General features: G+C 73.6%; 58 protein-coding genes, 1 tRNA gene and 1 pseudogene (1 of these 60 running past the window's edge). 32 read left to right on the forward strand and 28 right to left on the reverse strand.

The window, feature by feature from the left end:
- From ACI8AG_RS17280 to sodN, 5 genes and pseudogenes are all read right to left on the reverse strand, one after another.
- Positions 1-93 (reverse strand): annotated as a pseudogene (locus ACI8AG_RS17280) (MazG family protein); the annotation flags it as partial.
- 174 nt (positions 94-267) lie between these two features.
- A complete protein-coding gene (gene pssA / locus ACI8AG_RS17285) occupies positions 268-1095 on the reverse strand; it encodes a CDP-diacylglycerol--serine O-phosphatidyltransferase (RefSeq protein WP_456597999.1) in 828 nt (275 codons plus the stop codon).
- 10 nt (positions 1096-1105) lie between these two features.
- Positions 1106-1762, reverse strand: a complete 657-nt coding sequence (locus ACI8AG_RS17290) for a phosphatidylserine decarboxylase (RefSeq protein WP_456589262.1) — start codon at positions 1760-1762, stop codon at positions 1106-1108.
- 49 nt (positions 1763-1811) lie between these two features.
- A complete protein-coding gene (locus tag ACI8AG_RS17295; protein WP_456598000.1) occupies positions 1812-3059 on the reverse strand; it encodes a PP2C family protein-serine/threonine phosphatase in 1248 nt (415 codons plus the stop codon).
- A gap of 112 nt (positions 3060-3171) precedes the next feature.
- Positions 3172-3576, reverse strand: coding sequence for a superoxide dismutase, Ni (sodN, locus tag ACI8AG_RS17300; protein ID WP_456589260.1), 405 nt, complete (start codon positions 3574-3576; stop codon positions 3172-3174).
- Positions 3577-3627: 51 nt separating this feature from the next.
- Here sodN and ACI8AG_RS17305 point away from each other — a divergent pair, with 51 nt between their 5' ends.
- Positions 3628-4026, forward strand: coding sequence for a S26 family signal peptidase (locus tag ACI8AG_RS17305; RefSeq protein WP_456598001.1), 399 nt, complete (start codon positions 3628-3630; stop codon positions 4024-4026).
- Here the strand turns inward: ACI8AG_RS17305 and ACI8AG_RS17310 are convergent.
- The gene (locus ACI8AG_RS17310; protein WP_456589258.1) at positions 4012-4614 is read right to left on the reverse strand and encodes a dTDP-4-dehydrorhamnose 3,5-epimerase family protein; all 603 of its coding nucleotides are present in this window, start codon (positions 4612-4614) and stop codon (positions 4012-4014) included. The genes ACI8AG_RS17305 and ACI8AG_RS17310 overlap by 15 nt on opposite strands.
- Positions 4615-4667: 53 nt before the next feature.
- Between ACI8AG_RS17310 and ACI8AG_RS17315 the strand changes: the two genes are divergently transcribed.
- Positions 4668-5864: an NAD(P)-dependent malic enzyme gene (locus ACI8AG_RS17315; RefSeq protein WP_456589257.1), complete on the forward strand. Its 1197-nt coding sequence runs from the start codon at positions 4668-4670 to the stop codon at positions 5862-5864.
- 67 nt (positions 5865-5931) lie between these two features.
- On the opposite strand, the gene ACI8AG_RS17320 is transcribed toward ACI8AG_RS17315, so the two are convergent.
- From ACI8AG_RS17320 to ACI8AG_RS17330, 3 genes are read right to left on the reverse strand one after another with little or no spacing between them, the layout of a single operon-like run.
- Positions 5932-7359, reverse strand: a complete 1428-nt coding sequence (locus ACI8AG_RS17320; protein ID WP_456598002.1) for a pyridoxal phosphate-dependent decarboxylase family protein — start codon at positions 7357-7359, stop codon at positions 5932-5934.
- Positions 7356-8699, reverse strand: coding sequence for an MFS transporter (locus ACI8AG_RS17325; RefSeq protein ID WP_456598003.1), 1344 nt, complete (start codon positions 8697-8699; stop codon positions 7356-7358). Before ACI8AG_RS17325 ends, ACI8AG_RS17320 begins: the two co-directional genes overlap by 4 nt.
- A 20-nt stretch (positions 8700-8719) precedes the next feature.
- The gene (locus ACI8AG_RS17330; protein WP_456589254.1) at positions 8720-9907 is read right to left on the reverse strand and encodes an RtcB family protein; all 1188 of its coding nucleotides are present in this window, start codon (positions 9905-9907) and stop codon (positions 8720-8722) included.
- Positions 9908-9983: 76 nt separating this feature from the next.
- Here ACI8AG_RS17330 and ACI8AG_RS17335 point away from each other — a divergent pair, with 76 nt between their 5' ends.
- On the forward strand, positions 9984-10280 hold the full coding sequence (locus tag ACI8AG_RS17335) for a hypothetical protein (protein ID WP_456589253.1): 297 nt from the start codon (positions 9984-9986) through the stop codon (positions 10278-10280).
- 84 nt (positions 10281-10364) lie between these two features.
- Here the strand turns inward: ACI8AG_RS17335 and ACI8AG_RS17340 are convergent, their stop codons facing one another.
- The 8 genes from ACI8AG_RS17340 to ACI8AG_RS17375 form a co-directional block, all read right to left on the reverse strand.
- On the reverse strand, positions 10365-10610 hold the full coding sequence (locus tag ACI8AG_RS17340; protein WP_456598004.1) for a hypothetical protein: 246 nt from the start codon (positions 10608-10610) through the stop codon (positions 10365-10367).
- Between the two features lie 219 nt (positions 10611-10829).
- Complete coding sequence (locus tag ACI8AG_RS17345) at positions 10830-11531, reverse strand: metal-dependent hydrolase (protein ID WP_456589251.1); 702 nt, start codon at positions 11529-11531, stop codon at positions 10830-10832.
- Between the two features lie 73 nt (positions 11532-11604).
- Entirely contained in the window at positions 11605-12348 is a 744-nt protein-coding gene (locus tag ACI8AG_RS17350) for an AAA family ATPase (protein WP_456589250.1), read from the reverse strand.
- Positions 12345-12530 (reverse strand): DUF6104 family protein, encoded by a 186-nt coding sequence (locus ACI8AG_RS17355; RefSeq protein ID WP_456598005.1) that lies wholly within the window; start codon positions 12528-12530, stop codon positions 12345-12347. The genes ACI8AG_RS17350 and ACI8AG_RS17355 overlap by 4 nt, the downstream gene beginning before the upstream one ends.
- 82 nt (positions 12531-12612) lie before the next feature.
- Positions 12613-16404 carry a multifunctional oxoglutarate decarboxylase/oxoglutarate dehydrogenase thiamine pyrophosphate-binding subunit/dihydrolipoyllysine-residue succinyltransferase subunit gene (locus tag ACI8AG_RS17360; RefSeq protein WP_456589248.1) on the reverse strand — a complete coding sequence of 1264 codons (3792 nt, stop codon included), beginning with the start codon at positions 16402-16404 and terminating at the stop codon, positions 12613-12615.
- A gap of 139 nt (positions 16405-16543) precedes the next feature.
- Positions 16544-17353: an ankyrin repeat domain-containing protein gene (locus ACI8AG_RS17365; protein ID WP_456589247.1), complete on the reverse strand. Its 810-nt coding sequence runs from the start codon at positions 17351-17353 to the stop codon at positions 16544-16546.
- Between the two features lie 69 nt (positions 17354-17422).
- A complete protein-coding gene (locus ACI8AG_RS17370) occupies positions 17423-18187 on the reverse strand; it encodes an ABC transporter permease (protein ID WP_456589246.1) in 765 nt (254 codons plus the stop codon).
- Entirely contained in the window at positions 18184-19113 is a 930-nt protein-coding gene (locus tag ACI8AG_RS17375) for an ABC transporter ATP-binding protein (RefSeq protein WP_456589245.1), read from the reverse strand. The genes ACI8AG_RS17370 and ACI8AG_RS17375 overlap by 4 nt, the downstream gene beginning before the upstream one ends.
- Positions 19114-19255: 142 nt before the next feature.
- Between ACI8AG_RS17375 and ACI8AG_RS17380 the strand changes: the two genes are divergently transcribed.
- From ACI8AG_RS17380 to ACI8AG_RS17395, 4 genes are read left to right on the forward strand one after another with little or no spacing between them, the layout of a single operon-like run.
- A complete protein-coding gene (locus ACI8AG_RS17380) occupies positions 19256-20428 on the forward strand; it encodes an MFS transporter (RefSeq protein WP_456598006.1) in 1173 nt (390 codons plus the stop codon).
- Positions 20429-20438: 10 nt separating this feature from the next.
- A complete protein-coding gene (locus ACI8AG_RS17385) occupies positions 20439-20633 on the forward strand; it encodes a hypothetical protein (RefSeq protein ID WP_456598007.1) in 195 nt (64 codons plus the stop codon).
- Between the two features lie 14 nt (positions 20634-20647).
- A complete protein-coding gene (locus tag ACI8AG_RS17390; protein WP_456589242.1) occupies positions 20648-21721 on the forward strand; it encodes an adenylate/guanylate cyclase domain-containing protein in 1074 nt (357 codons plus the stop codon).
- Between the two features lie 31 nt (positions 21722-21752).
- Entirely contained in the window at positions 21753-23390 is a 1638-nt protein-coding gene (locus tag ACI8AG_RS17395) for an ABC-F family ATP-binding cassette domain-containing protein (RefSeq protein WP_456598008.1), read from the forward strand.
- Between the two features lie 5 nt (positions 23391-23395).
- Here ACI8AG_RS17395 and ACI8AG_RS17400 read toward each other — a convergent pair whose 3' ends face one another.
- From ACI8AG_RS17400 to ACI8AG_RS17410, 3 genes are read right to left on the reverse strand one after another with little or no spacing between them, the layout of a single operon-like run.
- Complete coding sequence (locus ACI8AG_RS17400) at positions 23396-23938, reverse strand: N-acetyltransferase family protein (RefSeq protein WP_456589240.1); 543 nt, start codon at positions 23936-23938, stop codon at positions 23396-23398.
- Between the two features lies 1 nt (position 23939).
- Positions 23940-25064, reverse strand: a complete 1125-nt coding sequence (locus ACI8AG_RS17405; RefSeq protein ID WP_456598009.1) for an alpha/beta fold hydrolase — start codon at positions 25062-25064, stop codon at positions 23940-23942.
- Positions 24985-25407, reverse strand: coding sequence for a hypothetical protein (locus ACI8AG_RS17410; protein WP_456598010.1), 423 nt, complete (start codon positions 25405-25407; stop codon positions 24985-24987). Before ACI8AG_RS17410 ends, ACI8AG_RS17405 begins: the two co-directional genes overlap by 80 nt.
- Before the next feature lie 180 nt (positions 25408-25587).
- Between ACI8AG_RS17410 and ACI8AG_RS17415 the strand changes: the two genes are divergently transcribed.
- Positions 25588-26358: an SDR family NAD(P)-dependent oxidoreductase gene (locus ACI8AG_RS17415; protein WP_456589237.1), complete on the forward strand. Its 771-nt coding sequence runs from the start codon at positions 25588-25590 to the stop codon at positions 26356-26358.
- Here ACI8AG_RS17415 and ACI8AG_RS17420 read toward each other — a convergent pair.
- The 4 genes from ACI8AG_RS17420 to ACI8AG_RS17435 form a co-directional block, all read right to left on the reverse strand.
- Entirely contained in the window at positions 26348-26716 is a 369-nt protein-coding gene (locus ACI8AG_RS17420) for a hypothetical protein (protein ID WP_456598011.1), read from the reverse strand. The two genes, ACI8AG_RS17415 and ACI8AG_RS17420, sit on opposite strands and share 11 nt — an antisense overlap.
- 106 nt (positions 26717-26822) lie before the next feature.
- A complete protein-coding gene (locus ACI8AG_RS17425; RefSeq protein WP_456598012.1) occupies positions 26823-27719 on the reverse strand; it encodes an alpha/beta fold hydrolase in 897 nt (298 codons plus the stop codon).
- 84 nt (positions 27720-27803) lie between these two features.
- Positions 27804-27938, reverse strand: coding sequence for a methionine/alanine import family NSS transporter small subunit (locus ACI8AG_RS17430; RefSeq protein WP_456589234.1), 135 nt, complete (start codon positions 27936-27938; stop codon positions 27804-27806).
- Positions 27935-29566 (reverse strand): sodium-dependent transporter, encoded by a 1632-nt coding sequence (locus ACI8AG_RS17435; RefSeq protein ID WP_456598013.1) that lies wholly within the window; start codon positions 29564-29566, stop codon positions 27935-27937. The genes ACI8AG_RS17430 and ACI8AG_RS17435 overlap by 4 nt, the downstream gene beginning before the upstream one ends.
- A 262-nt stretch (positions 29567-29828) precedes the next feature.
- Here ACI8AG_RS17435 and ACI8AG_RS17440 point away from each other — a divergent pair, with 262 nt between their 5' ends.
- Positions 29829-30215: a cupin domain-containing protein gene (locus ACI8AG_RS17440; RefSeq protein WP_456598014.1), complete on the forward strand. Its 387-nt coding sequence runs from the start codon at positions 29829-29831 to the stop codon at positions 30213-30215.
- 151 nt (positions 30216-30366) lie between these two features.
- Here the strand turns inward: ACI8AG_RS17440 and ACI8AG_RS17445 are convergent.
- The 3 genes from ACI8AG_RS17445 to ACI8AG_RS17455 form a co-directional block, all read right to left on the reverse strand.
- Positions 30367-30441, reverse strand: a tRNA-Arg gene (locus ACI8AG_RS17445).
- 70 nt (positions 30442-30511) lie between these two features.
- Entirely contained in the window at positions 30512-31174 is a 663-nt protein-coding gene (locus tag ACI8AG_RS17450; RefSeq protein ID WP_456589231.1) for a DUF305 domain-containing protein, read from the reverse strand.
- A gap of 28 nt (positions 31175-31202) precedes the next feature.
- Entirely contained in the window at positions 31203-31928 is a 726-nt protein-coding gene (locus ACI8AG_RS17455; protein ID WP_456598015.1) for a DUF3105 domain-containing protein, read from the reverse strand.
- 155 nt (positions 31929-32083) lie between these two features.
- On the opposite strand from ACI8AG_RS17455, the gene argS reads away from it, so the two are divergent.
- The 23 genes from argS to ACI8AG_RS17570 all read left to right on the forward strand — a co-directional run bounded on the left by argS (position 32084) and on the right by ACI8AG_RS17570 (position 55809).
- Positions 32084-33745 carry an arginine--tRNA ligase gene (gene argS / locus ACI8AG_RS17460; RefSeq protein WP_456598016.1) on the forward strand — a complete coding sequence of 554 codons (1662 nt, stop codon included), beginning with the start codon at positions 32084-32086 and terminating at the stop codon, positions 33743-33745.
- Positions 33745-35238, forward strand: a complete 1494-nt coding sequence (lysA, locus tag ACI8AG_RS17465) for a diaminopimelate decarboxylase (protein ID WP_456598017.1) — start codon at positions 33745-33747, stop codon at positions 35236-35238. Before argS ends, lysA begins: the two co-directional genes overlap by 1 nt.
- Positions 35235-36533: a homoserine dehydrogenase gene (locus ACI8AG_RS17470; RefSeq protein ID WP_456598018.1), complete on the forward strand. Its 1299-nt coding sequence runs from the start codon at positions 35235-35237 to the stop codon at positions 36531-36533. Before lysA ends, ACI8AG_RS17470 begins: the two co-directional genes overlap by 4 nt.
- Positions 36530-37606 carry a threonine synthase gene (thrC, locus tag ACI8AG_RS17475; RefSeq protein WP_456598019.1) on the forward strand — a complete coding sequence of 359 codons (1077 nt, stop codon included), beginning with the start codon at positions 36530-36532 and terminating at the stop codon, positions 37604-37606. Before ACI8AG_RS17470 ends, thrC begins: the two co-directional genes overlap by 4 nt.
- Positions 37603-38556: a homoserine kinase gene (gene thrB / locus ACI8AG_RS17480; protein ID WP_456598020.1), complete on the forward strand. Its 954-nt coding sequence runs from the start codon at positions 37603-37605 to the stop codon at positions 38554-38556. Before thrC ends, thrB begins: the two co-directional genes overlap by 4 nt.
- Before the next feature lie 247 nt (positions 38557-38803).
- Complete coding sequence (rho, locus tag ACI8AG_RS17485; protein WP_456598021.1) at positions 38804-40963, forward strand: transcription termination factor Rho; 2160 nt, start codon at positions 38804-38806, stop codon at positions 40961-40963.
- Positions 40964-41099: 136 nt separating this feature from the next.
- Positions 41100-41333, forward strand: a complete 234-nt coding sequence (rpmE, locus tag ACI8AG_RS17490; protein WP_456589223.1) for a 50S ribosomal protein L31 — start codon at positions 41100-41102, stop codon at positions 41331-41333.
- Between the two features lie 113 nt (positions 41334-41446).
- On the forward strand, positions 41447-42526 hold the full coding sequence (gene prfA, locus ACI8AG_RS17495) for a peptide chain release factor 1 (RefSeq protein ID WP_456589222.1): 1080 nt from the start codon (positions 41447-41449) through the stop codon (positions 42524-42526).
- An 11-nt stretch (positions 42527-42537) separates the two neighbouring features.
- Positions 42538-43380: a peptide chain release factor N(5)-glutamine methyltransferase gene (gene prmC, locus ACI8AG_RS17500; RefSeq protein ID WP_456598037.1), complete on the forward strand. Its 843-nt coding sequence runs from the start codon at positions 42538-42540 to the stop codon at positions 43378-43380.
- Between the two features lie 17 nt (positions 43381-43397).
- Positions 43398-44045, forward strand: a complete 648-nt coding sequence (locus ACI8AG_RS17505) for an L-threonylcarbamoyladenylate synthase (protein ID WP_456598022.1) — start codon at positions 43398-43400, stop codon at positions 44043-44045.
- Positions 44046-44217: 172 nt separating this feature from the next.
- Complete coding sequence (locus ACI8AG_RS17510) at positions 44218-45522, forward strand: serine hydroxymethyltransferase (RefSeq protein ID WP_456589220.1); 1305 nt, start codon at positions 44218-44220, stop codon at positions 45520-45522.
- Between the two features lie 3 nt (positions 45523-45525).
- Complete coding sequence (locus ACI8AG_RS17515; protein WP_456589219.1) at positions 45526-46794, forward strand: glycosyltransferase family 4 protein; 1269 nt, start codon at positions 45526-45528, stop codon at positions 46792-46794.
- Positions 46791-47273, forward strand: a complete 483-nt coding sequence (locus ACI8AG_RS17520) for a hypothetical protein (protein WP_456598023.1) — start codon at positions 46791-46793, stop codon at positions 47271-47273. The genes ACI8AG_RS17515 and ACI8AG_RS17520 overlap by 4 nt, the downstream gene beginning before the upstream one ends.
- Before the next feature lie 128 nt (positions 47274-47401).
- Positions 47402-47617, forward strand: coding sequence for an AtpZ/AtpI family protein (locus ACI8AG_RS17525; RefSeq protein ID WP_456589217.1), 216 nt, complete (start codon positions 47402-47404; stop codon positions 47615-47617).
- Positions 47614-48441 (forward strand): F0F1 ATP synthase subunit A, encoded by an 828-nt coding sequence (gene atpB, locus ACI8AG_RS17530; RefSeq protein WP_456598024.1) that lies wholly within the window; start codon positions 47614-47616, stop codon positions 48439-48441. Before ACI8AG_RS17525 ends, atpB begins: the two co-directional genes overlap by 4 nt.
- A gap of 104 nt (positions 48442-48545) precedes the next feature.
- The gene (gene atpE, locus ACI8AG_RS17535) at positions 48546-48773 is read left to right on the forward strand and encodes an ATP synthase F0 subunit C (RefSeq protein ID WP_456598025.1); all 228 of its coding nucleotides are present in this window, start codon (positions 48546-48548) and stop codon (positions 48771-48773) included.
- 46 nt (positions 48774-48819) lie between these two features.
- Positions 48820-49383: a F0F1 ATP synthase subunit B gene (locus tag ACI8AG_RS17540; protein ID WP_456598026.1), complete on the forward strand. Its 564-nt coding sequence runs from the start codon at positions 48820-48822 to the stop codon at positions 49381-49383.
- A complete protein-coding gene (locus ACI8AG_RS17545) occupies positions 49383-50255 on the forward strand; it encodes a F0F1 ATP synthase subunit delta (RefSeq protein ID WP_456598027.1) in 873 nt (290 codons plus the stop codon). Before ACI8AG_RS17540 ends, ACI8AG_RS17545 begins: the two co-directional genes overlap by 1 nt.
- 49 nt (positions 50256-50304) lie before the next feature.
- The gene (gene atpA, locus ACI8AG_RS17550; protein WP_456589213.1) at positions 50305-51942 is read left to right on the forward strand and encodes a F0F1 ATP synthase subunit alpha; all 1638 of its coding nucleotides are present in this window, start codon (positions 50305-50307) and stop codon (positions 51940-51942) included.
- A gap of 3 nt (positions 51943-51945) precedes the next feature.
- Positions 51946-52917 (forward strand): F0F1 ATP synthase subunit gamma, encoded by a 972-nt coding sequence (locus tag ACI8AG_RS17555; RefSeq protein WP_456598028.1) that lies wholly within the window; start codon positions 51946-51948, stop codon positions 52915-52917.
- A gap of 49 nt (positions 52918-52966) precedes the next feature.
- Positions 52967-54409 carry a F0F1 ATP synthase subunit beta gene (gene atpD, locus ACI8AG_RS17560; protein ID WP_456589211.1) on the forward strand — a complete coding sequence of 481 codons (1443 nt, stop codon included), beginning with the start codon at positions 52967-52969 and terminating at the stop codon, positions 54407-54409.
- Positions 54410-55008: 599 nt separating this feature from the next.
- Positions 55009-55386, forward strand: coding sequence for a F0F1 ATP synthase subunit epsilon (locus ACI8AG_RS17565; RefSeq protein WP_456598029.1), 378 nt, complete (start codon positions 55009-55011; stop codon positions 55384-55386).
- A 21-nt stretch (positions 55387-55407) separates the two neighbouring features.
- Complete coding sequence (locus ACI8AG_RS17570) at positions 55408-55809, forward strand: DUF2550 domain-containing protein (RefSeq protein ID WP_456589209.1); 402 nt, start codon at positions 55408-55410, stop codon at positions 55807-55809.
- A gap of 9 nt (positions 55810-55818) precedes the next feature.
- Here ACI8AG_RS17570 and ACI8AG_RS17575 read toward each other — a convergent pair whose 3' ends face one another.
- On the reverse strand, positions 55819-55994 hold the final stretch of the coding sequence (locus tag ACI8AG_RS17575; protein ID WP_456589208.1) for a cob(I)yrinic acid a,c-diamide adenosyltransferase. It continues 436 nt past the right edge of the window; only the last 176 of its 612 coding nucleotides appear in the window; the start codon falls outside the window, past its right edge; it ends in the stop codon at positions 55819-55821.

Below are 55994 nucleotides of genomic sequence, written 5' to 3' on the forward strand. Positions count from 1 at the left end.
GACCAGGTCACCGGCGACGTCGTCGACGTCGAAGCGCCGCTGCTCCCCCGCCTCGGCGGCGACGCGGGCGTGGAAGACCACCTGCAGCAGCACGTCGCCGAGCTCCTCGCGCAACGTGGCCGAACAGGGCCGGGGAGGCGCCGAACAGGCAGTCGGTGAGCTGCTCCTCGGTCAGCCGGACCTCGGAGAGGGCGCGCTCGTAGTCGGCGAGCTCGCGCACCAGCCCGACCACGGCGGGGACGTCGTCGGGCCGGATCGGCCGCACGCTCACGACAGGACCTCCTTGAGCCGTCCGGGCACCAGCCGGCCCAGCGGGGAGAGCACCGGGACGAGGACCGGGGCCAGCAGGTAGCCGTAGGCCAGCACGCACCCGGTGACGACGGGGAACAGCGCGAAACCGATCACCAGCAGCACAGCCGTGGCGACCAGCCCGTAGGGGCGACCGCTCTTGGGGCTGACCAGCGAGCGGAAGGACCGGAACCGGATGTTGGTCACCATCAGCACGGCCGGGACCGCGACCACCAGCAGCACCCAGAGCCGGTCGCGGCCTTGCATGTCGTCGCCGAACGCGAACACCGACGCGAGCACGACACCGGCCGCACCGGGGCTGGGCATGCCGATGAAGTACCGCTTGTCCGCCGTCGGGTCGATGGTGGTGTTGAAGCGGGCGAGCCGGATGGCCGCGCACGCCACCCAGAGGAAGCAGACCACCCAGCCCACCGGGTCCCACTCGTCGCGGCCCTCGGAGAACAGCGTGAACGCCAGCAGCGCCGGTGCCAGGCCGAAGGAGACCAGGTCGGCCAGCGAGTCGAACTGCAGGCCGAAGGGCGTCACCGCGCCCACCAGCCGGGCGACGGCGCCGTCGGTGATGTCGAACAGCACCGAGAGCCCGATCAGGACGGCGGCGAGGGTGTACTGACCGCGGATGGAGACCAGGATCGCGCCGAAGCCGCACAGCATGTTGCCGAGGGTGAACAGGCTGGGCAGCGTGGCCAGCGCGCGGCGCCGGCTTCCCCGCACGGAACCGCGGACGAACTCGACGGTGGCCGTGCGACGGGTCTGCGGACGGCGCTCACCGGACGCGGAGCTGGGCACGCCGATGCCCTCAGCCGGCCGAGGGCCAGCGGGCGATGACGGTCTCGCCGCCGCGCACGCGCTGCCCCTTGGTCACGGTGAGGGTGCACTCGCGCGGCACGAAGACGTCCATGCGGGAGCCGAACTTCATCAGCCCCATGCGTTCCCCCGTCGCCAGCGTGCGGCCCGGCCCGGTGCGGGTGACGATCCGGCGCGCCAGCACCCCGACGATCTGGCGGAAGACGACCGTGCGGTCGCCGTCCCGGAGCCGCAGCTCGCTGCGCTCGTTGCGGTGCGCCGATTCCTTGCGGTAGGCCGCCAGGAAGCTGCCCCTGCGGTAGGAGCTCTCCACGACCTCGCCGCGGTAGGGGGAGCGGTTCACGTGCACGTCGACCACCGACAGGAAGACGCTGATCTGCTGCCAGCCGCCCTCGGGGGCGTCGTCGGGCGCCACCCCTTCCTGGGGCTCGCCGGCGACCATGACCACGCCGTCAGCGGGGGAGAGGACGTCGTCCGGATCGGCCGGCACGGTGTCGCACCGCCGGTCGGGATCCCGGAAGAACAGGGCCATGTAGGCCGAGAGGGCCAGAAACGGCCAGACGGCCCACCGGCGTCCGGCCACGCCGAGGCCGGCCGCGGGAAGGAGGGGTCCGGTGATGAAAGGCCACCCGGCCCGGTCGATGCGCATCGTCCTCAGACCGTACCGGCCCCGGCCCGGGATGGTCCGGACGCCGGGTTCAGGCAGGGGGCGAGGTGATGTCAGGGTCGGCCCCCTGCTCGGTGGTGCGCGACCGGGGCGGCCCGCCGTACCAGTCGAGGCAGATCATCGTGGCGTCGTCGCGGAGGTCCCCGCCGGTCTCCTTGAGCACGGCCCGGCCGAGGGCGCGGACCACCTCACGCGGGTGAAGGTCGGCCGTGTCGGCGAGAGCCCTGGCGACGTCCAGGTCGACGGCGTTGCGCTCCTGCATGCCGTCGGTCAGGAAGACGATCCGGTCCCCGGGCTCGAGCGGGAAGGGCTGGACGCCGAAGGACTTGCCGGGCACGACGCCGAACGGCGGTTCGACCCGTAGTTCGATCTCCTCCACCCGGCCGTCGCGCAGCCGCAGTGGGAGGACGTGCCCGGCGTTGACGACGGTCGCGGTGCCGGCGTGCAGGTCCACCTCCACCAGCTGCCCGGTGACGAACTGCCCGGCGTCCGCGTTCTCCGCCAGGGAGTCGTTGGCGTACCTGGCCTGTTCGGCGAGGTCGAGGCCGCGGCGTCGGCCGTTGCGCAGTGCGCCGACCAGGAGTGTGGCCAGCAGGGCTGCCGAGACCTGGTGGCCGACGGCGTCGGTGATCGACAGCTGGAGGCGGTCGCGGTCGAGCGTGTAGTCGAAGGTGTCCCCACCGACCGAGCTGGCCGGCTCCAACCAGCCGGCGAGGGTGAACTGGCCGGCCTCGCACGTGTAGGACGCCGGCAGCAGTCGGCGCTGGATCTCCGCCGCCAGCGCGAACGGCGTCGTGCGCTGGCCCCACTCGAAGACGTCGGTGTGCCTGCGGGCGGCGATGACGACGTAGGCGAGCGCGTGCGCCGCGTTGCGGACGTCGGCCATCTCCTTCTGGGAGGGGTATCGGGCCAGCTCTATCTCGATCACGCCGATCGCGTCGCCCCGGTCGGTGACCGGCACGACCATCACCGCCCCGCCGGCGGACTCCCGGACGTCGGCCTCCTGCCTCCGCAGGACCTGCTCGTAGACCGTGCCGTCCAGCGGCAGCGTCTCGGCCTGCTCGGCCCCGCGCTCGCGCGCGCCCTCGACGGGCACGGCGGATGTCAGCCGGACGACGGCCCGGCCGGTGAAATCGGCGATCAGCAGGGTCACCCTGCGGGCCTCGACCATTGCGCCCAGGGCGTCCGTCACGGCCTCCACCGCCTCGATGGGCGGCGCGGCCTCGACCTTCTCCAGGAGGGCCCCGACGTCGATCACGAAGTCCTCCGAATCACGCATGGGCAAACCCTAGGCGCAGGCCCGGCGCCGCCAGGCCCGAAGGGCTGCACGAGACGTGGCTGCCGGGCCGCCCACGTGGGCGGCCCGGCAGCCGAGGGGTCCTGCGGGAGGCTCAGGCAGCGGCCTTGGTCTCCCAGAAGATCTTGTCGATCTCCGCGATGTAGTCGAGCAGCTTCTGGCCCTCGGCGGGGTCCATGCTGCCCTTGCCGCCGGCCGCACCTGCCTGCTTCGTGGCCTTGTTGAACAGCTCGTGCAGGTGCGGGTACTTCTCGAAGTGCGGCGGCTTGAAGTAGTCGGTCCACAGCACCCACAGGTGGTGCTTGACCAGGTCGGCCCGCTGCTCCTTGATCATGATCGCGCGGGTCCGGTAGACCGGGTCCTCGTTGCTCTGGTACTTCTCCTGGATGGCCTTGACCGATTCCGCCTCGATGCGGGCCTGGGCCGGGTCGTACACGCCGCAGGGGAGGTCGCAGTGCGCGGTGGCCTCCACGGCGGAGAACATGCGGAACAGACGCATGAGAGGTGCCTCCGGGTTCGTGGGGTTGGATCTTCTGCGACCCTACCCCCGGTGATCAGCGCGAACACGTCGGGCGGTCGCGGTCCGGAAGGCGGTCCCGGGCTGCCGGCGCGCTGGGTGCTGGCCCGGGTGACCGGCCCGTCGATGTCACCCACCGTCCGGCACGGGGACCGGCTGGTCGTGCGGCGGCTGCCCGTCGGGTCGCCGGTCCGCCCCGGTGACGTCGTGCTGGCCCGCTTCCCGGCCCGACCGGAGCTGCTGGTGGTCAAGCGGGTGCGCCGCGCCGTCGACGGCGGGTGCTGGGTCGAGGGGGACAACCCGTTCCTGACCGACGACAGCCGTTCCTTCGGTGTTGCCGTCGCCGTCGGCCGCGTCGTGGGCCGCCTCTGGCCGCGCCCCGGCCGGCTCCCGGACGCCCCTCCGCCGGATCCGCTCTCAGACCTCGCGTAGCTGGGCGTACCGCGCGGCGCACTCGGCCATGGTCGGCAGCAACCCCTGCTCGCGCGCCTCGGCGAGGGTGGGCGCGTTCCGGTCCTTGGCCGACAGCTGGAGATCGAGGCCCGACGGCCAGGGCAGGTCCAGGTCGGGGTCCAGGGGGGAGATGCCGAACTCCCGGCCCGGGTCGTAGGCGGAGGAGACCAGGTAGGTGACCGAGCTGCGGTCGGCGAGGGCGACGAACGCGTGGCCCAGCCCCTCGGCCAGGTAGACCGCGCGCGGCTGCTCGCTGTCCAGCAGCACCGCGTCGTGCACGCCGAAGGTGGGGGAGTCGACGCGCACGTCGACGACGACGTCGAGCACCCGGCCGGAGGGGCAGTAGACGTACTTGGCCTGACCGGGGGGCACCAGGGCGAAGTGCACGCCGCGCAGGGCGCCCGCGCTGGAGACGCTGTGGTTGGCCTGCGCCAGGGTCAGCGGGTGTCCCACTGTCTGGGACAGCAGGTCGGCGCGATACCACTCGGTGAAACTGCCCCGCGTGTCCCCGTGCGGCGTCAGATCGATGACGTAACTGTCGGGCACGGCGAGCTCGCTGATCTCCACGTGCGCACCGTAGCGACAGGGCGGCCTCCGGCCGTGGTTACGCTGCTGTGCCCATGAGCGGAAATCCGGCCTCCGGGGACCACGTCGGCACCGACCGCTTCGCCGCCGATCCGGCGTTCGCGGTGCACGAGGGCGGGAAGCTCTCCGTGTCCTCCACCCGCTCGATCGGCTCCATCGCCGACCTCGCCCTCACGTACACGCCGGGCGTCGCCCGGGTGTCCAGCGCGATCGCCGCCGAGCCGGAGCTGGCCCGCCGGTTCACCTGGGCGCCCCGTGTCGTCGCGGTGGTCTCCGACGGCACCGCCGTCCTCGGGCTCGGCGACATCGGCCCGGCCGCGTCCCTGCCGGTGATGGAGGGCAAGGCCTGCCTGTTCAGCGAGTTCGCCGGTCTCTCCTCGGTGCCGATCGTCCTCTCCACGACCGACGTCGACGAGATCGTCGAGACGGTCGCCGCCATCGCGCCGTCGTTCGGCGGGATCAACCTCGAGGACATCAGCGCCCCCCGCTGCTTCGAGATCGAGGCCCGGCTGCGCGAGCGCCTGGACATCCCCGTCATGCACGACGACCAGCACGGCACGGCGATCGTCGTGCTCGCCGCGCTGCGCAACGCCGCGGCGGTGGTCGGCCGGGAACTGGGGGACCTGCGGGTCGTCGTCTCGGGCGCCGGCGCCGCCGGCGTCGCCTGCACCAAGATCCTGCTCGAGGCGGGGGTGGGAGAGATCGCCGTGGCCGACTCGCGCGGCGTCCTGCACCTCGGCCGCGACGGGCTGACCGGCACCAAGCGGTGGCTCGCCGAGAACACCAACCCGTCGGGGTTCGCCGGCTCCATGGTCTCGGCGCTGCGCGGGGCCGACGTCTACCTGGGGGTCTCCGGGGGCTCGGTCCCCGAGGAGGCGATCGCGTCGATGGCGGAGAACTGCATCGTGTTCTCCCTGGCCAACCCGACGCCCGAGGTGGATCCGCAGATGGCCGCCAAGTACGCCGCCGTCGTCGCCACCGGCCGCAGCGACCTGCCGAACCAGATCAACAACGTGCTCGCCTTCCCGGGGGTCTTCCGCGGCGCGATCGACGCCGGCGCGACCAGCATCACCGAGGAGATGAAGCTCGCGGCCGCCACGGCCATCGCCGGCGTCGTCGGTGCCGACCTGCGGCCCGACTACATCGTGCCCAGCCCGCTGGACCGCCGGGTCGCGACCGCCGTCGCCGAGGCCGTGGCGGCCTGTGCGCGCGACCAGGGCGTCACCCGCTGATGGAGGACCTCGTCCTCCCCGCCCTTCGCACGCTCAGGGCGGGCCCCGGGACGGGGCCGGAAGGACATCAGGGCCGGTAGACCCGGCCGAGGACGCCGGCCAGCAGCCGCTCGGCGACCGGTCGGGGCAGCGCCGCGACCAGGGCGTGCACCGGGGCCATGCGCTCGGGGAGCGAGCCGCCGGAGATCCCGGCCAGCTCGAGCAACGCCTCCACCTCGGCCACGGTCAGCGCCGCGGGGTCGATCGTGGCGGCCGCCGCCACCAGCTCGGGATCGGGCACGGGGCGGGGGAGCGCGGCGGCCGCCCGTGCCGCGTCGCGGAGATCGGCCAGCAGGGCCGTCACCCGGTCGGCGGTGGCCGCCGTGACGGTGAGGTGCAGGGTGGCCGGGAGGTCCCCACCGTCCTGGGTGAAGGGCGGCTGCGGCTGCAGCAGCCAGCCGCGGGCGGTCATCTCGTCGGCGAGGTTGAGGACGTCCACGCCGTCCGGGCCGTCCGCGGCCAGCGCCACGAGCGTGGTGGCGGGGCGCCCGACCACGCGCACCCCGGGGATGTCGCCCACGCCCTCGACCAGGGCGCACGTGGCCCGGCGCGCGCGGGCGGCGAGCTCCCGGTAGCCGTCGTCGCCCAGCCACCGGTGCACCGCCCAGGCGGCCGCCATGGCCCCGGCCGGGCGGGTGCCGGCCAGGGTCGGGTTGACCACCGGGTAGCCCGGCCAGCCGGCGGTGGTGAACCAGTGCGCGTGCCGGAGCTCGGGGGTGGCGGTCAGCGGGACCGAGACGCCCTTGGGCGCGTAGCCGTACTTGTGCAGGTCCACCGACAGCGACGTCACCCCCGGTACCGACAGGTCGAAGGGCTCCGGGACGTCGTCCAGGAAGGGCAGCACCCAGCCGCCGATGCAGGCGTCCACGTGGCAGGGCACCCCGGCGCCGGCCGCGAGCCCGGCGATCTCCCCCACGGGATCGAGGACGCCATGCGGGTAGGACGGCGCGCTGACGACCACCAGCACGGTGCGCTCGTCCAGCTGCCGCACCACCGCCGACGGGTCGGCCCGGCAGGTCTCCGCGTCGACCGGGATGTCCACGACCTCCACCCCGAACAGGTGCGCGGCCTTGCGGAAGGCCGCGTGGGCGGTGACCGGCAGGAGCAGCCGGGGCCGTCCGGCCCCGCCCCGGGCCCGCCACTGCTCGCGCGCGGCGAGGACGGCGAGCTCGCAGCTCTCGGTGCCGCCGCTGGTCAGCGTCCCCACGGCGTCAGGCCCGCCGCCGAGCAGTCCGAGCGCGGCGCCGACCAGGTCGTTCTCGATGCGGGCCACGCTGGGGAAGGCAGTCGGGTCCAGCGCGTTCGTCCACTGGAACGCCGCCTGGGCGGCCGCCGCCAGCTCCTCGACCTCGGCCCGGCCGGAGTCGTAGACGTAGGCCATGGTGGCGCCTCCGTGGGTGGGCACGTCGCCGGTCTGCAGCGCGGTGAGCTCGGCGAGCACGTCCTGCGGGTTCACGCGGGGACCTCCTGGGCGGTCGCGGGGGTGAGGCGGTAGCGGGCGAGCACGGGCAGGCTGGCGAGGACGAGCACGGCGGGCAGCACGCTGAAGCCGAGCCGGACGGCGGTGAGCGCGGTCGAGGACTGGGTCGCCGTCTCCCCGCCGGTGGAGGAGACGTAGCCGGCCAGCGCGAGCAGTCCGCCGAGCAGCCCCGGGCCGATCGCGAGCCCGAGGGTCTCGGCCGCCGTCCAGACCCCGGTGAACACGCCGGCCCGTCGCCGGCCGGACGCCGCCTCGTCGGCGGCGATGACGTCGGGCAGCATGGCGAGCGGGAACATCTGCATGCCGGCGTAGCCGATCCCCACGAGGACGACGAGGGCCAGCACCAGCCCGGTCCCGCCCGCGTCGCCCACCGCCAGACCCGCCGCCGCGGCCGCGAAGAGGGTGGCCGAGGCGAGCAGCCCGGCGCGCTTGCCCACGGTGCGGCTGACCCGCAGCCACAGCGGCATGACGAGGATCGCCGGGCCCACCAGCGCGGCGAACAGCAGCGATCCGGCGGCCGGGTCGCCGAGGACCTGGCGCGAGTAGTACGGCACCCCGGCCAGCATCACGCCGATCCCCAGCGCCTGGACGACGAACCCGGTGAGCAGCACCCGGAACGGCCGGGACCGCCACGCCAGCGCCAGCGCGGCGCCCAGCCGTTCCTCGCTGCGCACCTGGGTGAGCGTCGGCGCCCGCCGGGTCCCGGCGACCGCGCCCAGCATGCCGACCGCCAGCAGCACGGCCACGAAGACCGCCATCGCCAGGTGACCGCCGCGCCCGCCGCCGGCCAGGTCGACGACGGCGGGCGCCCCGGCGCCGGCGAGCAGGATGCCGACGGCCAGCGCCGCCACGCGCCACGACATCAGGGTGGCCCGCTCACCCGGGTCGTCGGTGATCTCCGCCGGCTGGGCTACGTAGGGCACCTGGAACAGCCCGTAGGCGGTGGCCGCCAGCAGGAAGGTCACCGCGACCCAGGTGGCGGCCACCCAGGGCGGGGCGCCGGGGCCGGCGAACACGAGCACGAACAGCGGGGGCAGGGTGACCCCGCCGGCCAGCATCCACGGCCGGCGGGGCCCCCAGCGGCTCACCGTGCGGTCCGACCGGCTGCCGATCCACGGGTTGAGCCAGACGTCCCACGCCTTGGGCAGGAACACCACCAGACCCGCGACCCCGGCGGCCACGCCCAGCACGTCGGTCAGGTAGTACAGGAGCAGCAGCCCCGGCACCGTGCCGAACGCCGCCGTCCCGATCGAGCCCAGCGCGTACCCGAGGTGGACGCCCCGGTCGAGCCGGGGACCAGGTGAGACGGCCGTCACAAGTGCTGCACGGTAGCGGCTCAGTCGCCCTTCACGTTCACCAGCTGGCGCAGCGTGTGGCGCACCTCCACCAGGTCGGCCGCGTCGGCCATGACGACGTCCACGTCCTTGTAGGCGGCGGGGATCTCGTCGAGGAACGCGTCGCTGTGCCGCCACTCGATGCCGCGCATCGACTCCTCCAGCTGGGCCCGGGTGAACGTCTTGCGCGCCTTCGTGCGCGAGAACACCCGGCCGGCGCCGTGCGGCGAGCTGTTCAGCGACTCCGGGTTGCCCAGGCCGGTGACGACGTAGCTCGCCGTCCCCATCGAGCCGGGGATGAGCCCCGCCTGCCCCTTCTCCGCCTGGATCGCGCCCTTCCGCGACACCCACAGCTGCTCGCCGAAGTGCTTCTCGTGCTGGCTGAAGTTGTGGTGGCAGTTGATCCGCTCGAGCTCCGGCGTGCTGTCGGCCCGCATGTGCCGGGCCAGGCAGTCGGCGACCCGGTCCATCATCTCCTCGCGGTTGAGCAGCGCGAAGTGCTGCGCCCAGCGCAGCTCGGCGACGTACCGGTCGAACTCCGGGGTGCCCTCGTCGAGCCAGGCGAGGTCGCGGTCGGGCAGGTCCAGGCCGTCCCGCCGGGCCCGCTCCTGGGCGATCGCAATGTGCTTCTGGGCGATCTTGTTGCCCACTCCGCGGCTGCCCGAGTGCAGGAACAGCCAGACGCGGTCGCGCTCGTCGGCGGTCACCTCGATGAAGTGGTTGCCGGAACCGAGGCTGCCCAGCTGCATCGCCCAGTTCGGCGCCGTCGTCGTGACCGAGGCCAGCACGCGGTCGCCGAGCTCCTCGGCCTTCGCCTCCAGCTCCTCCACCCGCCGCCGGGCGGTCGCGGTGAGCTTCTTGTTGTACCGGCCCGCCGACAGCGGGACCGCCCGCTCGATGTCCCCGCGCAGCGGTGCCAGGGGGCCACGTGCCCGCACCTCGTCCACCGACCAGGGTGTGCGGACGGCGATCATGCCGCAGCCGATGTCGACGCCGACCGCCGCCGGGATGATCGCCGCGCGCGTCGGCAGCACCGACCCCACGGTCGCGCCCTTGCCGAGGTGCGCGTCGGGCATGAGCGCCACGTGGGGGTCGACGATGTCGAGGGAGGCGGTGCGCTCGGCCTGCCGGCGGGTCTCGTCGTCGAGGATGCTCGCCCAGTTCAGGAGCTTGTCGGACAGTCTTTCCACCCCTGGAGTCTGCGGGTCCCGGCCGATCACGGCGAGCGGTTTGTCCCAGGGGCCGATCGTGGGTACCGAACCGCGCATGGGAGCCAGCAGGGCGGCCGTCGCCGCCTCGGGTCAGTGGGTCGATCCCGACGACGGGATCCGGTACCCCGCCGGGGAGGTGCACGCCTGGGAACGCGGGCGCAACGAGACCTCCTGCGGGCTGTCGCTGCACCGCTCGCGGCTCACCCGCTTCCCGCACGTCGGCTGGCCGGACGTGCAGCCGGAGTCGGGCCGGCACGCCGAGGAGGTGCAGGAGGTCTGCCGCCGCTGCCGGGCCGCCCAGGGAGCCCGGCGGGACGACCGAGGGTGGACGCGCACCAACCCCCGCCCGTGAGCTGTGCCCAGCCGGTGCCGAGTTCGACAGCACGGTGTGCTGCGCCGTCCGCACGCCCTGACACCCGCTGACAGCGTCGCCAGGTCAACGTGAGCGCTTGGCGGCCTTGCGTTCGGCTTTGCGTTCGGCCTTGAGTCGGGCCTTCCGTGCGCGGGCCTCGACGGCCTGGCGGGTGGTGCGGCCGTCCCTGCGGCCGAGCAACCAGCCCAGCAGCCGCGCGAGGGCCAGGTCGGGTCCGGCGTGGTTGCCCGGGGTGCCCTGGGACTGCTCGCCGAGGAAGTTCGGGTCCGGGGCGTGCCAGGGGTCGTGGCGGGGATCGGGACGAGGCATCGCGGACCTCCGGGTGTGGTGACGTCGACGGTGGGGCGCCAGTCGCTGCCCGGGGCGCCCGGCTCGGCGGGGAGCTGCGGAGTGTTCCCGCAGATGGCGAGGTGCTCGGCCTCGGCGAGCGCGCAGCCGGCGGACGGCTCCGGTGCCGGCGTCCGGCGCCGGTCCGGCCCGATGGCCCCGCTCGGACCTCCGCACACCTGGCGCACCGTGCTGCCGAACTCAGCCGGCGGTGAGCAGTCGGTCGACGGCCAGGTGCAGCTCGGTGTTCGTGTAGGCGAGCACGACGGTGGCGACGACGAACAGCGGCACCAGGGCCACCCGCTCCACGGTCGCGCCGGTGCGGATGGGGGAGAGCGCCAGCCGCTTGCGCTTCCCCAGCCAGAGCAGCGGCACCGGCACCCCGGCGGTGGTGATCGCGTCGCCGGCGATGTGGGTGAGCACACCGGCCGCGACCGCCCAGGGCAGCCAGGACGGGGAGGTCGTGTGGTCCAGCAGCAGCCAGGCGCCGCCCCACGACAGCACCAGGTTGCCCAGGATCGTGGTCTCGGTGCGACCGGGGATGACGAAGTGCAGGGCGCGCAGCGCCAGCCCGATGGCCAGCGCGAGCAGCAGCAGGCTGGACCAGAACGCGCCGGAGGCCGCCATGGCCAGCGCTCCGAAGGCGATCGGGGCGAGGACGGCGTCGTGGGTGCCCCAGCGGTGCCCGCCGGACAGCGCCCCGATCGCGCCCGCGGGCACGTCGGTGACCGGGCCCCACATGTCCGAGACGGTGGAGTTGCGGTGGTCGAGGTCGGGCAGCATCGCGAAGCCGCCGACGGCGGCGACCCAGGCCGCCTGGCCGACCGCTCCCTGCACGGGGGCCCACGGCAGGGTGGCGGCGCCTGCGGCCAGGCCGGAGAGCGCGTGGGAGTGACCGAGCACGTGCCCAGCGTGCCGCCGCGCCGAGCCGCGGCCGGGCAGGCGCTGCGGCGTGTCCCCGTCGATCAGTCGTCGATCAGTCGTCGAGCAGGTGGCGCAGCAGCCGCTCGGGCGCGGCGAAGAAGGTCTGCCAGTCGCGCACCAGGTCCAGCTCGGCCCACGGGCGCTCGGCGAACCCCGTCTCGTCCAGCTCGTAGACGCGGGCGCCCGGGAGCGCGGCCAGCACGGGGGAGTGGGTGGCCAGCAGCACCTGGGATCCGGTGCCGGCGACGCCGTGCAGCAGCGCCATCAGCCGGAGCGACGACCGGAACGACAGCGCCGACTCCGGCTCGTCGAGCACCCACAGCCCGCGCTCGAGGGTCCGGGACTCGAGGAAGGCCAGGAAGCCCTCGCCGTGGGAGCGCGCGTTGAGCGGCACGCCGTCGAAGGCGCGGGTGGCCGGGGAGGCGTCCATCCCGGCGAAGTGGTCGTGCATGGCCTCCGCCCGGAGCCAGACGCCTCCCTGCGGCCGTGGGCGCTGGCCGTCGAGCAGCAGGTCACGGTGCAGCTCCGAGTCGTCCACGGCCGGGGCCAACGGCCCCCAGTGCTTCACCTGCGCGGTGAGCGACGCGCCCCACGCACGGGCGACCGCCTCCAGCAGCGTGGACTTGCCGCTGCCGTTCTCCCCGACGACCACCGTCAGCGGAGCGAGCTCCATCCCGCCGGAGCGCAGCTGGGCGACGCCCGGCAGGTCCCAGAACCAGGCGTCGGGATCGGCGACGTCGGCCCGGACACGCACCCGCGACAGCGGGAGATCCGCGCCCGCGGCGGGGCCGGTCACTCGTCGAGGTCGTCGTCCGTGCCGCCGCGGGCCAACCAGGTGGCCAGCCGCTCCACGGGCACCTCGAAGTCGGGGTGCTGGTCGACGAACGCCTGCATCTGGTCGGCCAGCCAGGCCAGGGTCACCTGCTCCTCGCCGCGCCGTCCGGCCAGCTCCTCCAGGCCCCGATCGGTGAAGTACATGCCCCAGAACCTACGACGCCCGGTCCCCGAGCGGATCGGGGACCGGGCGTCGCACGGTCCGGTGCCGGCTCAGCCGGCCAGGTCAGCCGGCGAAGGCCTCGGCGACCAGCTTGCGCTGCTCGACCTCGTGCACCTTCGCCGAGCCGACCGCCGGGCTGGCCGACGCCCGGCGGCTGACCCGACGCAGCTTCCGCCCCTCCGGCAGCTCCTCGGGCAGGTTGACGGCCATGAACTGCCAGGCGCCCATGTTCGCCGGCTCCTCCTGCACCCACACCACGTCGGTGGCGTTCGGGTAGCGCTCCAGCTCGGTGCGGATCTGCTCGGCCGGCAGCGGGTACAGCTGCTCGACCCGCACGATCGCGGTGTCGGCGCGGCCGTCGGACTCCCGCTGTGCCATGAGGTCGTAGGCGACCTTGCCGCTGCAGAGGAGCACGCGCTTCACCGCGCCGGCGTCCAGGGCCTCCCCGCCGACCCCCGTGTCGGGCAGCACCGGGCGGAAGTTCTGCTCGGTGAAGTCCGCGACCGGGCTGACCGCCGCCTTCGCCCGCAGCAGCGACTTCGGCGTGAAGACGACCAGCGGCCGGTGCACGTCCGACAGGGCCTGACGGCGGAGCAGGTGGAAGTAGTTGCCCGGGGTCGTGCAGTTGGCGACGGTCATGTTGTTCTCCGCCGACAGCTGCAGGAACCGCTCGATGCGGCCGCTGGAGTGGTCGGGACCCTGACCCTCCATGCCGTGCGGCAGCAGCAGGACGACGCCGGAGCGCTGGCCCCACTTGGCCTCGCCGGAGCTGATGAACTCGTCGATGACCATCTGGGCGCCGTCGACGAAGTCGCCGAACTGGGCCTCCCAGAGCACCAGTGCCTTGGTGTTGGCCACCGAGTAGCCGTACTCGAAGCCCAGCGCCGCGTACTCGCTCAGCAGCGAGTCGTAGACGAAGAACTTCGCCTGGTCCTCGGTCAGGTTGGCCAGGGGGGTGTACTCCGCGCCGTTCTCCCGGTCGATGAGCACCGAGTGGCGCTGCACGAAGGTGCCGCGGCGGGAGTCCTGCCCGGCCAGCCGGACGGGCACGCCCTCCATCAGCAGCGAGCCGAACGCCAGCAACTCGCCCATGGCCCAGTCGATGCCGCCCTCGCTGGCCATCGCGGCCCGCTTCTCCAGCATCTTCTGCAGCTTCGGGTGCGGCGTGAAGTCCGGTGGGAAGGAGACGTGCGCGTCACCGATGGTCTTGAGGACCTCCTGCGTGACGGCCGTCTGCACCGTGGACTCCTGCGGCGTGCGCGGGTCCATCACCGGCTCGGGCTTGGAGGAGTCCTGCGCGTCGTGGGTCTCGGCGAAGGCGCGCTCCAGCTGGCCGCGGTAGTCCTTGAGGGCCTCCTCGGCCTCCTCGAGCGTGATGTCGCCGCGACCGACCAGCGCCTCGGTGTAGAGCTTCCGGACCGAGCGCTTGCGGTCGATGATGTCGTACATCTGCGGCTGGGTCATCGAGGGGTCGTCACCCTCGTTGTGCCCGCGCCGGCGGTAGCAGACGAGGTCGATGACGACGTCCTTCTTGAACTGCTGCCGGTACTCGACCGCCAGCCGGGCCACCCGCACGCAGGCCTCGGGGTCGTCCCCGTTCACGTGGAAGATCGGGGCGTTGACCATCCGCGCGACGTCGGTCGAGTAGAGCGTCGAGCGCGCCGAGCCGGGGCTGGTGGTGAAGCCGACCTGGTTGTTGATGACGACGTGCACGGTGCCGCCGGTGCGGTAGCCGCGGAGCTGGGAGAGGTTCAGCGTCTCCTGGACCACGCCCTGGCCGGCGAACGCGGAGTCGCCGTGCAGCAGGAGCGGCAGGACCGTGAAGCCCTGCTCGCCCTTGTCGATCATGTCCTGCTTCGCGCGGACGATGCCCTCGAGGACGGGGTTGACCGTCTCCAGGTGGGACGGGTTGCTGGCCAGCGAGACGGCGATCTCGGCGTCGGTGCGGAACGGGTTGCGGAACGTCCCGGTGGCGCCGAGGTGGTACTTCACGTCGCCGGAGCCCTGGACCGTGCCCGGGTCGATGTTGCCCTCGAACTCACCGAAGATCTTGGCGTAGCTCTTGCCGAGCACGTTGGCCAGGACGTTGAGCCGGCCGCGGTGGGCCATGCCGATCGCGACCTCGTCGAGCCCGTGGTCGGTGCCGGCGATGAGCACCTCGTCGAGGATCGGGATGACCGACTCCCCGCCCTCCAGGCTGAACCGCTTCTGCCCGACGTACTTCGTCTGCAGGAAGGTCTCGAACGCCTCGGCGGCGTTCAGCCGGCCGAGCACGTGCTTCTGCTTCTCGCGGTCGGGCTGCTCGTGCTTGATCTCGATCCGCTGCTGGAGCCACTCGCGCTCCTCGGGATCGGTGATGTGCATGTACTCCACGCCGACCGTGCGGCAGTAGGAGTTGCGCAGCACGCCGAGGATGTCCCGCAGCGGCATGAGCCGCTCACCGGCGAAACCGCCGACCGGGAACGTCCGGTCCAGGTCCCACAGGGTGAGACCGTGCTGGAGGATGTCGAGGTCGGGGTGGGTGCGGACCTTGAACTCGAGCGGGTCGGTGTCGGCCATGAGGTGGCCGTTGCGCCGGTAGGACTCGATGACCTCGATGACCCGGGCTTCCTTGTCGATCTGCCCCTCGCGCGTGACCCGCACGTCCGGCATCCAGCGCACCGGCTCGTAGGGGATCCGCAGCGAGCGGAAGACCTCGTCGTAGAAGCCGTCCTCACCCAGCAGCAGCGAGTGCAGCTTGCGCAGGAAGTCGCCGGACTCCGCGCCCTGGATGATCCGGTGGTCGTAGGTCGAGGTGAGCGTGATGATCTTCGAGACGCCCATGTCCGTGAGCACCTCGGGGCTCATCCCCTGGAACTCGGCGGGGTACTCCATGGCCCCCACGCCGATGATCGCGCCCTGCCCGGCGGTCAGCCGCGGCACCGAGTGGTTGGTGCCGATCGTGCCCGGGTTGGTCAGGCTGATCGTGGTGCCGGAGAAGTCCTCCATCGTCAGCTTGTTGTTCCGGGCGCGCCGGATGATGTCCTCGTAGGCGGCCCAGAAGGCGGCGAAGTCCATCTCCTCGGCGGCCTTGATCGACGCCACCACCAGGGACCGCGAGCCGTCGGGCTTGGGCAGGTCGATGGCGAGCCCGAAGTTGACGTGCTCGGGCGCCACCAGCACCGGCTTGCCGTCGACCTCGGCGAAGGCGCTGTTCATGTTCGGGAACGCGTCGAGCGCCCGGATCAGCGCGTAGCCGATCAGGTGCGTGAAGGAGACCTTGCCCCCGCGTGCGCGGGCCAGGTGGTTGTTGATGACGATGCGGTTGTCGACCAGCAGCTTCGCCGGGACCGCGCGCACGCTCGTCGCCGTCGGCACGGTCAGCGAGGCGTTCATGTTCTTGACCACCGCGGCGGCAGCGCCGCGCAGCGGGGACTGCTTGCCGTCGCCGGCCGACGGCTTGGGCGCCGGCTTGGCGGCGGGGGCGGCCTTCTCCGCGGGGGCGGCCTTCTGCGCGGGGGCGGCGGGCTTCGGGTTGCTCTTCTGCACGGGTGCGCTCCCGGTCGGCTCGGACCCGGCGGCCGGGCGCTGGACGTCCGGCGCTGCCGCGCCGGCGGGCTCCGGCGCCGCGCTGGGCGCCGGAGCGGACTGCGGCGGGGACGCCGGTGCGGGGGCGCCCTTGGCGGGCGGCGCCTGCTCGCGGTCACCGCCACCGACGGGGCTGCCCGGCCGGTAGTCGGCGAAGAACTCGTGCCACGCCTGATCGACGCTGGACGGGTCGGCGAGGAACTGCTGGTACATCTCCTCGACCAGCCACTCGTTGGTGCCGAAACCGGCGACCGGGGACGAGGTGGACGACGGGCGGGATGAGTTCACGCTTGACACGGGGTCGAGTGCCTTCTTCGTCTTGGGGCTGCGTCTGAGGGGCGTCGCTGGACCGGGTGTCGAGTCTACGCCCGTGCCGGGTCGCCGACCCGGCACGGAGCGGGAACCGCGCGCCCGTCCCGCATGGTGGTCAGTGCGTCGCGCCGTGGGCCACGAGCAGTTCGACCAGGGCGTCGTTGCCGCTGGCCTCGTGCTCGTCGGCCCGCCGGTGCCGGGCCGCCGCCACGCGGCTGATGTCCAGCGCGCTGGCACCGTCGTGGGTGGTGGCGTTGACGTCGGCTCCCGCGTCCAGCAGCAGCCGGACGATCTCGGGCACGTCCCCCGTGGCGCCCGCCGCGACCGCCGCGTGCAGCGGCGTGCGGCCGGTGTCGGGATCCCGGCGGTCGACGTCCGCGCCGGCGTCCAGGAGGAGCCGCACCAGCTCCGCGCTGCGGCCGGTGGCGGCCGCGTGCAGCGCGCCGCCATCGGGGTCGGCGCCGCGTGCCAGCAGCAGCCGGGCGGTGCCGGCGGCGCCGCCGAACGCGGCCCACGCGAGCAGGTCGACCCCCGTGGCCGGGTCGGTCAGCGCTGCGCCGCCGTCGAGCTCGGCGGTGAGCCGGTCGACGTCGTCGAGGTAGGCCGCGCTGGGGGCGTCGACCACCGCGCCCAGCTCCACCAGCACCGGGACCAGCCCGGGCGCGTGCTCGAGCGCCAGGTGCAGCGGCGTGCGGTGCTGGTCGGTGCGGGCCGAGAGGTCGGCGCCCGCCCCGGCCAGCACGCGGACGACGTCGACCCGGTCGCAGGCGACCGCCAGGTGCAGCGGGGTCCAGCCGTCCTGGCCGTCGCGCTCGACGGTGCCCTGGACCAGCTGAGGCGACTCGGCGACCGCCGTCCGGACGGCATCTGTCTCCCCGTCGGCGATCAGCCGGCCGAGTCGTTGGACCGTCATGCGAGTGGTCACGCGTTCTCCGTTCTGCGTTCGGGGCTGCTGTTCGACCGGAGCAGGGGTCGTAGGCCTGCCACTGGCGCCTCAGGCGATGTCGCGGCGGACCGCCAGGAAGGTGCCCAGGAACGCCGCCAGGAGACCGTAACCGAGCAGCAGGAGGCCGCCCTGCCACGGCGTCAGCAACTCGGGTGCCTCGAAGTCGGACGTGAGGGCCTGCACCGCCCCGCCGGGCAGCCACTTGTAGGCCGCCTGGATGGCCCCGACGGAGGCCACGATCGGCTCCACGACGTAGAGGTAGACCAGCGCACCGACGATCGCGCCGACCTGGTTGCGCAGCAGCGCGCCGACCCCGACGCCGATCACGGTGAACAGGACCAGCACCAGACCCGACAGGGCGATGGTGCGCAGGTTGTCCCCGGCCAGGGACGGCGTGGCCCCGCGGGCACCCGCGTAGACGACCGCGACCAGGACGTTGACCGCCAGGACCACCAGCGCGAACGGGAGGGCGACGAGCGCGTACGCGAGCAGCTTCGCGCCGACCACCCGGCCGCGGTGCGGGGTCGTCAGGAAGGTGGGGGTCGCGGTGCGGTGCCGGTACTCCTGGGTCATCCCGATGATGCCGAGGATGAGCAGCAGCACGCTGGCGTTGGAGCCGACGGAGAAGATCAGCTCCTCGTAGGCGGGGGTGCCGACCGCCGGCAGTCCCGGCTGGCCCTGCTGCTCCACGCCGGCCAGGGCGGTGAACAGTGCCGTGAAACCGCCGGCCAGGACGCAGGCGCCGATCAGCAGCCCGATCCACACCCGGGTGGTGAAGAGCTTGGTCCACTCGGCGCGGACGAGGTCGGTCATCGGGAGACCTCCGGGGACGTGGCGCCGGCGGCGTACTGCTCCTGGCCGGCCGTGAGCTGGAAGTAGATCTCCTCGAGGCCGCTGGTGCGGGAGCGCAGCTCGTGCAGCTCCACCCCGGCGGCGAAGGCGCGGGCGCCGACCTCGGCGGTGGTCCGGCCGGAGACGGTCAGGGAGTCGCCGTCGAGGGTGACCGGCATGCCCGCGGCGCGCAGCGACTCGGCCAGCCGCGCGATCTCCGGGCTGCGCACCAGCACCGTGCCGCCGCTCTCGGCGCCGGAGCGGAGCTGCTCCATCGAGGCCTCGCGGACCAGCCGGCCGGCGCCGACGATGACGACGCGATCGGCGGTCTGCTCGACCTCGGCGAGGAGGTGGCTGGAGACCAGCACGGTGCGGCCCTGCTCGTGCGCGAGGTGGCGGAGGAAGCCGCGCAGCCACTGGATCCCCTCGGGGTCCAGCCCGTTGGCGGGCTCGTCGAGCACGAGGACGGCGGGGTCGCCCAGCAGCGCCGTCGCCAGACCGAGCCGCTGGCGCATGCCGAGGGAGTAGCCGCCCGCCCGGCGGCCGCCGGCGTCGGCCAGGCCGACCTGGGCCAGCACCGCGTCCGCGCGCTGCAGCGGCAGCCCGGCGGCGCGGCAGTAGACGCGCAGGTGGTTGCGGCCGGAGCGGGCGGGGTGGAACGCCGTCTCCAGGACCGCCCCGACGGTGCGGATCGGCTCCCGCAGGCCCGCGTACGGGGTGCCGTTGAACGTGGCGGTGCCCGCGTCGGGCTGCACGAGCCCGAGCAGCATGCGCAGCGTCGTGGTCTTCCCCGCGCCGTTGGGGCCGAGGAACCCGGTGACGGTGCCCGGCTCGACGGTGAACCCGAGATCGCTCACCGCCCGGACGGCGCCGAAGGACTTGGTGAGCCCCTGGACCTCGACCCGCACGGGGCCGGTCGTGGGGGCGGGGGCGGTGGAAATGTCGCTCTCCTCGTCTGCTGGCCCGTGTTCCCCACCCATCCAAGCGCACGCGGGTGACCTTCCGGGAGCCCGTGGGTGCACGTTCCCCGCCACGTGGTCGACTGGGTGCGTGGGACCGGTGCGGCTGGGGCGTGCGCGGCTGGCGGTGACCGTCGTCTTCGCGGCGAACGGTGCCCTCTTCGGGAACTGGGCGGTGCGGATCCCCGCGGTCAAGACCGCCCTCGGGCTCTCCGACGCAGCACTCGGCGGCGCCCTGCTCGTGCCGGCGGTCGGGGCGCTGATCGCCATGCCGCTGGTCGGTGCGCTCAGTGCCAGGCTCGGCAGCCGGACGACGACGGTGGCCACCGCGCTGGCCTTCTTCGCGGTCCCGGTCCTGCTGGGGCTGGCGCCGTCGCTGCCCTGGCTGGTCCCGGCGCTGCTGGTGTTCGGGCTGGCGTTCGGCGGCCTGGACGTGGCCATGAACGCCCAGGCCGTCACGGTCGAGCGGGCGATCGCCCGGCCGGTGATGTCGTCGTTCCACGCGGCGTTCTCGGCCGGGGCCCTGGTGGGGTCGCTGACCGGTTCGCTGGCCGCGGCGGGGGACGTCGGGCTGCCCTGGCACCTGGGCGGCACCGGCCTGGCGCTGCTGCTCCTGACCGCGCCGCTGTTCCCGGCGCTGCTGCGGGAGCAACGAACCGAGGGGGAGGCGGGGCCGCTGTTCGCGTGGCCCCGCGGCCGGCTCCTGCCGCTGGCCCTCATCGCGCTGGTCGTCCTCCTCGCGGAGGGCGCGGTCGGCGACTGGAGCGCGGTCCACCTGCGCGACGAACTGGGTGCCTCCGCCGGGGTGGCGGGGCTGGCGTTCACCGCCTTCAGCCTGACGATGGTGGCCGGCCGGCTGGCGGGCGACCGCGTCGTCGCTGCGTGGGGGAGGGTCCGCACCGTCCGCACCTCGGCACTGGTGGCCACGGCCGGCGGGGTGCTGGTGGTCGCCGGCCCGACCGTCGCCGTGGTGCTGGTCGGCTTCGCCGCCCTGGGGGCCGGGCTGGCCTGCACGGTCCCCCTGGTCTTCTCCGCCGCGGCGGAGGGCGAGCCGGAGGCCGGGCCGGCGCTCGCCGCGGTGAGCACCCCCGGGTACCTCGGCTTCCTGCTCGGCCCGCCGGCGATCGGGGGCCTGGCCGAGCTGGTGGGGCTCTCCGCGGCGCTGGCGCTGCTGCCGCTGCTGCTCGCCGCGGTGGCGCTCCTGGCCGGCCGCACCGGCCCCGCCCGCGTGACCCCGGGCACACGGGCGGTCGTCGTCCCCTAGAGTGCCCGCCGTGAGCGAGCCCGTGACCGCCTACTCCACGGTCGTCGTCGGAGCCGACGGCTCGCAGTCCTCGCTGCGCGCCGTCGCCCGGGCAGGAGCGCTGGCCGGCGCCTGCGGGGCGACGCTGGTCGGCCGGCTGCTGGGCTCCGTGCCGGCCGATGCCACCCGCGGTCGCGGTGCGCTGATCGTGCACACCACCGACTGAGGTCTGCGACGGGCATGGTTGATCCCGGGGAGGGTCCGGACCCCGGCGCCCGGGAGGCGCTGGAGCGGCTCCTGCTCGGCGGGCCGCGCCGGTACACCCGGCTGGAGGTCGGCCGGATGGCGGGGATGCCGCCGGAGCGGACCCAGCGGCTCTGGCGGGCGCTGGGTTTCCCCGACGCCGCCGACGACGACCCCGCCTTCACCGACGCCGACATCGCCGCTCTCGGGGTGCTGTCGACACTGATCGACTCCGGCTTCGTCGACCCGGAGAGCGAGGCCTCCATCGCGCGGGCGATGGGGCAGTCGCTGTCCCGGCTGGCCGACTGGCAGACCGACATGCTGGCCGACGCGCTGCTCCGCGGCGCGCAGGCCGGCGAGGACCCGGCCGCGACCACCGAGCGCGCGGTGGCGGCCGCGCAGGCGCTCCTGCCCCGGCTGCGCGAGGTGCAGGACTACGTCTGGCGCCGGCACCTCGTGGCCAACGTCGACCGGCTGCTCGCGGCCACCGGCCCCGGCGACCGGCGGGAGCTGGCGGTGGGGTTCGCCGACCTGGTCGGCTACACCTCCCGCAGCCGCGGCATGGGCGGCCGCGAGCTGGGCGCGATGGTGGAGGACTTCGAGAGCACCGCCGCCGAGGTGATCGCCCGGCACCACGGCCGCGTCGTGAAGACCGTCGGTGACGGCGTGCTGTTCACCGCCTGGTCGGCCACGGACGCCGCGGACATCGGACTGGAACTCCCTGACGCCTGGGCGGCCGCCGACCGTCCGCCGCTGCGGGTGGGAGCCGCCTACGGGGCGGTGCTCACCCGCCTCGGCGACGTCTACTCGCCGGTCGTGAACCTCGCCAGCCGGCTCACCTCGCTCGCCCGGCCCGGCGCGCTGCTGGTCGACCGGGACCTCGCCGACCGGCTGCGCGGGCTGCCGGACTACCGGGTGCGGCCGCTCCGCCGGGTCTCGGTGCGCGGCTACGACCACCTCCAGCCGTGGCTGGTTCGGCGGAGCAGGACGACGAGCGGCGAGGACGCCGACAGCGGCTACGGCGACGACGCCTTCGACGTCGAGGACGACCCGTCGGCGAGCCGGGGCTGACCCCGACCGGGCGGCTTGGCAGGCTGGAGGGGTGAGCGCCACCCTCGTCGCCCGCGGACTGGCGGCCGGCCACGGCGCCCGCGTGCTCTTCTCCGACCTCGATCTCGTCGTCGCCCCGGGCGATGTCGTCGGCCTGGTCGGGGTGAACGGCGCGGGCAAGTCCACGCTGCTGCGCACCCTGGCCGGGGAGCTCGCCGCCGAGGCCGGCAGCATCGCCCTCAGCCCGCCGACGGCCACCCTGGGCTACCTCCCGCAGGAGCACGAGCGGCGACAGGGGGAGACGGTCCTCGCCGCGCTCGCCCGGCGGACCGGTGTCACGGCCGCGCAGGCGGCCCTGGACGCCGCGACCGATGCGCTCACCGCCGGCGCGGCGGGCGCCGACGACGCGTACGGCGACGCACTCGAGCGCTGGCTCGCGCTCGGCGGCGCGGACCTCGAGGAACGGGCGGCCGAGGTGGTCGCCGAGGTGGCGCCCGGCGTCGCGCTGGACGCGCTGATGACCGGGCTCTCCGGCGGGCAGGCCGCGCGCGTGGGGCTGGCCTCGCTGCTGCTGTCCCGCTACGACCTCCTGCTGCTCGACGAGCCGACCAACGACCTGGACCTCGCCGGGCTCGACCAGCTGGAGCGGTTCGTGACCGGTTCCCGGGCCGGTGTCGTCGTCGTCAGCCACGACCGCGAGTTCCTCGCCCGCACGGCCAACCGGATCGTCGAGCTCGACCTCGCCCAGCAGCTGGTGCGGGTGCACGACGGCGGCTACGAGGCGTACCTGGCAGAGCGGGAGGTCGCCCGCCGGCACGCGCGCGAGGAGTACGAGGAGTTCGCCGAGACCAAGGCGGGGCTGGAGGCGCGCGCCCGGATGCAGCGCAACTGGATGGCCAAGGGTGTCCGCGACGCGGTCAAGAAGCAGAAGGACCCCGACAAGTTCATCAAGGCGCACAACCGGGCCTCGGCGGAGAAGCAGGCGGCCAAGGCCAAGCAGACCGAGCGGATGATCGAGCGGCTGGACGTGGTCGAGGAGCCCCGCAAGGAGTGGGAGCTCCGCATGGAGATCGCCGCCGCGCCGCGGGCCGGCGCCGTCGTCGCCACGCTGCGCGGCGCCGTCGTCCGCCGGGGCGGCTTCACCCTCGGCCCGGTGGACCTGCAGGTCGACTGGGGCGACCGGGTGGCGATCACCGGCGCCAACGGATCGGGGAAGTCGACCCTGCTGGCCGCTCTGCTCGGCCGCGTTCCCCTGGACGAGGGGTCGGCGTCGCTCGGGCCGTCGGTCCGGATCGGCGAGATCGACCAGGCCCGGGAACGCTTCCTCGGTCCGGAGCAGCTGCTCGACGCGTTCGGCGCGGAGGTCCCCGACTGGCCGACGGCGGAGGTGCGGACGCTGCTGGCGAAGTTCGGCCTCACCGCCGACCACGTGCTGCGCCCGGCGGTCACCCTGTCGCCGGGGGAGCGCACCCGCGCCGCCCTGGCGCTGCTGCAGGCCCGAGGCATCAACGTGCTGGTGCTCGACGAGCCGACCAACCACCTCGACCTGCCGGCGATCGAGCAGCTGGAGCAGGCGCTGGCCGGCTACACGGGCACGCTGCTGCTGGTCACCCACGACCGGCGGATGCTCGCCGCCGTCGTCACCGACCGCCGGCTCGAGGTCGACGGCGGGCGGGTCACCGAGCGCTGAGCCGGTCAGCCGGCGGGGGCCCCGAGTTCGTCGGCGATGCCGACGGTGTCCATGCCCGCCCACGTGTCGGACACGTGGTGCGCCAGCACCATCAGGTCGCGCAGCTCGCCGCTGCGATCGCGGATGTGGTCGCGCAGCAGGGCCTCACCGCTGAAGCCGAGGTCGCTGAAGAGCGCCAGCGCCGCCCCCTGCTCGGCGACCACCTCGACGACGAGCTTCGACAGCCCCGAGGAGACCGCGCCGACCAGGGCCTGCCGGGCCAGCTCCCGCCCGAGCCCGCTGCCGCGGCGGGACGGGGCGACGACCAGGCGGACCTCGCCGACGTGGTCCGACCAGCCGGGCAGCGGCCGGACGGCGACGTAACCGGTCACCTCGTCGCCCTCGACCGCCACCCAGCGGCCGCCGGCGGAGTCACCGGTCGCCCACGAACGGACGGTCTCGGGGTCGGTGACCTCCTCCTTGATGAAGGTCAGGTCCCCTTCGGGGAGGTCACCGAAGAACCGCAGCAGCGCGTCGCAGCGATCGGGTCCCAGTTCCACCACCGTCACGTCAGGCCTCCTGGCTGGTCTCGTCGGCGTCGAGCGGGTCGCTGCGCCGGCGGACGAAGTCGATGATCGTGGGCACCGTGGTCTTCGCCGCGGTGCGCCCGACGACCAGCCCCATGTGTCCGGCGTCGAGGCAGAGCTCGTGCTTGTCGGGGGAGCCGACCAGGTCGATCAGCGGTGCGGTGGCGTCCGGCGGCACGATGTGATCGCGGTTGGCCCGCACGGACAGGAACGGCACCTGGATGTCGGCGAGGTGCACCGGGTCCCCGCCCACGGCGAGCCGGTCGTCGACCATGCCGTTGTTCCGCACCAGCATCTCCGCCGTCTGCCGCGCGGCGGCGCCGGGGAAGGGCACGTGGTCGTCCGACCACCCCGTCATCGCCTGGTAGGAGGCGACGTACTCGTCGTTCCAGAGCCGCTCCCACAGGGTGACGTAGCGGGTCACCTCCGCCGTCGGGGTCAGCGCCCGGAAACCCTGGACGACGACCGAGGGCGGGACGTTGCCGTCCGCGTCGAGGACCGAGCCGACGTCCATCCCGCCGACGGCGAAGATGTCGGCGAGCGGCCCCATGTGCCGGAAGTCGACCGGTGTCGCCAGCACGGTGAGGCTGCGCAGCGGCGCGTCGGGGTGGTGCGCGGCGTAGAGCAGGGCCAGGTTCCCGCCGAAGCAGTAGCCGAACAGGTTGACCTCGTCGGCGCCGGAGAGCTCGAGGACGCGGTCGACCCCGGCGGGGATGTAGTCGTCGACGTAGTCCTCGAGGCCGTTGCCCGCGTCGCGCTCGTCGGGCTCGCCCCAGTCGAGCATGTACACGTCGAAACCGGCCTTCAGCAGCTGCTCCACGAAACTGTTGCCGGGCGTCAGGTCGAGGATGTAGCTCTTGCTGATCATGCTGAACACGATCAGCAGCGGTGGCCCGTAGCGGACGCCGCCATAGGTGTCGGGGTCGTTGCGGTAGTGCCAGAGCTGGGTGCGGCCCCGCTGCCAGACGACGTCCTTGGGGGTCTGCCCGACACCGGGCCGGTCGACGCCGGCGACGAGCTTGATGCCGTTACGGGCGCGCAGGGTGTTGCGCTCGACGTCGCGCCGGACGCGGTCGAGCACCGTCTGCGGGCTGGGCACCGTCGGCATCGCTGTCCTCCGTGGTCGGGGCGGTCGTCGTTCGGGCCGGGCCGGGGCGCGTCGGAGAGCCGCGTCGCCGCTCCTGCTCCAGCTGGATGGTCAGCCGGCGCACCTCGCGGTCCAGGGAGCCGATCTGCGCGCGCAGTCGGCTGATGTCGCTGCCCGCGGGCAGGTTGACCAGGTGCCAGGCGCGCGCGCTCAGGTCCCGGACGGAACTGCCCGCGACGGTCTGCGCGCGGCGCAGCAGCGCGGTGGCCAGGGAGAAGTACTCGCTGCGGACCAGGTCGTCGGCCCGGGGCGCGATCGCGCGCTCGGCGGCGTCGTAGGCCTGCCGCCACATCGGGGCGCTCACCGGCGCTCCCCGGTCGCCGGCGCCGCGCGGTCGAGCGGCTGCTGCGCGAGGTCGGTCATGGTCGGTCTCCCTGTGCCCGGTGTCTGGACCCAGCGCCCCTACCCGGCTCGACCGGTGATCTACCGCACACGGCCGATACGGTGGCGGGACACCCCATCGTCTGCGAGGAGATCCCCGCTCATGCCCGACCGCTCGATCCTCGACCTGTTCCGCCTCGACGACCGCGTCGCCATCGTGACGGGGGCGTCCTCCGGGCTGGGGGCGGTCTTCGCCCGCACCCTGGCCGAGGCCGGCTGCGACGTCGCGCTGGGGGCCCGCCGGGTCGACCGGCTGGCCGACACCCAGCGCGCGGTGGAGGCGGCCGGGCGGCGCGCGATCAGCGTGGCCACCGACGTGTCCCGGCCCGAGGACTGCCAGGCCCTCGTCGACGCGGCCGTGGCGGAGTTCGGCAAGGTCGACATCCTGGTGAACAACGCCGGTGTGGGCACCGCCGCGCCGGCGACCCGGGAGACGCCCGAGCAGTTCCGGCAGGTCATCGACGTCAACCTCAACGGCTGCTACTGGATGGCCCAGGCCTGCGGCCGGGTGATGCAGCCCGGCAGCTCCATCGTCAACATCTCCAGCGTGCTGGGGCTGACCACGGCCGGCCTGCCGCAGGCGGCCTACGCCGCGAGCAAGGCGGGGCTGATCGGGCTGACCCGTGACCTCGCCCAGCAGTGGACCGGGCGCAAGGGCATCCGCGTCAACGCGCTGGCGCCGGGGTTCTTCACCTCGGAGATGACCGACCAGTACCCCGAGGGCTACCTGGAGTCGCAGCTGTCCCGGGTCCTCGTCGGGCGGAAGGGCGAGCCCGAGGAGCTCGCCGCTGCGCTGGTCTTCCTGGTCAGCGACGCCGGCGGGTACGTCACCGGCACCACCATCCCGGTCGAGGGCGGGATGCTCACCAGCTGAGCGACGGGTCCGCGGCGGCGAGGTCGGCGCGGGCGGTGCACGGGCGGACCCGGTCGGCGTCGGGGTCCGGTTCCGGCAGCGCGGCCGCCCCGCTGTCGCGCAGCGGTCGCGGGCGGCGGGGGTGGCGGCTGCCGCTCCCGCCGCCCCGGTGCGGGTAGACCAGGACGCCGTTGACCGGGTCGGGCGCGGCGTCGAGCGCCGCCCGCACCGCCGGTGCGTCGCGGAAGCCGTCGCGCTGGCCCTCCTCGTCGAAGACGAACTCCAGGACGACGCCCCAGCGGTGCTCGTGCTCGTCCCAGAACCGGGCGCCGGACGCACCGCCGTCTCGACGAGCAGGTCGTGCCAGGCGCGCAGCCATCCCGAGGCGGGGGTGCCGCCGTCGAAGACCTCGATGGTGACCCAGTTCACAGTTGTCCGACGCTATGCGGTTCCGCCGGTCACCGGTAGGGCCGCCGGAGCGGCGGTCACGCTCGGCGTTCGACGCGCTCGATCAGCGCGGTGATCCGGTCGGTGAGCTGCGGCCAGACCTCGCGCGGCAGGTCGTGGCCCATGCCGTCGACGACCAGCAGCTCCGCCCCCGGGACCGCCGCAGCCGTCGCGCGACCGCCGGAGACGTTCACCAGGCTGTCCTGCTCGCCGTGGATCACGAGGGTGGGCACGGCGACCCGGGCGAGGTCGGCGGTCCGGTCGTGCGTGGTGAGGATGGCGGCCAGCTGCCGGGCCACGCCGGCCGGGTCGTACGCCCGGTCGAAGGAGAGCCCGGCCCGGTCGCGCACCGCGGCCTCGTCGAACTCGAAGCCAGGAGAGCCGATCACCCGGTAGGTGTCCACGACGCGCTGGATCGCGCCCTCGCGGTCGCCCGCCGGTGCGGCCAGGAGCACCCCCATCGCGGCCTCGTCCGGGGCGCCCACGGCCGGGTCGCCGGTGGTCGACATGATCGAGGTAAGGCTGCGCACCCGGTCGGGGTGGGAGATGGCCACCAGCTGGGCGATCATCCCGCCCATCGAGGCGCCGACGACGTGCGCGCTGTCGAGGCCGAGGGTGTCGAGCAGGCCGACGGTGTCCTCGGCGAGGTCGGTCAACGAGTACGCGACCGAGGAGCGGTCGCCGCCGAGGATCGCCAGGACGTCCGGGGCGCCGGCGCCGTCGAGGTGGGTGGACAGCCCGATGTCGCGGTTGTCGAAGCGGATGACGAACAGCCCCTGCTCGGCCAGGCCGCGGCAGAAGTCGTCGGGCCAGCCGATCATCTGGGTGGCCAGCCCCATGACGAGCAGGACCGGCGGATCCGCCGTCTCGCCGAACGTCTCGTAGGCGAGCTCGAGATCGCTCACCCGGGCCATGTGGATGCCGCTGGTCTCCATGCAACGGACGCTAGTGCAGCCGTCCGGCACTCAGGTCGCGGCCCGGGCGGGCGAGGGGCTGTCAGGCCTGCCGTGTGCGCCGGGTCAGCGGTCCCGGTGCCCGTTCTCGGCGCGGTCCTCGACGTTCCCGTGGCGCAGCAGGCTGGCGACGGCCAGCACGAGGCCGCCCCAGATGACGACCATCGCCACCACCATCATCGCGATCGCCTCGGCGCTCATCGCCGGCCTCCCTCGTCGTGCCCGGTTCCCGGGCGGTTCGGGTCCGCCGCGGAGGTCGCGTGCAGCGGCGCCGCGGGGTCGGAGCCGGGTGGCGGCCCGTCCAGGTGGGTCCCGGAGCGCCACGGCAGCCGGGCGAGGAGGAAGCCGACCAGCGGGAGCGCCACAGCCATCAACCAGCCGAAGACCAGCAGCAGCCACGTCGGGTAGTCCCCGGCCCCGTAGGGCGCGGTGAGGTCCTCTCGCACCGTGAAGACGAGCACGATGGCCAGGCCCGCCGGGGCGACGACGCTGGTCAGCACCCGCCAGCCGGTGCCGACCCGGGGCCGGCCGTGGACGTTGAGGTGCTCGCTGAGACGGGGCAGAGCCCGCACCAGCCAGGAGACGACCAGCATGCTGACGAGCGCCACGACGAGGATGCCGTACTGGTTGACGAAGCGGTCGACGACGTCGAGCACGTAGATACCGCTCGTCGTGCTGAAGAGCACCAGGCTCAGCACCGCGGCCGGCACGCCGACCGCGAGGGTCGCGGTGAGGCGGCTCGTGTCGAGCTTGTCGCGGACCGCCGAGATCACCACCTCGATCACGCTGATCAGCGAGGTGATGCCGGCGACGACGAGCGACCCGAAGAACAGGACGCCGAGGAGGGCACCGGCCGGCGCCTCGCTGATGATCGTGGGGAAGGCGATGAAGGCCAGGCCGATCCCGCCGTCGACCACGTCGCCGACCGCGTCCCCGCTCGCCTGGGCCATGAAGCCCAGGGCGGCGAACACGCCGATGCCGGCGAGCAGCTCGAAGCTGGAGTTCGAGAAGCCCACGACGAGGCCGGAGCCGATCATGTCCTCGCGGCGGCGGACGTACGACGCGTAGGTGATCATGATGCCGAAGCCGACCGACAGCGAGAAGAAGATCTGGCCGAACGCGGCGGCCCAGACGGGGGCCGAGGTGAGCGCCGACCAGTCCGGCGTGAAGAACGCGTCGAGGCCCGCGCCCGCGCCCGGCAGCAGCAGCGCCTGCACGACGAGGGCGGCGAAGGCGAGCACCAGCACCGGGATCAGGACCAGCGACGTCATACCGACCCCGCGCTGGACGCCGAGGGCCATGATCACGAGGACGGCCAGCCAGACCAGCGCCGCGGGCACGAGCACCCCGGGCACCACGTCGGCGGTGACCTCGACGTCACCGGCCTGCAGGAACTCGCCGAAGAAGAAGCCTTCCGGGTCGGCGCCCCAGGCCTGGTCGAGCGAGAAGAGGGTGTAGCGCAGCGCCCAGGCGAGCACCGCGGCGTAGTAGACGGCGATGACGAAGCAGATGCCCACCTGCCACCAGCCGAGCCCCTCGGTGCCGCGGCGCAGCCGGGCGAAGGAGAGCGGCGCGGAGCCGCGGTGGCGGTGGCCGATCGCGTAGTCGAGCAGGAGGAACGGGATGCCGGCGGTGAGCAGCGCGACCAGGTAGGGCAGCAGGAAGGCGCCGCCGCCGTTCTCGTAGGCGACGTAGGGGAACCGCCAGATGTTGCCGAGCCCGACCGCCGAGCCGATCGCCGCCAGGATGAAGATGCGGCGGGAGCTGAACGCGCCGCGCCGGCGCTCCTCGTGCGTCTGCGGGGTGCCGTCTCCCGCTGTCGTGCTCATCTGACCTCCTGCGTGGTGGTCTGCCGATCCTGCGAGCACCTCGAACACCGGTCCCGATGGGCCGTCGGCGGGAGGTGCCAGAACTGGGGCCACGTCGAACGCCCGGACTCTAGCGGGCCGGGCCGCGGTCCGGGTCCTGATCCCCAGCGTCCTGGTCGTCGGCACCTGGAGCCGTCCTCCCGACCGGCCGCGGGGCGAGCACGGGGCCGCGCCGCACCGCCGAACGGGGTTGCGCCGGCGTCTCCCGGGGCAGCCCGGTGGCATGGAACCCGTGGTGCGCACCGCAGCCGAGGCCGAGACCGAGGTGTGGGACGACCCGGTCCGGGGCCACGTCGCCTTCCAGGTGCTGATCAGCCGGGACCGGACGCCGACGTCCTCGCTCTACACCGGCCTCGCCGAGCTGCCCCCCGCCGGCTGGCTCGGTCGGCACCGGCACACCCAGGCCGAGGTCTACCACGTCATCGCGGGCACCGGGGTCGTCGTCCTGGACGGGGTCGAGCACCCCGTGGCCGGCGGGTCGGCCGTCTTCATCCCCGGGAACGCCGAGCACGGCATCCGGAACACCGCGGAGGAGCCGCTGCGCTTCGTGTACGCCTTCGCGACCGACTCGGTCGAGGACGTGGTGTACCGGTTCTCCGGGGAGGAGTGAGCCGGCACGCCCGTGGCGTCGCGCGGCGGCGTCGGCCCGTCCGGAACGCGCGAGAGGCCCCGCTGGCACCCGTCTCCAGGGCCGGTGGGGCCTCTCCCGCTGTTCGTCCGCGGCCAACGGTCGGTCCACGCGGGCGACGGTCAGCGGCTGGTGGTGCCCCCGGCAGGATTCGAACCTGCGCACCCGCCTCCGGAGGGCGGTGCTCTATCCCCTGAGCTACGGGGGCTCGGTGGTGGGGCAGGGGAGAAGTTACCAGCCCCCGACCCCGCCCCGTGCGGCGGCTCCTGCGCCGCGGGTCACGGCTCGGGGAGGGGGGTTCCGCCCCGGGCCGTGAGCATCCGCGTCATCGTCGTCGTCTCCACGCCCTGCGCCTGCTCGATCGACCGGGCGAGGTCGCGCACGGCCTCCACATCGGCGTGCTCGGCCGCGTAGCGGGCCATGTCGAAGCCGCCCTGGTGGTGGCGGATCATCAGCTGGAGGAACCGGACGTCGAACTCCGTGCCCGACAGGCTCCGCAGCTCCGCCAGCTCCTCCGTGGACGCCATGCCGGGCATGTCCGCGGCGGTGTCCATGGCGCCCATGTCGTGACCGGCGTGCTCGTCCGCGGGCATCCACGTCATGGGCTCGCCGGACTGGGGCAGCCCCCAGAGCGCCAGCCAGCCCTGCATCCGCCCCGCCTGGTTGGTCTGCGCGGCCGAGATGTCGAAGGCCAGGTGCTCGAGCTCGGGGTCGTCGCTGCGCTCGTCGACCAGGTTGGCCATCTCGACGCCCTGCAGGTGGTGCCGGGACATGTCCCGGGCGAAACCGGCGTCGACCGAGTCGGCGGCCGGCGTGGGCGTGCCCCGCCCGATGCCCAGCGCCACGGCGAGCCCGCCGCCGAGCAGCACCAGCCCGACGGCGATGACGGCGAGCAGGGCGGTGCGCAGGCCGCGGGTGGGCGAGCGGTCGGGCGCGGTCACGGGGTCACCTCCCGGTGGACGGTGGCGGTCACTGGTCGGACGTCGCGCCTGCGTCCGCACTCTCCAGCAGCGGGTCGGCCAGGAAGGTCGGGCTCTCGCAGGTGGCGCCGGGCTCCGGGAAGCTGTCCGGCTTGTAGGTCATGAGGTCGGCGAACTGCTTGATCCGCTCGTCGTCGGCGCTGTCGACCTTCAGCTGGTGGCCCCACGACTGGACGCTGATCGGGGTGTCCTGCCCCTCGTACGGGGAGAGCATCCGCCCCGAGACACCGTCGACCAGCTCCGCCAGCGTCTCCACGTCCGCGTCGGACACCTCGTCGGGGTTGTAGGTGATCCACACCGCGCCGTGCTCGAGGCTGTGCACCGCGTTCTCGTGCCGGATGTCGACGTCGTAGACGGTGCCCGTGCAGTCGGCCCAGAGGTTGGCGTGCTCGCCGCCGACCGGCGGGGACTCGCTGTACTCGATGGGGCCGTCGTTGTGCAGGCCGCCCTCGTACTCGTAGGTCTGCGCGCCGGCGATCTCGTCGATCGAGTCCACGCGCGAGGCGTCGGCCGCCCGCACCTGGACGACGGCCCAGGTGATGACGGCCGCGGCGAAGACGACCACCGCCACCGCGGCGGCGATCAGCCCCCACGGCCGCTGCTGTGCCACGACCTGCGTCGGCGGTCGGGTGCGGCCACCGGTCGCCCGCCCACCGGACCGGGTGGCCCCACCACCGCTGGCTCGGCTCTTGTCGGGCGTGCGGTCCTTGGCCAAGGCCTCTCCTCGTTACGGGGCGCATCCGCGCCGCTGCGTTCCGGCGCGCGGGTAGGCCCCGCTAGCCGCGCGCGAGTCTAGGTCGCGCGCCTGTGCGGAAGCTGGGAGCCGGGCGGCCCGGCGGGCCGCCGGAAGGCGGTCAGTACGCTCGCCGGGTGACACCGGAGCAGCTTCAGGACGTCGTTCGTACCGCCGTGGCCGCGGTCGTCGAGCGAGGCGCGCTGCCCGTCGATGTCCCCGCGGAGGTCGTCGTCGAGCGGCCGCGGAACCCCGAGCACGGCGACTACGCCACCAACGTCGCCCTGCGGCTGGCCAAGCCCGCCGGTCGCCCGCCGCGTGAGGTCGCCGACCTGCTGGCCGCCGAGCTGCGCACGCACGCGGGTATCGCCGGCGTCGACATCGCCGGGCCGGGCTTCCTCAACATCACGCTCGCCCAGGGCGCGCTCGGCCTCATCGCCGTCCAGGCCGTGACCGCCGGGGACGCGTACGGGCGCACCGGGGCCCTCGCCGGGCAGCGGCTGAACGTCGAGTTCGTCTCGGGCAACCCGACCGGCCCGCTGCACATCGGGCACACCCGGTGGGCCGCCATCGGGGATGCGCTGTCCCGGCTGGTGGAGGCCGCCGGCGCCGAGGTGACCCGCGAGTACTACATCAACGATGCCGGCGCGCAGATCGACCGGTTCGGCCGCAGCCTGCAGGCCGCGGCCCACGGGCGGGCGGTGCCCGAGGACGGGTATGCCGGCGCCTACATCGACGAGATCGCCCAGCAGGTCCGCATGTCCGAACCGGACGTGCTGGACCGCGACGACGCCGCCCAGCTGCACGTCTTCCGCGAGCGCGGCATGGAGTTGATGCTGGCCGAGATCCGGCAGTCGCTGCTCGACCTCGGTGTCGAGTTCGACGTCTGGTTCAGCGAGCGGGAGCTGCACCGGTCGGGAGCCCTGGACAAGGCGCTCGCCCGGCTGCGGGAGCAGGGCCACGTCTACGAGGCCGACGGTGCGGTCTGGTTGCGGACGACGGACTTCGGCGACGACAAGGACCGGGTGCTGGTCAAGGCCGACGGCGAGACCACCTACTTCGCCTCCGACTGCGCCTACTACCTGGACAAGCGGGCCCGCGGGTTCGACCGGGTCGTCATCGTGCTGGGGGCCGACCACTCGGGCTACGTCGGCCGCTACAAGGCGCTCGTCGCGGCGACCGGCGACGATCCCGAGGCGAACCTGGAGATCGTCCTGGGCCAGCTGGTGAACCTGGTGCGCGACGGTGCCCCGGTCCGCATGAGCAAGCGGGCAGGGACGATCGTGCTGCTCAGCGACGTCGTCGACGCCATCGGGGTGGACGCGGCGCGCTACGCCCTGGCACGTGCCTCGATCGACCAGCAGATCGACATCGACGTCGACCTGTGGAGCCGGCGCACCAACGACAACCCGGTCTTCTACGTCCAGTACGCGCACGCCCGCATCTCCTCGGTGCTGCGCAACGCCGCCGACCTCGGGATCGCGCTGGGCGAGGCGGCCGATGTCGACGGCGCCGCCCTGGTGCACGAGCGGGAGAACGACCTGCTGCGGGCGATCGGCGAGTTCCCGCGGGTGCTCACCTCCGCCGCCGAGCTGCGCGCGCCGCACCGGGTGGCCCGCTACCTGGAGGAGCTGGCCGGCACCTACCACCGCTTCTACGACGCCTGCCGGGTGCTGCCCCGCGGCGACGAGGAGACCACCCCGCTCACCACCGCCCGGCTGTGGCTGTGCGCGGCGACCGCGGTGGTGCTGCGGAACGGCCTCGGGGTGCTCGGCGTCACCGCGCCGGAGCGCATGTGATGCGGGCCCACCCCGCAGGGCCGCTGCACGGGACCATCACCCCGCCGACGGCCGCCGGCGCGCCGCCGGCCGAGCTCGGGTCGCTCGACCCGCACGTCTGGCCCCGGACGGCGCGGCGGGTCGACGGCGAGCTGCACCTCGGCGGCCGTCCGGTGACCGATCTCGCCCGCGCGCACGGGACGCCGCTGTTCGTCCTGGACGAGGACGACTTCCGGGGGCGCGCCGCGGAGTTCGCCGGGGCGTTCGCCGACGCCGACGTCCACTACGCCTCCAAGGCGTTCCTCTGCGGCCAGGTGGCCCGGTGGATCGCCGACGACGGGCTGCACCTGGACGCCTGCAGCGGCAACGAGCTGGCGCTGGCCCTGGCGGCCGGCTTCCCCGCGGAGCGGATCGCGCTGCACGGCAACAACAAGTCCCTGGTCGAGCTGCAGCTGGCCGTCGACTCCGGCATCGGGCACGTCGTCCTGGACTCCTTCGACGAGATCGACCGGCTGGTGCCGCTCGCCGAAAAGCGGGTCGCCGATGGCGGGACGCCGGTGCCGGTGCTGATCCGCGCGACGGTCGGCATCGAGGCGCACACCCACGAGTTCATCGCCACCGCGCACGAGGACCAGAAGTTCGGCTTCTCCCTGGCCACCGGTGACGCGCTCACCGCGGCGGTGCGGGTCATCCGCGAGCCCGCGCTGCGGCTGACCGGCCTGCACAGCCACATCGGGTCGCAGATCTTCGACACCGCCGGCTTCGAGGCCGCGGCGCACCGGGTCGTCGGGCTGATGGGGCAGGTGCACCAGGCCACCGGCCAGGTGCTTCCCGAGCTCAACCTCGGCGGCGGCTTCGGCATCGCCTACCTGGCCGAGGACGACCCGGTCAGCCCGGTGGACGTCGCGACCCGGCTGCGCGCCGTCGTCGCCGCCGAGTGCTTCCAGCTGGGGCTGCCGGTGCCGCGCCTGGCGGTCGAGCCCGGTCGTGCGATCGCGGGCCCGGGCACGGTCACGCTGTACGAGATCGGCACGATCAAGCCGGTGCGGCTCGGCGCGAGCGGGGCCCCGGGCGCGCCCCAGGTGCGCAACTATGTGTCGGTCGACGGCGGGATGAGCGACAACATCCGCACCGCCCTGTACGACGCGGCCTACACGTGCGTGCTGGCCAACCGCGTCTCCGAGGCCCCGCCGGCGCTGTGCCGGGTGGTCGGGAAGCACTGCGAGAGCGGCGACATCCTGGTCCGGGACCTGTGGCTGCCCTCCGACGTCCAGCCGGGTGACCTGCTCGCCGTCGCCGCCACCGGCGCCTACTGCTGGTCGATGGCGAGCAACTACAACTACCTGCTCAAGCCCCCGGTGGTCGCCGTGCGGGACGGCGCCGCCAGGGAGATCGTGCGACGTCAGACACTGTCGGACGTGTTCGCCCTCGACGCGGTCCTCGCCGACCGCCCTGCCCCCTCGCCGGCCATCGACCAGCCGGCGCCCGAGCACCCCGCGGGAGCGACCTCGTGAACGGACCCCTCAAGGTGGCCCTGCTGGGCTGCGGGACGGTCGGCGGCGCGGTGCTGCGGGCGCTGCAGGAGCAGGCCGACGACCTCGGCGCGCGGATCGGCCGCCCGGTGGAGGTGGCCGGCGTCGCCGTGCGCCGCCCGGCGCACCACCCCGACGTCCCGGCGCACCTGCTCACCACCGACGCGCACGGCCTGGTGACCCGCGACGACGTCGACCTCGTCGTCGAGGTGATCGGCGGCATCGAGCCGGCGCGCTCGCTGATGCTGGCGGCGTTCGAGGCCGGTAAGTCGGTGGTCAGCGCGAACAAGGCGCTGCTGGCCGAGGACGGCGTCGCCCTGCACGCCGCGGCCGCGAAGGCCGGGGTGGACCTCTACTACGAGGCCGCGGTGGCCGGGGCGATCCCGATCCTGCGGCCGCTGCGCGAGTCGCTGGTCGGTGACCAGCTGTCCCGCATCGTGGGCATCGTCAACGGGACGACCAACTACATCCTGTCGCGGATGGCCGAGACCGGTGCCGGCTTCGGCGAGGCGCTGGCCGAGGCCACCGAGCTGGGCTACGCCGAGGCCGACCCGACCGCCGATGTGGACGGTTTCGACGCCGCCGCGAAGGCCGCGATCCTCGCCTCGCTGGCGTTCCACACGCCCGTCTCGGCCGCGGACGTCCACCGGGAGGGCATCTCCACGGTGACCGCCAGCGACGTCGCCCGCGCCGCCGAGATCGGCTGCACGGTGAAGCTGCTGGCCATCTGCGAGCGCGTGCCCGCCACCGACGGGGACGGCGACTCGGTGGCCGTCCGGGTGCACCCGGCGATGATCCCGACCGCCCACCCGCTCGCCTCCGTCGGCGGCGCGTTCAACGCCGTCTTCGTCGAGGCCGAGGCGGCCGGGCAGCTGATGTTCTACGGCCAGGGCGCCGGGGGAGAGCCCACCGCCAGCGCCGTCCTCGGCGACCTCGTCGCCGTGGCCCGCAACCGCGTGGCCGGCGCCTCGGGCCAGGGCCCCACCGGCTACGCCGACCTCGCCGTCCGGCCCATGGCCGAGACGCCGACGCGCTACCACGTCAGCCTCGACGTGGCCGACAAGCCGGGTGTGCTCGCCGCCGTCGCGCAGGAGTTCGCGCAGCACGGCGTGAGCATCTCGACGGTCCGGCAGACCGGCCGCGGGGACGCCGCGACGCTGGTCATCGTGACCCACAGCGCCCCGGACGCGGCGCTGTCGTCCACCATCGCCGCGCTGCGGGAGATGCCCGCGGTCCGGGGCGTCACCAGCGTGCTGCGCGTGGAGGGTCTGTCGTGACGGTCTCGTCGTCGGTCGTGTCCCCGGGCTGGCCCGGTCTCATCGAGGCCTACCGGTCCCGCCTGCCGGTCTCCGACACCACCCCGGTGGTCACGCTGCAGGAGGGCGCCACCCCGCTGGTGCCGGCGCGCGAGCTGTCGCGGCGCACCGGCTGCGACGTCTACCTCAAGGTCGAAGGGGCGAACCCCACCGGCTCCTTCAAGGACCGCGGGATGACGATGGCCATCACCAAGGCGCTCGAGGAAGGGGCGCAGGCGGTCATCTGCGCCTCCACCGGCAACACCAGCGCCAGCGCCGCTGCCTACGCCGCCCGCGCCGGCATGACCTGCGCCGTCCTCGTGCCCCAGGGCAAGATCGCGATGGGCAAGCTGGCCCAGGCGCTGGTGCACGGCGCCAAGCTGCTGCAGGTCGACGGCAACTTCGACGACTGCCTGGCGCTGGCCAGCAAGCTGGCGATCGACTACCCGGTCAGCCTGGTCAACAGCGTCAACCAGTACCGGATCGAGGGGCAGAAGACCGCCTCCTTCGAGATCGTCGACGTGCTCGGCGACGCCCCGGACATCCACTGCCTGCCGGTGGGCAACGCCGGCAACATCACCGCCTACTGGCAGGGCTACCGCGAGTACGCCGACGACGGCCCCGCCACGCGCACACCGCGCATGTGGGGCTTCCAGGCCGCCGGCGCGGCCCCGATCGTCACCGGCCAGGTGGTGGAGAACCCGAGCACCATCGCCACCGCCATCCGCATCGGCAACCCCGCCTCGTGGACGAAGGCGCTGGCCGCGCGCGACGAGTCCGGCGGGCGCATCGACGCCGTCACAGACCGGGCGATCCTGTCGGCCTACCGGCTGCTGGCCCGCAGCGAGGCGGTCTTCGTCGAGCCGGCGTCGGCGGCGTCGGTCGCGGGCCTCCTCCAGGTGGCCGACGCCGGGGAGCTCGAGCCCGGCCAGCGGATCGTCTGCACCGTCACCGGGAACGGTCTCAAGGACCCGGAGTGGGCGATCTCCGGCGCGCCGGCGCCGCTGACCGTGCCGGTCGACGCCGCGGCCGCCGCGGCGCAGCTCGGGCTGTGAGCGTCCTCGACCCGGACCGGGTGACGATCCGCGTCCCGGCGACCAGCGCGAACCTCGGGCCGGCGTTCGACTGCGCCGGCCTGGCGCTGACCCGCCACGACCACGTCTCCTTCGCGGTCGAGCCCGGCGGGCTGTCGGTCGAGGTGCAGGGCACCGGTGCGGGCGAGCTGCCCACCGACGAGTCGCACCTGGTGGTGCGCGCCTTCCGCGCCGCCTGCGCCGAGCTGGGCTGGACGCCACCGGGCCTGCGGGTGGTCGCCGAGAACGCGATCCCGCAGGGCCGGGGGATGGGCTCCTCCGCCGCGGCCGTCGTCGCGGGGGTCCTGGGGGCCTGGTCGCTGTGCCCGGACGTCGACACGGTCGACGGGAACGCCGTCCTGCGGCTCACCACCGAGCTGGAGGGTCACCCCGACAACGTCGCCGCCTGCCTGCTCGGCGGGCTGACGTTGTCGTGGACCGGTGAGCGGGGTGTCGGCGCGGACAGCCTGCCCGTGCACGAGGACGTGCTCCCCGTGGTCCTCGTGCCGGACGCGACGCTGTCGACGGAGGTGGCCCGCGGGCTGCTGCCGGACGTCGTGCCGCACGCCGACGCCGCCTTCAACGCGGGCCGGTCCGCGCTGCTGGTCCACGCCCTGACCTCGGGCACCTCGATGCTCGAGGCCACCGAGGACCGCCTGCACCAGCGGCAGCGCACCGCGGCGATGCCGGGCACCCTCGCGCTGATCGACCGCTTGCGCGAGGCCGGGCACGCGGCGGTCGTCTCCGGCGCGGGGCCGTCGGTCCTGGTGCTGGGCCGGCGGACGGTGCGGAGCGACGACCGGGCGGCCGGGGCCGAGGAGATCGAGGACATCGCCGCGCTGGTTCCCGGGAACTGGTCGGTGCTGCCGCTCGAGGTGGACCCGACGGGGGCGCGCGTCGACCGCCCCGTGCGCCAGGTATCGTCTCGATAACGGGGAACACGCCGAGATCATCCGGTGTTGTCCTGCCCGTGAGCTGCGACTAGGCTCACGGCGTAGCCGCCCACTCGGGCGAGCCTCGCGCGGGGCCGAAGCAGATGTCCGAACCTCTTCGCCGCTGATCCGCCTCGCACCTCTCGACCTGTCTCCTGACGCGCACCCGCCCTCCGGGCCGGTCCGCCGGGGACCGGGCACCCCCTGCGCTGAGACGCGCAGGTCACCCGCAGGGAAGGACCTGTACGTGAGCGAAACCACCGACCTCGGCACGACCGGCGCGCCCGATGCCGCCGCCTCCGCCGAGGGCACTGCCGCTTCTGGGACGGCGGGCCGTCCCCGCCGCCGCGGCAACGGGCTGTCGGGCATGCTCCTGCCCGAGCTGCAGCGCCTGGCCGGCGAGCTGGGCATCCCCGGCACCGGCCGGATGCGCAAGAGCGACCTGGTCGCCGCCATCTCCGCCCGCCAGGTGGGCGCCGGCTCCGAGGGCGGCGCGCCTGCGCCGCAGACGGAGAGCGGCTCCACCGGCGGCACCGACGCCCCGGCCGGCGTCGCCGCGTCGGCGGCTCCCCTCGAGGCCCCGGTCAGCGGCGGCGCCAACGGCGGCCCCCTGACCACGGAGGCGCCGGTCCGCACGCGGCGTGCGGCCAGCCGCCCCGCCGGATCGCCCGGCGCCCCCGCCGAGGGCTCCGCCCCAGCGGTGGGATCGCCCGGCGCCCCCACCGAGGGCTCCGCGCCGGCGGTGTCCGCCCCGGCGGAGGCTCCCACCGAGGCCCCGGCGGTCCCCGCAGCGGAGTCGGCACCGGCCGGCCCGCGCGAGGACGAGCAGCGCGACGGCGACCGTCCGCAGCGCACCCGCGGCCGCAACCGCGGCGAGCGGGACGGCAGCCGTGACGGCCGCGACGGGGGCGAGCGCGCCGGCAACCGCGACGGCGGCCGGGAGAACAACGACCGCGCCGAGCGCGGCGCCACCCGCGACGGCGGCGCCACCCGCGACGGCGGCGACCGCGCGGAGCGGGGCAACCGGGACGGCGGCGCCCGCGACGGCAACCGGGGCCCCGACCGGGACCGCAACGACCGGGGCGGTCGGCCGGACAACCGCACGGACAACCGCACCGACGGCGGCCGCAACGAGCGCCCCGCCGAGGACGACGACGAGGACTTCGAGGGTGGCCGCGGTCGCCGCGGTCGCCGGTACCGCGACCGCAACAAGCGCGGCGGCGGCAACCGGGACCGCTTCGAGGCGGGCGAGCCGACCGTCAGCGAGGACGACGTCCTGCTGCCCGTCGCCGGCATCCTCGACGTCCTGGACAACTACGCGTTCGTCCGGACGTCGGGCTACCTGACCGGGCCGAACGACGTGTACGTCTCGCTGTCGCAGGTGCGCCGCTACGGGCTGCGCCGCGGTGACGCCATCACCGGCGCGGTCCGCCAGCCGCGCGAGGGCGAGCGCAAGGACAAGTACAACGCGCTGGTCCGCCTCGACACGGTCAACGGGTTGGACCCGGAGCAGGCCCGCAACCGGCCAGAGTTCACCAAGCTCACCCCGCTCTACCCGCAGGACCGCCTGCGGCTGGAGACCGAGCCGCACCTGCTGACCACCCGGGTCATCGACCTGGTCATGCCGATCGGCAAGGGGCAGCGCGCGCTGATCGTCAGCCCGCCCAAGGCCGGTAAGACGATGGTGCTCCAGTCGATCGCCAACGCGATCACGACGAACAACCCCGAGTGCCACCTGATGGTCGTCCTGGTCGACGAGCGTCCGGAAGAGGTCACCGACATGCAGCGCTCGGTGAAGGGCGAGGTCATCGCCTCGACCTTCGACCGGCCGCCGGCGGACCACACCACGGTGGCGGAGCTCTCCATCGAGCGGGCCAAGCGCCTGGTCGAGATGGGCCACGACGTCGTCGTCCTGCTGGACTCGATCACCCGCCTGGGGCGCGCCTACAACCTGGCGGCCCCCGCCAGCGGGCGCATCCTCTCCGGCGGTGTCGACTCCACGGCGCTCTACCCGCCCAAGCGCTTCCTCGGCGCCGCCCGCAACATCGAGAACGGTGGCTCGCTGACGATCATCGCCTCGGCGCTGGTCGAGACCGGCTCCACGATGGACACGGTCATCTTCGAGGAGTTCAAGGGCACCGGGAACGCCGAGATCAAGCTGGACCGCCGGCTGGCGGACAAGCGGGTCTTCCCGGCGGTCGACGTCAACGCGTCGGGCACGCGCAAGGAGGAGATCCTCATGTCGCCCGACGAGCTGGCCATCGTCATCAAGCTGCGCCGGGTGCTCGCCGCGCTCGAGCCGCAGCAGGCCCTGGAGCTGCTGCTCGACAAGCTGAAGAAGACGCGCAACAACGTCGAGTTCCTCATGCAGATCCAGAAGACGACGCTGGGCCCCGGCGGGGAGTGACCCTCCCGCCCGCCGGCGGGGCTCGAGCATCAGGGATACTGAGCAGCTGAGCCCCGTCGGCGCGGCCGGAAATAGCCGTCCGGTCCCCGGCGTTCACAGCACTGAACGACACAGACTCCGCAGAAGAGGCGCAGCCATGAAGCCCGACATCCACCCGGCCTACAACGTCACCACCGTGACCTGCGGCTGCGGCAACACGTTCACCACCCGCAGCACGAGCCCGACCGGTCAGCTGACCGTCGAGACCTGTTCCGCCTGCCACCCCTTCTACACCGGCAAGCAGCGCATCCTCGACACCGGCGGTCGCGTCGCCCGCTTCGAGAAGCGGTTCGGCAAGCGCGCCGCCGGCGCCTCGACCGACGCCCAGTAGCACCCCCGACGGCGCCCGTCCCACCTCGCGGTGGGACGGGCGCCGTCGTCATGTCCAGCTCCGTCCGGCTGCTCCACGGTGGTGGAGCACCCCCGTCCCGAGAGGCAGCAGCGATGAGCAGTACCGAGACGTCGGCGCCCGACCGGCTGGCCGGGCTGCTCGCCGAGCACGCGCGCCTCGAGCAGGAGCTGGCCGACCCGGCGGTGCACGCCGACCAGTCCCGCGCCCGCCGGATGGGTCGTCGCTACGCCCAGCTGGCTCCGCTCGTGGAGACCGCTCGCGCGCTCGACGAGGCGCGCGACGACCTCGGCGCGGCCCGGGAGCTCGCCACGGAGGACGCGTCCTTTGCCGCGGAGGCGACCGCGCTCGAGCGGCGGATCGCCGCGTTGACCGACCGGCTGCGCGAGCAGCTGCTGCCCAAGGACCCCGACGACGACAAGGACGTCATCCTCGAGATCAAGGCGGGGGAGGGCGGCGCGGAGTCGGCGCTGTTCGCCGGCGACCTGATGCGCATGTACCTGCGCTACGCCGAGCGGCGCGGGTGGTCCACCGAGGTGCTCGACGCCGTCGAGGCCGAGCTCGGGGGGTACAAGGACGTCGCGATCGCGGTCAAGTCCCGCACCGACGAGGGCATCTGGTCGCGGCTGAAGTTCGAGGGCGGCGTGCACCGGGTGCAGCGGGTGCCCGTGACCGAGAGCCAGGGGCGCATCCACACCTCCGCGGCCGGGGTGCTCGTGCTGCCCGAGGCGGAGGAGGTCGACGTCAGCGTCGACCCGAACGACCTGCGCATCGACGTCTTCCGCTCCTCGGGCCCGGGCGGGCAGAGCGTCAACACCACCGACTCCGCCGTCCGCATCACCCACCTGCCCAGCGGCATCGTGGTCAGCTCGCAGAACGAGAAGAGCCAGCTGCAGAACCGGGAGTCCGCGCTGCGCGTGCTGCGCGCCCGGCTGCTGGCGGCCGCCCGCGAGGAGGCCGCGGCGACCGCGAGCGACCAGCGGCGTAGCCAGGTGCGCACCGTCGACCGAAGCGAGCGGGTGCGCACCTACAACTTCCCGGAGAACCGCATCTCCGACCACCGGGTCGGCTACAAGTCGCACAACCTCGACCAGGTGCTCGACGGCGACCTCGACGGCGTCATCGACGCGCTGGTCAGCGCCCACACCGCCGAGCTGCTGGCGGCCGGCTCCTGAGCGCCCGCGCGCTGCTCACGGCGGCGTCCCGCCGCCTCGCCGAGGCCGGCGTCGAGTCGCCGCGGGTGGACGCCGAGCTGCTGCTCGCCCACGTCCTCGGGGTGGCACGCACCCGGCTGCTGACCCTGGACGCCGTCGACGACGCGGCCGCCGAACGGTTCGAGGAGCTGCTCGGCCAGCGCGCCGACCGGGTGCCGCTGCAGCACCTGACCGGCCGGGCGCCCTTCCGGTACCTGGAGCTCGCGGTCGGGCCCGGGGTGTTCGTGCCGCGGCCGGAGACCGAGCAGCTGGTGGGCTGGGCCCTCACGCGGCTGGCCGGCGTCGCGGCGCCCGTCGTCGTCGACCTCGGCTCCGGCTCGGGGGCGATCGCCCTCTCCCTCGCCCACGAGCACCCCGGCGCGCGGGTGACGGCGGTGGAACGCGATCCCGGGGCGATCGGCTGGACCCGGCACAACGCCGCTGCCCGCGCCGCGGCGGGGGACACCCCGGTCGACGTCGTCGCCGGGGACATGACCGATCCGGAGCTGCTGCGGGAGCTGGACGGCGCCGTCGACCTCGTGGTCAGCAACCCGCCGTACGTGCCCGACGGCGCGCGGGTGCCCCGGGAGGTCGCCGACCACGACCCCCCGCTGGCCCTCTGGGGCGGCCCCGACGGGCTGGACGTCGTGCGCGGGCTGCTGGTCACCGCGGCCCGGCTGCTGCGGCCCGGCGGCTGGCTGGGCATCGAGCACGCCGATCAGCAGGGGGAGGCACTGCCCGCCGTCGTCCGCGCCCACGGCGGGTTCACCGACGTCCACGACCACCCCGACCTCGCCGGCCGCCCCCGCCACACCACCGCTCGCCGCTCCGGCTGAGCCCTGCGGAAGACTGCATGTCCGTGGCCAACCTCTACGACTGCTCCGACCCCGAAGCCCGCGCCGCCGGGCTGGATGCCGCCGCGGCGGCCATCAGCCGGGGTGAGCTGGTGCTGCTCCCGACCGACACCGTCTACGGCGTCGCCGCCGACGCCTTCGCGCCCGCAGCGGTGACCCGGCTGCTGGCCGCCAAGAACCGGGGGCGGGCCATGCCGGTCCCGGTGCTCGTCGGCGAGGCCTCCACCCTGGCCGGGCTGGTGCTGCAGACCCCCGCGGTCGCCACGCGCCTGGCGCAGGAGTTCTGGCCCGGTGGGCTCACCCTCGTGCTCGAGCACGCCCCGTCGCTGGCGTGGGACCTCGGTGACGCCCAGGGCACGGTGGCCGTCCGGCTGCCCGACGACGAGCTCACCCGCGACCTGCTCCGCCGCACCGGGCCGCTCGCCGTCTCCAGCGCCAACCGCTCCGGTCGCCCCGCGGCGACCAGCGCGGAGGAGGCCGTGCAGCAGCTCGGCGAGCACGCCGCGGTCGTGCTCGACGGCGGCCCGCGGGACAGCTCGGCGGCGAGCACGATCGTCGACTGCACCGGCCCCGCACCTCGGGTGCTGCGCGTCGGCGCCGTCCCGGTCGAGCGGCTGCGCGAGATCGCGCCCGAGCTCACCGACTAGGAGGACCCCCGTCCTCCCCACCCTGCGCACGCTCAGGGCGGGCTCCGGGACGGGGCCGCTTCTCCGGTCACCTGTCCGCACGCGTCGGAGCGATACCGTGGAGCACTGACCGCCGCGCGCCCGGATCCGGGTACCGCGGGCGCCCGCACGGACGTTCTGGAGCGCGACCGAGATGAGCACGCCCTACTGGGGACCGGACTTCGGGGCCCTGGCCGCCGTCGATCCCGACATCGCCGACGTGGTCACCGACGAGCTGGACCGGCTGCGCGGTGGGCTGCAGCTGATCGCCAGCGAGAACTTCACCAGCCCGGCCGTGCTCGCAGCGCTCGGCAGCACGCTGTCGAACAAGTACGCCGAGGGTTACCCGGGGCGCCGCTACTACGGCGGGTGCGAGGTCGTCGACCGCGCCGAGGAGATCGGCATCGCCCGGGCCAAGGAGCTCTTCGGCGCCGAGCACGCCAACCTCCAGCCGCACTCCGGCGCCAACGCCAACCTGGCCGCGTACGGCGCCTTCCTCCAGCCGGGTGACACCCTCCTCGCCATGGCGCTCCCGCACGGCGGGCACCTGACCCACGGCGCGAAGGTCTCCTTCTCCGGCAAGTGGTTCAACGCGGTGCAGTACGGCGTGGACCCGCGCACCGAGCACATCGACTACGACCAGGTGCGCGACCTCGCCCGGGAGCACCGGCCCAAGATGATCATCTGCGGCGGCTCGGCCATCCCGCGGCTGATCGACTTCCCGCTCTTCCGGGAGATCGCCGACGAGGTCGGGGCGATCCTGATGGTCGACGCCGCGCACTTCATCGGCCTGGTCGCCGGCAAGGCGATCCCGAGCCCGGTGCCCTACGCCGACGTGGTCACCTTCACCACCCACAAGGTGCTGCGCGGGCCGCGCGGCGGCGCGATCGTGTGCAAGGCGGAGCACGCCAAGGCCATCGACAAGGCGGCCTTCCCGATGATGCAGGGGGGCCCGCTCATGCACGCCGTCGCCGCCAAGGCGGTGAACTTCAAGGAGTGCCTCCAGCCGGAGTACCAGGCCTACGCCCGCCAGGTGATCGCCAACGCGCAGGCGCTCACCGAGGGCCTGGCCGCCGAGGGGCTGCGGCCGGTGGCCGGCGGCACCGACACCCACCTGGCGCTGCTGGACCTGCAGGAGACCGGGGTGACCGGTGCCGACGCCGAGGCCCGGTGCGGCGCCGCCGGCATCGTGCTGAACAAGAACGCGATCCCGTTCGACCCGCAGCCGGCCTCGGTCGCCTCGGGCATCCGGGTCGGCAGCCCCGCGGTCACCACCCAGGGCATGACCGAGGCCGACATGAAGTCGATCGCCTCGCTGATCGGTGCCGCGATCCGGGACGCCGACGGCAGCCGCACCGCCGAGGTGGCCGCGGGTGTCCGCGAGCTGGTCGGTGCCCACCCCGCCTACCCCCACCCGACCCGGCCGACTGCCTCCCCCGAGCCGACGCGGACCGTCTGACCCGTGCGCGAGTACGTCGTCGTCCTGCTCACCGCGGCACTGGTCACCTTCCTGGCCACGCCCGTGGTGCGGATGATGGCGATCCGGCTGCGGATGATGGCGGCCCCGCGGGAGCGCGACGTGCACGTCATCCCGACCCCGCGGGGCGGCGGCGTCGCCATGTACCTGGGCGTGGTGGCCGCCGTCCTGGTCGCCTCGCGGCTGCCGGCGCTGCAGCGGACCTTCGACGACACCCAGGTCTACGCGGTGCTCGTCGCGGGCGGGCTCATCTGCGCGCTCGGGGTGCTCGACGACAAGTGGGGCCTGGACGCGCTGACGAAACTCACCGGTCAGATCGCCGCCGCGGGCGTGATGGTCCTCATCGGCGTGCAGCTGGCGTTCCTCTTCCTGCCGTTCGCCGACATCGGCACCGTCTCGCTCGGCCCGGACGTCGGTGTGCCGCTGACCATCCTGCTGACCGTGTTCGCGGTGAACGCGCTGAACTTCATCGACGGGCTCGACGGCCTCGCCGCGGGGGTCTCGGCGATCGCCGCGCTCGCGTTCTTCGCCTACAGCTACAACCTGGGGCTGACCGGCTACGGCGACGTCGCGAGCGCCCCGGCACTGATCACCGCGGTGCTGGCCGGGACCTGCCTGGGCTTCCTCCCGCACAACTTCAGCCCGGCGCGGATCTTCATGGGCGACTCGGGCTCGATGCTCGTCGGGCTCATGCTGTCGGCCGCGGTGGTCACCGCCACCGGGCGGGTGGACGCGCAGACCTTCGGCTCCGCCGCCAGCCTGCTGCCCCTGACGCTGCCGCTGCTCGTGCCGATCGCCATCCTCTTCATCCCCTTCACCGACCTGGTGCTGGCCGTCGTCCGGCGCACCCGCGCGGGACGCTCACCGTTCTCCCCGGACAAGATGCACCTGCACCACCGGCTGCTGTCGATCGGGCACTCGCACAAGCGTGCGGTGCTCGTCATGTACTTCTGGGCGGCACTGCTCTCCTTCGGCGCGGTCGGACTCTCGATCACCGGTGGGCAGGTGGAGCTGCTCGTGGCGATCGCCGTCCTGCTCGTCGTCGGCGTGGTCGTCGTGCTCAGCCCGCGGGCGCGCCGGGCGGCCCGGGAGGCCCGCGCCGCCGAGATGGAGGCGCAGCGCCGGCGCAGCCGGGCCGACCACCCGACCGCACGTGCCGCCGTCCCCCGGGCGGCGCCGCACCGCCGGGCCGCCGGGGTCGCACCACCCGCCGCTGGGACCAGTTCCCCTGATCCCCGGGAGACCGTCGGATGAGCACCTCGCGCACCACCCCGCCGGCCACCGGCGGCACCTGGGACGTCTCCTTCCTCCGCGTCGGGGCCCTCGTCACCGCCGCCGTCGCGGTCGTCGCGGCAGCGCTGGCGTGGCTGCTGGGGGAGGGCAGCGACGCGGTGGCGGTGCTGGTCGGCGCGGTCATCGTCACGGCGTTCTTCGCCGTCTCCGGCCTGGCGGTCGCCTGGGCCGGCCGGATCGGTGACACTCTCACGCTCCCGGTGGCGCTGCTCGCGTTCATGGTGAAGGCGGTGGTGCTCTTCGGCGTGCTGCGCGCCCTGCCCGAGGAGGGCTGGCTCGACCAGCGGACGCTCGCGTGGTCGGTCGTGGTCGGCGCGCTCCTCTGGAGCGGGATCCAGCTGCGCTGGGTGTGGACGCGGCAGGTGTTCTACGTGCCCCCGCCGGCACCACCCGGACGGGGGACCGTCGAGCACCCGCCGAGCGGCGGCGGGGACGGCTGATAGTGTCCGAGCCGATGGCCGACAAAACCTCCGGAGACGGAGGCGCTCGTCCACGCCCTGCGAGCCCGGCTCGTCAGCCCTCCGGGGCGGACGCTGGCTGGGCGGTCACCGGGACGATCCTCTCCGGGATGGCCGTGTGGGGCGGGGTCGGGTGGGTGCTCGACCGGTGGCTGGAGACGCGGTTCTTCCTGCCGGTGGGCATCCTTCTCGGAGTCGCGGTTGCCATCTACGTGGTCGCCGTGAAGTTCGGGGCCTTCGACCCGCTCCCCGGGTCGGAGGAGGCCAGCAGCACCCAGGGCGGGCGACGAAGCCCGCCCGGCAGGACGCAGAAGGGACGAAGGTGACCTCCAGCGCTTCCGCGCTCAGCGGCGTGCTCGCTGTGGAGAGCGATCCCGGCGGCGGTTTCACGCCCCCGGGGATCGGCGAGTTCTTCCCCGAGACCCTCTTCGGCTTCTCGTTGCTCGGCATCCAGTTCGACTTCGACCGGATCATCCTGGCGATGTGGCTGGCCACCGCCGCGATGCTGGTCTTCCTGGTGCTGTCGGCGCGCAAGGCGGCGATCGTCCCCGGCCGGCTGCAGTTCATCGGCGAGTCGGGCTACTCACTGGTGCGCGACGGCATCGCCCGCGACGTGGTCGGCCCCAAGGGGCTGCCGTTCGCACCCTTCCTGGCCTCGCTGTTCTTCTTCATCCTGGCCAACAACCTGCTGGCGATCATCCCCGGCATCCAGATCTCGCCCATGGCGCGGTTCGCCTTCCCGCTCGTGCTGGCGCTCATCTGCTGGGCCGTCTACATCGCGGTAGGCATCAAGAACCAGGGCCTGTGGCCGTACTTCCGCGACATCATGTTCCTGCCGGGTGTGCCCAAGGCGGCCTACATCCTGGTGACGCCGCTGGAGATCCTGCAGAACTTCATCGTGCGGCCGTTCACCCTGGCGATCCGGCTCTTCGCCAACCTCTTCGCCGGCCACATGCTGCTGGTCACCTTCGCGCTGGGCGCCACCTACCTGTTCACGGTGGGCAACTTCTCGGCCGTCTTCGGCCCGCTGTCGGCGCTCATGGCGATCGTGATGACGTTCTTCGAGCTGCTGATCATCTTCCTGCAGGCCTACGTCTTCACGATGCTGATGGGCACGTACCTCAACGGTTCCGTCGAGGCCGCGCACTGAGCACCACGGTGACCGCCCCCGTCGCCCCCTGATCTGCACCACCCGCACGATCCCGCCAGCCGCCCGGTACCTACCGGGCGACCGACACAGGAGGACCACCCGCAATGGACGTTCTGGCAGAACTGACCGGCAGCATCGGCTCGGTCGGCTACGGCATCGCCACGATCGGCCCCGGCATCGGTGTCGGCCTGGTCTGGGCCGCCTACATCCAGGCGACCGCCCGCCAGCCCGAGTCGGCCGGCCTCACCCGTACCTACGCCTTCCTCGGCTTCGCCCTCGCCGAGGCGCTGGCGCTCATCGGCTTCGTCGCCCCCCTCGTCTACGGCCAGTGACCTGCACCATCGGTAGGACACCCACTCCAGACGGGACACTGAGAGCATGAGCATCCTGGCTGCGGAGAGCCCGAATCCGCTCCTCCCGCCGCTCGGCGAGATCATCATCGGGCTGATCGCCTTCCTGATCCTGCTGTTCGTGATCGCCAAGTTCGTCGCGCCCCGCTTCGAGCAGGCCTTCCAGGCCCGCCGCGAGGCGATCGAGGGCGGCATCGAGCGCGCCGAGGCCATGCAGGCCGAGGCGAAGGCGGCGCTCGAGCAGTACCGGGCGCAGCTGGCGGAGGCGCGCACCGAGGCCGCGCAGATCCGGGACCAGGCCCGCGCCGAGGGCCAGCAGATCCTCGAGGAGCTGCGGGTGCAGGCGCAGGAGGAGTCGGCGCGGATCGTGGCGCGTGGCGAGGAGCAGATCGCCGCCTCGCGCCAGCAGGTCGTGCACGAGCTGCGCGGCCAGATCGGTGCTCTCGCCGTCGAGCTCGCCGGCCGGGTCGTCGGGGAATCCCTCGCCGACGAGGCGCGCCGGCAGGGCACCGTCGACCGCTTCCTCGACCAGCTCGACGGCATGGTCGGGACCGGTCGGCGTGGCGGCGCGACCGCCGAGAGCGCGCGCTGATGGAGGCCTCGAGCCGCGCCGCGCTCCTCGTGGCCCGGGAGCGACTGGCCGAGCTGACCCGGGACCCCTCGGGGCTCCTCGGCCGTGCGCGCGACCGGATCACCGGTCAGGCGCGGGCCACCTCCGCCGAGGACCTGCTCACGCTGGCCGGTGAGCTGTTCTCGGTCGCGCGACTGCTCCAGGCGCAGCCGTCGCTGCGGCGGGCGCTGTCCGACCCCGCGGGCAAGCCGGAGGAGCGGGCCGCCCTGGTGCAGCGGCTGTTCGCCGACCGCCTCTCCCCGGTCGCGCTCGACCTGCTCGGGGTCAGCGTGCGGCAGCGCTGGTCGCGTCCCCTGGACCTGGTCGAGGCCGCCGAGAACCTGGCGACCGAGGCAGCGCTGGACGCCGCCGACGTCCGGGGTGAGCTGGACGACGTGGAGGACGAGCTCTTCCGCTTCGGCCGGATCGTCTCGGGCGACCGCGAGCTCTCGCGCATCCTCAGCGACCGGAGCGCCTCCCCGCAGGGCAAGGGGGAGCTGCTCGAGCGGTTGCTGTCCGGCCGGGTCAGCCCGGTCACCGAGCTGCTGCTCCGCAACGTCCTGACCGGCTCGCACGTCGGTCAGGCCGCGGTGGCCGTCGAGCGGCTCTCCGAGGCTGCCAGCCGCCGTCGTGGTCAGTCGGTCGCCCGGGTGACGACGGCGGTGCCGCTCACCGCCGCCCAGGAACAGCGGCTGAGCGAGGTGCTCGGCCGCCTGTACGGGCGGACCATCGGGCTGCAGGTCACCGTCGACCCGACGGTGCTCGGCGGCCTCCTCGTCCAGGTGGGCGACGAGGTCATCGACGGCAGCATCGCGCATCGGCTGGAAGCCGCCCGACGGCAGCTCGCCGGCTGACCGCCCACCACCACTGATCACGACCCCGCAGGGAAGAGGACTCCACGCCATGGCCGAGCTGACGATCTCCGCAGACGAGATCCGCAGTGCCATCCAGAACTACGTCACCGAGTACTCGCCTGACGTGTCCCGCGAAGAGGTCGGGATCGTCACCGAGGCCGGCGACGGCATCGCCCGGGTCGAGGGCCTGCCCTCGGTCATGACCAACGAGCTGCTCGAGTTCGAGAGCGGCGTCCGCGGCCTGGCGCTGAACCTGGACACCCGCCAGATCGGTGTCGTCGTCCTGGGTGACTTCGCCGGGATCGAGGAGGGGCAGCAGGTCCGCCGGACCGGGGAGGTCCTCTCCGTCCCCGTCGGTGACGGCTACCTCGGGCGCGTGGTCGACTCGCTCGGCAACCCGATCGACGGTGCCGGCCCGATCGCCACCACCGGCCGGCGCGCCCTGGAGCTGCAGGCGCCGACCGTGGTGCAGCGGCAGTCGGTGCACGAGCCGATGCAGACCGGCATCAAGGCCATCGACGCCATGACGCCGATCGGCCGGGGGCAGCGGCAGCTGATCATCGGTGACCGGCAGACCGGCCGGACGGCGATCGCGATCGACACCATCATCAACCAGCGCCAGGCCTGGGCGACCGGCGACCCGAAGCAGCAGGTCCGCTGCATCTACGTCGCCGTCGGCCAGAAGGGCTCGACGATCGCCTCCATCCGCGCGGCCCTCGAGGACGCCGGCGCGCTGGAGTACACGACGATCGTCGCCGCCCCCGCCTCGGAGGCCGCCGGCGTGAAGTACATCGCCCCCTACACCGGCTCGGCCATCGGCCAGCACTGGATGTACGAGGGCAAGCACGTCCTGATCGTCTTCGACGACCTGTCCCGCCAGGCCGAGGCCTACCGCGCCGTCTCCCTGCTGCTGCGCCGCCCGCCGGGCCGCGAGGCGTACCCGGGTGACGTCTTCTACCTCCACTCCCGGCTGCTGGAGCGCTGCGCCAAGCTCTCCGACGAGCTCGGCGGTGGCTCCATGACGGGTCTGCCCATCGTGGAGACCAAGGGCAACGACGTGTCGGCGTACATCCCGACCAACGTCATCTCGATCACCGACGGCCAGATCTTCCTCGAGACGGGTCTGTTCAACTCCGGTGTCCGCCCCGCCATCAACGTCGGCATCTCGGTGTCCCGCGTCGGCGGCTCCGCGCAGATCAAGGCGATGAAGTCGGTCGCCGGCCGGCTGCGCCTGGACCTCGCGCAGTACCGCGAGCTCGAGGCGTTCGCCTCGTTCTCCTCCGACCTGGACGCCTCCAGCCGGGCCACCCTGGAGCGCGGTCAGCGTCTGGTCGAGCTGCTCAAGCAGGGCCAGTACTCGCCGTACCCGGTGGAGCGCGAGGTCGTGTCGCTGTGGCTGGGTACGACCGGCAAGCTCGACCGCGTCCCGGTCGCCGACGTGCGCCGCTTCGAGTCCGAGTTCCTGGAGTTCGTCGGCCGCGGTGACAACGCCGTCTTCGAGTCGATCCGCCAGACGAAGAAGCTGGAGGACGACGCCGTCGCCAGCCTCGAGCGGGCGGTGGAGACCTTCTACGGGCAGTTCACCACCTCCGAAGGGCAGTCGCTCGCGGGCAACGAGCCCGAGGCCGAGGCCATGGACGCCTCGGAGCGGGGCCAGGAGCGCGTCCAGGTCAAGCGGGGCAGCTGACCCATGGCCGCTTCTCTCCGCGCGCTGCGGCGCCGCATCCGCTCCACCCAGTCGACGAAGAAGATCTTCTCGGCCCAGGAGCTGATCGCCGGTGCCCGCATCGTGCGCGCCCAGGCCCGGGTGGAGGCGTCCAAGCCCTACGCCCGGGAGATCACGCGCGTGCTGTCGGCGCTGGCGTCCTCGGCGTCGCTGGACCACCCGCTGCTGACCGAGCGGGAGAACCCGCGCCGGGCGGCGGTCCTGGTCATCACCTCCGACCGCGGGTTCGCCGGGTCCTACAACGTCAACGTGCTGCGGCGGACCGAGGAGCTGCTCGCCCTGCTGCGGCAGGAGGGCAAGGAGCCGGTGCTGTACGTCGTCGGCCGGAAGGGGGAGACCTACTACTCCTTCCGCGACCGCCCGACGGCCGGCACCTTCACCGGGTTCTCGGAGCAGCCGGGCTACGCCGACGCCCAGGAGGTCGGTCGCGTCCTCATCGACGCCTTCACCGCAGGTGAGGACGACGACGAGTCCGGGGCCGGCGCCGACGGCGTCCAGGGCGTGGACGAGCTGCACATCGTCTACACCGAGTTCCGGTCGCTGCTCTCGCAGGTCCCGGTCGCCCGGCGGATGGCTCCGCTGGAGGTCGAGCAGGTCGACGAGTTCGACTACGAGCGGGAGGAGCGGGCGTCCGGCGGGGCCGGCGACACCGGCATCCCGACGTCGTACGAGTTCGAGCCCTCGGCCGAGGGGCTGCTCGACGCCCTCCTGCCGAAGTACATCACCACGCGCATCTACGCAGCGATGCTGGAGGCGGCCGCCTCCGAGTCCGCCTCGCGTCGCCGGGCCATGAAGTCGGCCTCGGACAACGCCGAGGAGCTGGCGAAGAACCTGTCCCGGCAGGCCAACCAGGCGCGCCAGGCGGAGATCACGCAGGAGATCAGCGAGATCGTCGGCGGCGCCGACGCGCTGGTCTCCTCCGGCGCCAACGACTGACCCCACCGAACAGCAGACACCCGAGCCCCAGGGCAGGAGAGCAGTACAGATGACCGTCACCGAGGACCGTCCGACCACCTCGCAGACCACCGGCACCGGCCGGGTCGTGCGGGTCACCGGGCCGGTCGTCGACGTCGAGTTCCCGCGCGACGCGATGCCCGACCTGTACAACGCCCTGAAGGTCGACGTCACGCTCGCCGACCTCGGCAAGACGCTGACCCTCGAGGTCGCCCAGCACCTGGGTGAGAACGTCGTCCGCACCATCTCGATGGCGCCGACCGACGGGCTCGTCCGGGGCGCCGAGGTCACCGACACCGGGAACCCGATCATGGTCCCGGTCGGCGAGGTGGTCACCGGGCACGTCTTCAACGCCCTGGGCGAGTGCCTCGACACGCCCGGCTACGCCGCGGACGCCCTGCGCTGGTCGATCCACCGGAGCGCACCGCGGTTCGACCAGCTCGAGGGCCGCACCGAGATGCTGGAGACCGGCATCAAGGTCATCGACCTGCTCACGCCGTACGTGGCGGGCGGGAAGATCGGCCTGTTCGGCGGCGCCGGGGTGGGGAAGACCGTCCTCATCCAGGAGATGATCCGCCGCGTCGCCCAGGAGTTCGGTGGTGTGTCGGTGTTCGCCGGCGTCGGCGAGCGCACCCGTGAGGGCAACGACCTCATCACCGAGATGACCGAGTCCGGCGTCATCGAGTCCACCGCGCTGGTGTTCGGGCAGATGGACGAGCCGCCGGGCACCCGGCTGCGCGTCGCGCTCTCCGCGCTGACGATGGCGGAGTACTTCCGCGACGAGATGAACCAGGACGTCCTGCTGTTCATCGACAACATCTTCCGGTTCACCCAGGCCGGGTCCGAGGTCTCCACGCTGCTGGGCCGCATGCCCTCGGCCGTGGGCTACCAGCCGACCCTCGCCGACGAGATGGGTCAGCTGCAGGAGCGGATCACCTCGACACGTGGCCGGTCGATCACCTCCATGCAGGCGATCTACGTGCCCGCCGACGACATCACCGACCCGGCGCCGCACACCACGTTCGCCCACCTCGACGCGACGACCGTGCTCTCGCGGCCGATCTCGGAGAAGGGCATCTACCCGGCCGTGGACCCGCTGGACTCCACCAGCCGGATCCTCGACCCGCAGTACGTGGGCTCGGAGCACTACGAGATCGCCCAGACCGTGAAGCAGGTGCTGCAGCGCTACCAGGAGCTGCAGGACATCATCGCCATCCTCGGCATCGACGAGCTCTCCGAGGAGGACAAGGTCACCGTCCAGCGGGCCCGGCGCGTCGAGCGCTTCCTCTCGCAGAACATGTTCGTGGCCGAGGCCTTCACCGGTCAGCCGGGCTCGTTCGTGCCGCTGGCGGAGACGCTCCAGGCGTTCAAGGCGATCACCGAGGGCGAGTACGACAACGTCCCGGAGCAGGCCTTCTTCATGTGCGGTGGTCTCGAGGACCTCGAGAAGAACGCCGCGAAGCTCCGGAAGTAAAAGGATCCCGCTGCCCCCCACGCCACGCTCCGCGCGGCGTGGGGCCCTGCAGCGGGACCGATCCAGTACGTCCCGACGGCCGGGTTCCCGAGAGGGGCCCGGCCGTCGGCGTTCCGGAGGTGGGGATCGCCCGATCGGGTGGTTCTGCGCTCCGGGGTCTGCGGAGAGGCCGCGCACCTGCCGACCATGCCCGCAGGCGCGCCCGGGAGACGGGCGCCGGCACGAGGGGCGACGTGGAACGGGACAGGGCGCTACTGCCGTCCGGGAGTCGGAGTGCTCCCGACTGGACCTGGCCGCCGTGCGCGCCGGTGGACCGGCGGATCGCGGACTTCGACACCGAGCGCTGGGCGGCGGCCAGCTGCGTCCGGCACCCGTGGGTGCGCGTCGGCCGCTGGACGCTGCTCTACCGTCGCGCCGCCTGAGGAAGGACGCCTCTGCCCTCACCGCTCGCGGGCCCGCGGTCCGGGCAGGCCCTGGGCGGGGGCCACGCGCGACACGCCGGTACAGTGGCCGCATCGTCCGCCGTCCCGCCCGGGCCGGCGGAGCACGAACCGCAGCGCACCTCTTCCCCGGTGGAGAGGTGGACCCCGAGGAGTGTCGTGGCGACCCTGCAGGTCGAGTTGGTGGCCGTCGAGCGCAAGATCTGGTCGGGCGAGGCCACGCGCGTCATCGCCCGCACCACCGAGGGCGAGCTCGGTGTCCTGCCCGGCCACGCGCCTCTGCTCGGCCAGCTGGCGGACGGCGGCGTCGTCACGATCCGCACCGAGTCGGGCGAGGACATGGTGATCGCCGCCCACGGTGGCTTCCTCTCCGTCACCGAGCGGGGTGTCTCCATCCTGGCCGAGACGGCGGAGATCTCCTCGGAGATCGACGTGGAGCGCGCTCGCGAGGCGCTGCGGCGCGCCGAGAGCGACGGGGACTCCTCGGCCGCGCGCCGCGCGCAGTCGCGGTTGAGGGCGGCCGGCCAGGGCGACTGACCCGACCGGCGAGCGCGCGGGATGACCACCGCCCTGTGGGTGCTGATCGGCGTCCTGCTGCTGCTCGTCGTCGTGGTCTTCCTGCTGCGCCGCCGGTTCCTGCTCTCGGGGCTCGGCGCGGTCACCATGTGGCTGCGCCCCGAGGGGACGCCGCGCTGGTCGGTGGGTGTCGCCTGGTACGGCGGCGACGCCCTGCTCTGGTATCGGGCCCTCTCGCTCTCCGTGCGCCCGCAGCAGCGGCTCACCCGGGCCGGGTTCCGCGTGCTCGCCCAGCGACCGGCGGGACGCGAGGATCTCGCGCTGCCCGCCGACGTCCACGTGCTGTCGTGCAGCACCGCGCAGGGGCGCCGGGAGCTGGCCATGGACCGCTCCACGGTGACCGGCTTCCTGTCCTGGGTGGAGTCGGCGCCCCCCGGTAGCTGAGCGGCCGGCTCAGTCCTCCCGCGAGGCAGCGCGGCGCTGGGCGTGCACGCCGCTGTGCGCCCCGGGCTCCCACAGGATGTCGCCCTCGGGGTTGGCCACCCGGCCGAGGATGAACACCAGGTCCGACAGGCGGTTCAGGTAGCGCGCGGTCTCGGGGTTGGTGCGCTCGGCGTCGCTCTCCAGGA

Source organism: Blastococcus sp. SYSU DS0552, assembly GCF_054050815.1.

Coding starts and splice junctions, on each gene's coding strand:
- ACI8AG_RS17425 (WP_456598012.1), bottom strand. CDS start 27,719: ATGGAGACCAGCGGCATCCACATGGCCCGGGTGAGCGATCTCGAGCTC.
- ACI8AG_RS17420 (WP_456598011.1), bottom strand. CDS start 26,716: ATGGCTGCGCGCCTGGCACGACCTGCTCGTCGAGACGGCGGTGCGTCC.
- ACI8AG_RS17405 (WP_456598009.1), bottom strand. CDS start 25,064: ATGCCGACGGTGCCCAGCCCGCAGACGGTGCTCGACCGCGTCCGGCGC.
- ACI8AG_RS17440 (WP_456598014.1), top strand. CDS start 29,829: ATGGAACCCGTGGTGCGCACCGCAGCCGAGGCCGAGACCGAGGTGTGG.
- ACI8AG_RS17555 (WP_456598028.1), top strand. CDS start 51,946: ATGGCCGCTTCTCTCCGCGCGCTGCGGCGCCGCATCCGCTCCACCCAG.
- ACI8AG_RS17415 (WP_456589237.1), top strand. CDS start 25,588: ATGCCCGACCGCTCGATCCTCGACCTGTTCCGCCTCGACGACCGCGTC.
- ACI8AG_RS17340 (WP_456598004.1), bottom strand. CDS start 10,610: ATGCCTCGTCCCGATCCCCGCCACGACCCCTGGCACGCCCCGGACCCG.
- prfA (WP_456589222.1), top strand. CDS start 41,447: ATGAGCAGTACCGAGACGTCGGCGCCCGACCGGCTGGCCGGGCTGCTC.
- ACI8AG_RS17520 (WP_456598023.1), top strand. CDS start 46,791: ATGAGCACCTCGCGCACCACCCCGCCGGCCACCGGCGGCACCTGGGAC.
- atpA (WP_456589213.1), top strand. CDS start 50,305: ATGGCCGAGCTGACGATCTCCGCAGACGAGATCCGCAGTGCCATCCAG.
- ACI8AG_RS17435 (WP_456598013.1), bottom strand. CDS start 29,566: ATGAGCACGACAGCGGGAGACGGCACCCCGCAGACGCACGAGGAGCGC.
- ACI8AG_RS17295 (WP_456598000.1), bottom strand. CDS start 3,059: ATGCGTGATTCGGAGGACTTCGTGATCGACGTCGGGGCCCTCCTGGAG.
- ACI8AG_RS17570 (WP_456589209.1), top strand. CDS start 55,408: ATGACCACCGCCCTGTGGGTGCTGATCGGCGTCCTGCTGCTGCTCGTC.
- ACI8AG_RS17545 (WP_456598027.1), top strand. CDS start 49,383: ATGGAGGCCTCGAGCCGCGCCGCGCTCCTCGTGGCCCGGGAGCGACTG.
- atpE (WP_456598025.1), top strand. CDS start 48,546: ATGGACGTTCTGGCAGAACTGACCGGCAGCATCGGCTCGGTCGGCTAC.
- lysA (WP_456598017.1), top strand. CDS start 33,745: ATGCGGGCCCACCCCGCAGGGCCGCTGCACGGGACCATCACCCCGCCG.
- ACI8AG_RS17505 (WP_456598022.1), top strand. CDS start 43,398: ATGTCCGTGGCCAACCTCTACGACTGCTCCGACCCCGAAGCCCGCGCC.
- ACI8AG_RS17540 (WP_456598026.1), top strand. CDS start 48,820: ATGAGCATCCTGGCTGCGGAGAGCCCGAATCCGCTCCTCCCGCCGCTC.
- ACI8AG_RS17390 (WP_456589242.1), top strand. CDS start 20,648: ATGGTTGATCCCGGGGAGGGTCCGGACCCCGGCGCCCGGGAGGCGCTG.
- rpmE (WP_456589223.1), top strand. CDS start 41,100: ATGAAGCCCGACATCCACCCGGCCTACAACGTCACCACCGTGACCTGC.
- sodN (WP_456589260.1), bottom strand. CDS start 3,576: ATGCGTCTGTTCCGCATGTTCTCCGCCGTGGAGGCCACCGCGCACTGC.
- ACI8AG_RS17355 (WP_456598005.1), bottom strand. CDS start 12,530: ATGTACTTCACCGATCGGGGCCTGGAGGAGCTGGCCGGACGGCGCGGC.
- atpD (WP_456589211.1), top strand. CDS start 52,967: ATGACCGTCACCGAGGACCGTCCGACCACCTCGCAGACCACCGGCACC.
- ACI8AG_RS17290 (WP_456589262.1), bottom strand. CDS start 1,762: ATGCGCATCGACCGGGCCGGGTGGCCTTTCATCACCGGACCCCTCCTT.
- ACI8AG_RS17525 (WP_456589217.1), top strand. CDS start 47,402: ATGGCCGTGTGGGGCGGGGTCGGGTGGGTGCTCGACCGGTGGCTGGAG.
- ACI8AG_RS17510 (WP_456589220.1), top strand. CDS start 44,218: ATGAGCACGCCCTACTGGGGACCGGACTTCGGGGCCCTGGCCGCCGTC.
- ACI8AG_RS17315 (WP_456589257.1), top strand. CDS start 4,668: ATGAGCGGAAATCCGGCCTCCGGGGACCACGTCGGCACCGACCGCTTC.
- ACI8AG_RS17430 (WP_456589234.1), bottom strand. CDS start 27,938: ATGAGCGCCGAGGCGATCGCGATGATGGTGGTGGCGATGGTCGTCATC.
- ACI8AG_RS17335 (WP_456589253.1), top strand. CDS start 9,984: ATGGGAGCCAGCAGGGCGGCCGTCGCCGCCTCGGGTCAGTGGGTCGAT.
- ACI8AG_RS17370 (WP_456589246.1), bottom strand. CDS start 18,187: ATGACCGACCTCGTCCGCGCCGAGTGGACCAAGCTCTTCACCACCCGG.